Raw genomic sequence first — 57,399 nt, forward strand, 5'->3', positions numbered from 1 at the left:
TGTTCGTCAATCAGACCTATAATGTGATGAGCAATGAAGTGCTGACCGCCGTACCCCTGTTCTTGTTCATGGGCTATATTGTTGAACGCGCGAATATCGTGAACCGGCTGTTCGACACGCTGAACATCGCCTCGCGCCGCATGCCGGGCAGCATGGGGGTGGCGGCGCTGATCACCTGCGCATTGTTTGCCACGGCAACGGGGATTGTGGGGGCGGTGGTAACCTTGATGGGGCTGCTGGCACTGCCCGCGATGCTGAAGGCGCGCTATGACCCGGCCTTTGCCAGCGGGATTATCTGTGCCGGTGGTACGCTTGGCATTCTTATTCCGCCCTCGATCATGCTGATCGTTTATGCCGCCGCGTCGAATGTGTCGATCGTGCGGCTTTATGCCGGGGCGCTGTTGCCGGGGCTTACGCTGACCGGGCTTTACCTTGCCTATGTGATCGGGCGCTCGATCTTGCAGCCCAGCGTTGCCCCTCGCCCCACCAAGGATGAGGTGCCAGACGTCCCAACGGCAAAGTTGGTGATGATGATGGTCACCTCTTTCGTACCGCTGGCGTTTTTGATTCTTGCGGTTCTAGGCTCGATCCTGTTCGGCCTTGCCACCCCGACCGAGGCCGCCTCTATCGGGGCGCTGGGCGGGATTTTGCTGGCTTTTGTCTACCGCGCGATGACGTGGCAGCGGATGCGCGAAAGCGTCTATCTGACGCTGCGAACAACGGCGATGGTGTGCTGGCTGTTTGTTGGCTCCTATACTTTCAGCTCGGTGTTCTCCTATCTTGGGGGCGAGCATGTTATCAGCGAATTCGTGCAATCGCTGAACCTGTCGCCGCTGATGTTTCTGATCCTTGCGCAGATCATCATCTTTTTGCTGGGTTGGCCGCTGGAATGGTCGGAAATCATCATCATCTTTGTGCCGATTTTCCTGCCGCTGCTGCTGATCTTTGAAATTGACCCGCTGTTTTTCGGGGTGCTGGTCGCCTTGAACCTGCAGACCAGTTTCCTGACGCCGCCGATGGCCATGTCGGCCTATTACCTGAAAGGGATCGCCCCGCCAGAGGTGAAGCTGACGCAGATTTTTGCGGGCTGCATGCCGTTTCTTGGTTGCGTGTTCATCGCGATGGTCTTGATGTATATCTTCCCTGAAATCGTGTTCTATCTGCCGAATAAATTCTATGGCAGTTGATTGGATCAAGCTGGGCGCTGTCGCCCTTCGTGACGCATTGGCCAAGGGGGAAACCTCGGTGGCCGATGTCGCCGAGGCGTATCTGGCGCGAATTGCGGCGGTAGAGCCAGAGGTCGGCGCCTTTGCGTGGTATGATGCCGATCATATTCGTCGTCAGGCCGAGGCGATGGATGGCATGCGCCGCGCCGGGCGGGCCATCGGGCCCTTGCACGGGGTTCCGGTCGCGTTGAAAGACGTGATCGACACCGCGCGCATTCCGACCGAAAACGGCACGCCGCTGGATGCAGGCCGGGTGCCACGGCTGGATGCGGCCCTGGTGGGGCGGCTGAAATCGGCGGGCGCCCTGATTTTGGGAAAAACCGTAACGACAGAGCTGGCCTTCATGGCGCCGTCGGTCACGCGCAACCCGCATGATGCCAGCCGCACCCCCGGCGGGTCTTCGGCTGGCTCGGCGGCGGCGGTGGCGGCGGGCATGGTGCCCTTGGCGGTTGGCACCCAGACCGGCGGTTCGGTTATCCGGCCCGCGTCTTTTTGTGGGACAACTGGCTTCAAGCCAACCTTTGGCGCGATTTCGACCCAAGGCGTGCTGGCCCAGGCACCAAGCCTTGACACGATGGGCGTCTTTGCCCGCAGCCCCCGCGATGCGGCGCTGCTGTGTGATGTGCTGTTCGCGCCCCAGTTGGGCGACATGCCGCTGCCCCCCCCCCGGATTGTTGCGCACGGTTGCGGCGGGCGTGCCGCTGCCGCCAATCTTTGCCGTGCTGCGGATGCCGGGATCGGAGCGGGCCGCGCCCGAAACGCTTGCCGCGATTGATGAGCTGGCCGAGGCGCTGGGTGATCAGGCATTCGAGATCACCTTGCCCGACCTGTTCGCCAAGGCCGAGGCCGAACGCCGCCGGATCAACCTTGCGGAAATGGCGCGCTGTTATCACGCTTATGGGGTGCGCGGCGGGCTGTCCGAAACGCTGACGGCGGCGATTGCCGAAGGCAATAGCATCCTTGCGCGCGATTATATTGCTGCTTTGGACTGGCCCAAACCGCTGAATGCGATGCTGGATGAGGTGTTCCAGCGCTGTGACGCGATCTTGTGTCCAGCAGCGCTTGGCCCGGCACCGGCTATGGAGACCACCGGCGACCCGATTTTCAACGGCGTCTGGACCCTGTGCGGAACACCGGCAGTTACAGTCCCTATCCTTGAGGTGGGGGGCATGCCGCTGGGGGTGCAGCTTATCGGCCCGCGCGGTGGCGATGCGCGCTTGCTGCGCACCGCGCAATGGCTTTACGATTGGATCGACACAGCAGGAGTGACGGCATGAACCGACCCTTGGCAATCCTTGCTTTTGTGGCCTTTGCGGGGTTTATCGGCATTTTGATTCGTGCCGTTCCCAGCCTCGATTTGATCGCCATCGCCGTTTTGACGACAGCGCTTGTGGTTTACGACCTTGTGACATCTTCAGGGCCCAAGGGCTGACCCATAAACCCAAGCCATTGTCGGATAAGGCAAAAAAGCAACCGGCTTTTTCGCAAATGTGCCATCAGGCCTGGGGGGCCAAAACCCCGAACAGGACGTTGGGAAGTTTGCGCTGTTTTGGCACGATGAACTGCCCCCGAAGGCGCCTCGAAACAGGCAGCGGCATAGAGTGCGGCTTGGCTTTGGCTTGGCATATATCCAACCTGAATATCAGCTTTCCGGTAATGTCAAAGCGTTCAGCGTTGAACCTTGCTCTCATATTCTTGCCTGAAATCAAAGATTTCAACGTGTTATGTGGCGGGCTGTGTTTCACAGGTGAAACGCTATGGATATGCCCGTTTCAAGGCTGGGCGCTTTGGCACCACGACGGGCAAGGGCATAACCGGGCATATTTTGCGCGATAAAGGGTCGGTGGCTGCTGTGAAACTTTCCCGGAATTGCCGTAAGGGTCTGGCTGGCAATATCTGAATCCCTGTGTCATAGCAGGGGGCTGCCGCCAGACTTTTGGATGCTGTGGATGTATAAGAACGGGATTTTCACATGATTAAACGCCTTGCAATTGCCATTGTACTGTTGACCCTGATTGTGGGCGGCATCGTGGGGTTTAACCTGTTTCGCGACAAGATGATTGCGCAATACTTTGCCGGCATGACGCCACCGCCGGTCGCCGTTTCAACCGTCACGGCCGAGCCGATGGTTTGGAACAGCGGGATTGATGCGGTTGGAACCGCGCTTGCTGCACAGGGTGTAGAATTGGCGATCGAAGCCGCGGGGCTGGTGCGCAATGTATCCTTCAGCGCGAATGAAAAAGTGACTGCGGGCCAGAAATTGGTGCAGTTGGATGAGCGGATCGAACGCGCCGATCTGGGCGCGGCAGAGGCCTCGTTAGAGCTGGCGATCACCCAATTGGCCCGCAACAAAACCTTGCAGGAACGCGGGATCAGCACCACCAACACCGTTGATACCGCCGAGGTACAGGAAAAGAACGCGCGTGCGCAGGTGGCAAGGCTGACAGCGATTCTTGACCAAAAGGAAATGACAGCACCGTTTGCCGGGGTGATCGGCATTTCGCGGATCGAGGCGGGGCAGTATGTAACGCCCGGCACGATTTATGCGACCTTGCAGAACCTTGAACAGATGCAGGCGGAATTTACCATTCCAGAACAACAAATTACCAGCCTGGCGATCGGGATGGGGTTAACCGCGCAGACCGAGACGGGGAATATGGCATTCAGCGGCAAGATCATCGCGATTGAACCCCGTGTCGATCCTGTGTCGCGTCTGGTGACCCTGCGCGCGTTGATTGAGGGGACCGAGGGCAAATTGTTCCCCGGCCAATTCTTGCGGATCAGGGTAGCGCTGCCGACCGAGGATGGCGTGCTGGCGCTGCCCCAAACCGCAGTCACCTCTAGCCTGTATGGCGATTCTGTATTTGTGTTGCGCAAAGCTGAGACGCTGACAGTCGCACAGGTATTTGTGCAAGTGGGGCGCCGTTCGGGTGGGATGGTCGAAATCATCAACGGAATCGCCGCCGGGGATGAGGTGGTCAACGCCGGCCAGAACCGCCTGACCGGCGGGGCCGCTGTCGTGGTGGATAACAGTGTTACACCCGCCGCCTCGGTGGAATAGGAAGGTCAGCCATGCATTTTTCGGAAATCTTCATTCGTCGGCCCGTTCTGTCCTCAGTGCTTGCGGCTTTGATCATCCTTTTGGGTTTGCAATCCATCTTCAGCCTTCCGGTCCGTCAATATCCGGAAGTCGAGGAAACCGTGGTCACGATCACCACGGTCTATCCCGGTGCCGCGCCCGAGCTTATTCAGGGCTTTATCACCGCCCCGATTGCGGCAGCGGTGGCGACCACAGAAAAGATTGATTATGTCAGCAGCCAATCCCGGCCCTCGGCCTCGGTCGTGTCGGTCAAGATGCAATTGGGGGCCAATTCCGATGCGGCGCTGACCGAAGTGCTGTCCAAAGTGCAGTCAGTGCGGGGAAAGCTGCCCGCTGCTGCCGAAGACCCGATCATCAGCAAAGGCACGGGGCAAACCTTTGCATTGATGTATCTGGCCGCGCAAAACCCGAATATGACGGCCGAGCAGCTGACAGAATATCTGGAACGCGTGGTGCGCCCACGAGTCTCGACCATCGACGGCGTCGCGGAAATGCAGATCATCGGTGCGGCCAATTACGCCATGCGCGTCTGGATCGACCCGCTGCAATTGGCGGCCCGCAAAGTCACGGCGGGCGAGGTGTTGGCCGCTATTCGCGCCTCGAACTTCCTGTCGGCGCCGGGCAAAACCGAAAACGAATATGTGACCTATTCGATCAGCCTTGAATCGACGTTGCAAACCGCCGAAGCCTTTGGTGCGCTGCCGCTGATCACTTCGCCCAGTGGTGTGATCCGGCTGCGTGATGTGGCCAAGGTGGAACTTGCCTCGAAAGAGCCGAACGAAATCATCACCTTCGCCGGCAAGAGCGGCACGTTTATCGGCATCACCGCCACGCCTGCCGCGAACCCTCTGACTACGGCCTCGGCGGTTCTGGCCGAATTGCCCGCGATCAACGCCAGCCTGCCAGAAGGCATGACGCTGGATCTGGTCTATGATTCCACGGAAACCATCAGCGCCTCTATCTATGAGGTGTTCAAGACAATCGCCGAAGCGGTGGCGATTGTGGTTGTGGTGATTATCCTGTTTTTGGGCTCTTTCCGGTCGGTTTTGATGCCGGTGGTAACGATTCCACTGTCGCTGATCGGGGTCTGTACCGTGCTTTTGGCGATGGGGTATTCGATCAACCTGCTGACGCTTTTGGCGATGGTTCTGGCGATTGGCCTGGTGGTGGATGACGCGATCGTGGTGGTGGAAAACATTCACCGCCATATTGAAGAGGGGATGCAGCCAGCAGCGGCCTCGATCAAGGGTATGCAAGAGATTGCAGGCCCCGTTGTCGCGATGACCCTGACGCTGGCCGCTGTGCTGGCGCCGCTTGCCTTTACGGGCGGGCTAACCGGCAGCCTGTTCACCGAGTTTGCAATGACCTTGGCGGGGGCGGTTGTCATTTCTGGCATCGTGGCCCTTACGATCACGCCCAGCATGGCCGCACGTCTGCTAAGCCATGATAACCCCAGCCGTTTTCAGCGCATTGTCGACCGCACCTCGGATAGGGTTTCCAACTGGTATGAACGCCGGGTGTCATCCTCGCTTGATTACCGGCCTGTGACCTTCATCATGGTGTTGGCCCTGCTGGGCGCGACGGGTTTCATGTTTCTGAATACCAAGACCGAACTTGCCCCCGAAGAAGACCAAGGCGCGCTTTTCGCATTTTTGAACGGGCCACGCTATGCGACCACCGATTACACATCGCTTTATATTGATCAGGTGTCGCAGGCGACAGCCGGGGTTGAGGAGGTCGATCTGGGCTTTTCCATCGCGGGCTTTGGTGGGGCCAAGAATACCGGGATTTATATCTGGTCCTTGAAAGATTGGGCAAACCGGTCCCGCAGTCAGGCAGAGATTCAGACAGATATTCAGGCAAGACTGAATACGAATACCGGGGTGCAAGGCTTTGTTTTTGCGCCGCCAACCTTGCCGGGTGCGGGCGGCGGATTGCCGGTGTCGCTGGTGATCCAGTCGATCTATGCGCCGGAACGTGTGGTCGAAATCGCCGATGAGATTCGGCAAAAAGCGATGGCATCGGGCCGTTTTATTGTGGTGCAGAATTCGCTTAGCTTTGATGCGCCGCAAGTGACGGTGACCATCGACCGCGAGCGTGCCGCCGCGCTTAATGTGCCGATTTCTGATATTGGAACGACGCTTGGCCTGTTGGTTGGGGGCAATGCTGTGGCCCAGTTTGATCTGGACAGCAACAGCTATGATATCATTACGCAGGTGCCGCAAGAGTGGCGCAATAACCCCGAGCGTCTGGGCCAGTTCTTTGTGCGCTCAGGCGGCGGTGCCTTGGTGCCTTTGTCCTCGGTCGTGTCGGTGAAAACCGGGGCGAGTGCGGCGTCAATCGAGCAGTTCAACCAGCTTAATGCGGCCACATTGACCGCGTTGCCGATGATCGGCACCTCAACCGGCGAAGGTTTGGCGCAGTTGGAGGCAATCGCGCGCGAAGTGCTGCCGGATGGCTTCTTTATCGAATACTCCGGCCAGTCGCGGCTGGAAGTGGCGCAGGGCAATACCATTCTCTTTGCTTTTGCGGCGGCGGTGATCGTGATTTACCTTGTACTTGCGGCACAGTTTGAAAGCTTCCGTGACCCGTTCATCATTCTGATGTCGGTGCCGCTGTCGATCTTTGGCGCTATTTTACCGCTGAACCTTGGGCTTGGTACGTTGAACATCTATTCGCAGGTTGGCCTGATCACGCTGATCGGCTTGATTACCAAGCACGGAATCCTGATGGTCGAATTTGCCAATCAGCAGCGGGCCGACAATAACATGACCCGGCGCGAGGCGATTGTATTTGCCGCAAAAACCCGTCTGCGGCCGATTTTGATGACAACTGCCGCGATGGCTTTGGCCGTTGTACCGCTGATCCTGGCAGACGGGGCTGGGGCGGCAGCGCGGCAGACAATGGGCTTGGTCATCTTTACCGGGTTGCTTATCGGGACGATCTTTACCCTCTTCGTGGTGCCAATGTTCTACACACTCATCTCGCGCTCGGATGCGCAGTTCCTGATGGCGAAAGGGAACAAGCGGCGGATGTTCGGGGCTGATAAGGTCGAGAAAAGCCCAGGCTAGCGCCGCCGCGCCTGAGCCTTGCGCTGTGATCGGCGCTTTCAGGGCCCCGGCATTGCCGGGGCTTATGTTATCGGCACGCTGCTGGCTGAATGCGTATTGCGCGCGGTCAGATTAACGTGTTCATCCACTATCCCAAGGCAGGGTTGGCGCCTTTGGGGGCGTGGCTATGAATGCAATTTGCCCTAGCCGCCAAGGCCCGTGCGTCCCGCACCCGCCTTGCCAAACCCCCCGCGTGATGAGGCGGTGGCGCTTGTCATTGGCGGTTTGCCGACAGTCGCGGCAGGGCGGGCGAACTGGGATGTGCCCAGCTTTGTCGCACCCGAATTGCTGGAAAACGTGCTGGAACGTGCGGCATTTGTGTATTGCCCGTTCGGGGCTTTATACAGCGGTTGGCTGGCCTTTGCCCCCGCGCGCCCGCCAAGCATGTTGCCGATCAGGTAGCCCATCATCAACGGCATGAAAATACCGCCCGAACCGCCTTGCGTGGCCGTCGCCTCAGAGCCGCAGGCACCGGCACCGTGTTGCTCTTCGCAGACGGTCAGGCTGTCATAGCGCGGCGCCGCTTCAACATGCAAAGCGGCAGCTTCGGCAAAGGCGGTGTCACATTCTTGCGCTGTAAACATGCCACCATTCTGGGCCGCGCTGATGCAGCTTTGCAGATCGGGAAAGGCCGAGGCATCGACCTGTTCTTCCTGACAGCCGGCAAGTGTGAAGGCTGCGGCGCCAAAAATCGTGAGGGCGACAGTTTTAGAGCGTTTGGTCATGACAGGTCTTCCTTGCGGTCCAATTCAGTGGCGCTTCTAGCCCATTTCACGCTGTAATAAAATGCGGCTTGAAGCGGGACAAATCCTGGGTGATACGCGAGCGGTCTTCGCGGATGCCAATGCCGGCACAGGTATCGCCCACGATCCACGCGCCAATCACCGGGCGAAAGCCGTCAAACTGCGGCAAGGGCTGATAGGCCTGGATGATGCGCGGATGTTCGGCATAGTCGTTGTTTTGCGCCGCCTCAATCACTTCGCCCTGTTTGAAGATCGAGACGGACGCGCCTTCGCGGGACAGGATCGGTTTGCGCACATGGCCCGCGATAAGCTGCGCCTCGGCGCGGCCAAAGGCGGCGGCGACATCGGGCGCAGCCGCGCCGCGACCTGCCAATCTGTCGCTGATATCTTGTTCAAAGAAGGCGGGCAAAAGGTTGGGGTGCCCTTCGAACATTTGCCACAATACAGGCAACAGCCCCTTGTTGGACAAGACCGCCTTCCAGGCCGGTTCCAAAAACAGGCAGCCGGATGTGGCGATATGCTTTGCATAGTCATCCCGGAACAGGTCTTCCCACGGATAAAGCTTGAACAGCACGCCGATAACCCGGTCTTCATCATCCAGAAACTGGCCGTCTTTGCTGACCGCAATTTTTTCAAGGTCGCAGTAATGCGCGCCAAGGCCCGCCTCACGCGCGGCCCAGGCCATCGCCTCTACCGTGGCGTAGTCTTCGACGTTGCCCGCACTGGCGGTGAAATGCAGATCGGTATCGGCGGCAAATACTGCCGCAAACCGCGCGACAAGCGCCTCGTGGATGCCGTTGAACTGGTCGCAGCCCTTGGCAAGCACGCCAGCGGCCAGTTGATCCTCTAGCCATTGCCACTGAAAAGCGGCGCTTTCATACAGCGAGGTAGGCGTATCTGCGTTGTATTCCAACAGCTTGGCAGGCCCTTTGCCATCATAGGCCAGATCAAATCGGCCATAGATTTCGGGGTCGCCCTGATGCCAGCTTTGCACAACAAGGTCGCGGTGGGCCTCTGGAATGGCTAGGCGGTCCATAAGCGATTTGCTGGTGATGATCTGCGCAACCGCCTCGCGGCACATTGCATGCAGCTCGGTCGCCGGGTCTTCGATGTCTGCCTCGATCTGCTCAAGCGACAAGGCATAGGCCGAGGTTTCATCCCAATAGGGTTCTCCGTGCATGTCGGCAAAGGTAAAGCCAACCTCCTGTGCATGTTCACGCCAGTTTGGCCTCTCGGGCAGGTCAATCTTTTTCACGCAATACCTCTTTCAAGCTCTTTCACCGCTTAGGCGATTATGCGGCCGGAAACCAGAGCTGGTTGCAGCCTTGGCCTTGCAACACAGCAAGCCCGAGGCGCAGCGCCAACACCAAGACGCCTGCAAGAAAGGCGGGCGATCATGCCAGCGGCTTGGCCAGCATCTCTGCGGCGATATCGGCATCAAGCGGCGTTTCATAGGTCATGAGCAGGTAACCCAAGACCGCATAAAACCCCACGGTCGCTATCAAGTCTATCACCGCTTCGCGGCCGATAGCCGCCGCCAGTTCCGCTTCTTGCGCCAGCGTCAAACGCTTGGTGTCGATGAGGGCATCGACGGCACGAACGATCAGGCCATCTTCCCCCTCTGGCATCATGCGAATTGCTGCGATCCGCGCATCGTTCATCCCCAGCGCACGCGAGCGGCTGACGTGATGCGACCATTCATAATGTGACCCCAGACGGACCGCCGTGCGCAAGATGACCACCTCGGCGCGCAGCGGGCCGAGGTGGCTGTCTTTTACTATATGCTGGCGCAGCGGTGCCCAGGCCCGTAACAACGCGGGGTGATGGGCCATCGTGCGATACACGTTCAGCGCGCCTGCGAAACCATCACGCAAATCGGAAATCTGGTTTGGCCAGTCGGCGTCTGACACGGGCGGGCAAGGTGATTGAGAATGTGTCATTGCGCCACCGTAACTTCGATTATTGTTGCCGCGATACGTTCGACGATCTGGTCGATTTCATCGGGTGTACAAATATAGGGGGGGGCCAAAAGAACATGGTCGCCCCGGACGCCATCTATGGTGCCGCCCATCGGATAACACAAAAGCCCGCGGGCCATCGCAGCTTTCTTGATCTTGGCATAGGTTTTCAGGCTGGGATCAAAGGGGGCCTTGCTGTCTTTATCCGCAACAATCTCAATCCCTCGAAACAAGCCGCGGCCGCGAATATCACCCACAAAAGGCGATTGCCCCAAAGCCGTTTCAAGCCCTGCCTGCAACCGGTCGCCCATATCATGAACATGCTGCATCATCCCGTCGCGGGTGATGATTTCAACCACCTTATTCGCCGCGGCTGCCGCAATCGGATGGCCGATATAGGTATGGCCATGCTGAAACAGGCCAGAGCCATCACGAAACGCCGCATAGATATTGCGCGACAAAAGCACGGCCCCAATCGGTTGGAACCCGCCGCCCAAGCCCTTGGCCACCGTCACCAGATCAGGCACCACGCCTTCCTGGTCAAAGGCAAAGAGGGTGCCAGTCCGGCCCATGCCGCACATCACCTCATCCAGAATCAACAAGATGCCATAGCGGTCGCAAATTTCCCGCACGCGTTTGAAATAGCCTTTCACGGCAGGCACCGCGCCCAAGGTGGCCCCGACAACCGGCTCGGCGACAAAGGCCATGACCTGATCCGAGCCCAATTCATGGATTTTCGTTTCCAGCTCATCGGCCAGACGTGCCGCATATTGATCGGCGCTTTCGCCCACCTGTTGGTCGCGGTAGGCATAACAGGGCGAGACGTGATGCGTTTCGGGCAGGATCGGCTGGAACTGCGCCCGCCGCATCGCATTGCCGCCAGTTGCCAGCGCGCCGATGGTGTTGCCGTGATAGCTTTGTCGCCGTGCAATGATGTGGCGGCGCTGCGGCTGGCCGATCTCAACATAATACTGCCGTGCCATTTTCAGCGCAGCCTCAACCGCTTCTGACCCGCCGGAAACCAGGTAAACATGGTCAAGCCTGTCTGGCGCCAAGGCTGCCAGCCGCTCTGCCAGTTCTTCGGCGACGTCGGTGGTAAAGAAAGAGGTATGGGCATAAGAGAGCGCGTTCATTTGCACCTGCATCGCCTCCAGCACCTCGGCGTGGTTATGGCCCAGGCAACTGACCGCCGCGCCGCCCGACCCATCAATATAGCGCCGTCCTTGGCTGTCGGTGATGGTAATGCCATGGCCCGCAACCGCCCGAGGAAGGCTAGCGCCGATGGAACGGTGAAGAAGTTTTGTCATTCGTGGCCTCTTGCGTCAAAATGCACCCAATTCCTGATGCGGTGGGTGCTACCTTGGCAGAAATGATATAAATTGCAACATTTGTTTTATCAGGTTAGGTTTGGCCCCAAGTGAATCATATTTGACCGCTGGTTCCATTTGAATCATACAAGACAAACGCGTATCGAAGATTTGCTGCGATTATTTACTGGTCTATGTTAGATTTTGTGGCAAAACTGCCAAAGGCCAAGTCCGGGGATGACTCAAATGTTGCACAGAAAATCCCTCAAAGACCAGATTGTCCGTGATTTTGATGCGATGTCGCCGCAGCTTCAGCAGGCGGCGCGCTATGTCTTGGAAAACCCGCAGGATGTCGCGCTGATGTCGATGCGGCGGCTGGCGCGCAATGCGGGCTTGCAGCCAGCTACCATGACCCGGCTGGCAAAGTTTCTTGGCCTGAAAGGCTATGACGACATCCGCGCGCATTATGCCGCCGCCATCCGCACCCATGCCGATGGCTTTGCCGCCCGCGCAATGGGGCAGCAGACGGGCAATCCGGGCGGGCAAAGTGAAGCGGCGAGTCACAGCGAAGCGGGCGTTTTGGCCTATGAAATGCTGCAAAGCCGTGCCGCCCAGATTGCCCGGTTAAGCGAGGCACGGTCCTTGGCAAGCCTGCAGGCCGCCGCCGATCATCTGGGGCGCGCAAGGCGGATCTATGTGCTTGGGATGCGATCTTGCCATTCTGTGGCGTGGCATTTTCACTATGTCATGACGCTTTTGGGCGAAAAGACCGAGCATCTTGACGGGCCCGCCGGCACTGGTGCAGATGGGCTGTTGCGCGCCCGAGAGGGCGACGTGTTGCTTGTGATTTCCATCAATCCCTACACACAGTATTCGCTGGAACTGGCGGCAATGGCGCGTGAAAAGGCCATGACCGTGATTGCGATTACCGATAGCGAGGTTTCACCCTTTGTTGCCATATCGGAGGTCGCGATTCTTTGCGCGACGGAAAGCCAAAGCTTTTTTCACACGCTGGCCCCCGCGCTTGCCGTGTCAGAGGTGCTCTGCGGTTTGCTTGCGGCCAGTGACCGGCAAGCGGCGCTAGAGGCGCTTCAGCGGGCCGACCGGCACCTTGACGCGCTTCACATCTATTCCAACACCATGCCACAGCGCCGGGTGTAACAAACCCTCGGCACAGATAATCAGCAAATGGGGCCAGATGCGCTTGCCTCGGTCTTTGAATGCAAAGACGCCGCGAGTTGTCGCGGCGCCTTGCCCTTATGGTTTTGGCAGATGCGGCGGATGTTTCAAACACGGGCGCCACAAACTGGGTTTTCAACTTCAGGCGAAACGCCTTAGCTGTTTGGATCGCCGTAATAGCCGGAATAGGCGCTGCCGTAGCCGCTAAGTTTGCCTGCTGCTTTATCCTGACGGTTCAATACGGCTAAAAGCTTCACCCCTGGGGCCAGATATTCCCGGACCTGATTGGCGGCATCCCTGACCTCACCCTGCGTGGTGTTGGCGAAGCGCACGACCTGGATTGCGGCGTCACAGGTCTGCGCCAGATAGCGCGTATCAACGACTGGCAAAAGAGGGGGGCTGTCAAGCACGATGACGTGGTAGAAATCGCGGACAGCATCAATCAGCGCAGTGAATTTTGGACTGTTGATCAATTGATCCGTTGGCCGACTGCTGCGGGCCCCCGCCGAGATTACCTCCAATTCCGACATTGGATCTAGAATCGGTTTGACAATCGGCTCGTTTTCGTGCGCGTCCGTTACCAGATAGTCGATCAGCCCATGATCTTGCGGCAGGTCAAAATACTTAGCAACCGATGGTTTGCGCAGATCGCAGTCGATCAGCAGGGTTCGCTTGCCTGCAATCGCATAGGTGCGCGCAAGGGCGATTGCTGTCGTTGTCTTGCCTTCGCCGGGCAAGGCTGAGCAAATCAAGATGACCTTGCCCTTTTTCAAGGCCTCTGGCGTCAGGCCGCGCTCTTTGATCCCGTGATGCAGGGTCGAATCAATTGCCAATCGCAGTTTTCGAAAGCTTTCCGCGTATTGTGACAATGGCTGCGCCACGATGTCATCGGCCAGCAGCCTGTCGCCGCGGTCCAGCGTAAGGGCAGGCACAGCAATAGGCGCACTGACTTGGATCACGTTGCCAAGCTGGGCGGCAGAGCTTACGCCGCCGATGTAATATTCATTCAAAAAGGCGATGACGATGCCAAGGCCGATGGCGGTGGCAGCCGCTAGCGCGATGATAAGCTTTTTGTTCGGCGATGCGGCTGAAATGGGTGGCAATGCCTCGGAGACGACGCGTGCGTCGGCAATCTGCACATTCGCCATCGCGTTCAAATCCTGCACCCGTGCCAACAATTGCTGATACTGGTTGCGCGCAATCGAAGCTGATTGTTGCAAGTTGAACAGATCCGAAATCACCGAAGATGACATGTCAGAACTAAGCAAGGCTTCACGCATCTGCTCACGCGCACGGGTTTCAGCCTCTGTGATCGAGGACACCTGCGCTTCGAAGGTGCTTTGTGCCTGGGTAAGGCGCTGATTCAGGTCTTTTTCCAAGGACTCAAGCGCATTTTGCAGATCAACCTGGCCCTGTGACCCGGTCTGCGCGCCGCGCAGCCGATTCTCCAACTGTTGACGTTCGCGTGCAAGGCTTTCCAGCGCGGAATCGCCAAGGGCGGCGGCGGCGGTGACCCAGTCGTTACGGGCCGCAGCATCGCGGGCATTCGCAAGGGTTTCAATGCTTTTGACCTTGCTGGACTTGGCGGATTCAAGTTGTTGGCGCAGCGCCGCGATGGCTGTGCTGTTGCTTTCTTCTTCAAACCGGGCCAGATTGTCGTCGATAAAGGTATTCAGCCCATTTTCAAGCCGGGTCAGCTCCACCTGGGCAATGCGCGTCTGGCTTTGCAGCACATCGCGCGCTGCGATGATCGAGGCGCTTTTCGTGATCACCTGACGCGCGATATAAGCTTCGACATAGGCGTTCGCAATGGCCGCCGCCCGTTCCGGGTTTTCGGACGTTGCGCTGACAGAAATCAGATAGGTCAGGCCTCGGCGACGTATGTCGGTGGCCGCTTTCAGCTTGGTGATGGTATTGCTGACCAAAGCGGCACTGCCGGCGTCTTCTTTGGGGCGCAGACCAACCGCTTGCCGCAAGCGATTGCCCATTGACTCGATGCCCAGTGCGATACTTACTTTTTGCCCAAGGCCAAGTTTCGGACCAAACTCGGGGTCGTTGATCAAATCTGCCTTTTCTACCACTGCCATCACGGTGGCATCTGCGCGCAGCACCTCCACCTCACCATCAACGCGAGAGTTCAGGATAGCACTTTGGCTATTTTCAACACTACCGGGGTCAAGCAAATTCGACCCACCGGCATCAATCGAAATCAGTGAGGTCGCCCGATACATTGGCGTTGCCACCAAAAGATAGGCGATGGCAGGAAGCAAAACCAACATGAGGGTGATAAGGATCAAACGGCTTTGCCGCCGCAAAATACCAAGCATTTCGTTCAGATCAATTTCTGTGCTTTGCAAAGGCTTCATCCTGATAAAAAAAGCGTAGTCGCCGCCAAATTACGTCATTGATAGGTTAATCACGCGAAAATAGACGCACGCTCAATAACCCGTTCTAAAACCAGATTCCCAGCAGTGTTCTGGGGCCCGAAGGTTAATCACGGGCTGCTACCATAAACTTTGAGGTCTTGAAAAGCACTATCCTGACGTATTGTGAAAACTGCAGGGCGGTGGCCGCTTGCCAACCTCAGCGCGGTCAGCCGACCCGTTGCATAGGCGCCGGTATCAATGCCGATGCTGTTTGGCCCGCAATCAGGCTGATCGGTGATGAAATGGCCGTGAACCAATGTCAGCCCTTCGGGGGGCACGCGGCCCGCACTGCCCCAGATCAGAGCCTGCAACGGTTGCGCGGCCAGCGGTGCGGTCGCATCCGCCCCTGCATGGGCAAGCAAATAAGGACCTACCCTGATTGCAGGCAGCAAATCACGCAAGAATTGAAGGTGATCTTCGGGCAGATGGGCTGACAGAGCCTGTTGCAGCTTGCGCGCGCTCATTGCCATGAGGGTCGAGATGTCCAGCCCGAGCCCGTAAGATGCCAGGGTCTCATAGCCGCCAACGTGCAGCCAATCGGCATGGGCCTGAGGGTTTGCCAGATAGCGCAGCATCATCGCTTCATGATTCCCCATCAGGCACAACCGCTTGGCCGCCACTGGCAGCCGCCGCATCAAATGATCAATGACCTGTGCGCTTTGGGTGCCCCTGTCCACCATGTCGCCCAACAAGATGATCGTCGCCGGGCTGTCAAAATGCGCACTGTCTTGCAGGATCGCTGCTTCAAGTTCGGTGTAAAGCGACAGGCAGCCATGCACATCCCCCACTGCATAGACTGGCCCGTCGAACGGATCCAATGTCGGGATCCCGACGGTTTCAGCAGGCACAGAACGCTTGGCAAGCCGCAACAGTCTTTGCAAAATGGTCATGCCGCGCCACGGCCCCGGCCCGGTAGCGCGGTATCGCCTCCGGGAATTTCGACTGCCTTGTCAGTGGCACCGTTGCTGATCCGTGGACGGGCGATTGCCAACCCGATGATCAACAGGAAGCAATAGACATTGGCGGGCATCTCAAGGCTGAAATCGAAAAGCGAATGGCTGGCCCCAAGTGCAATAACGCCAAGCGCCGCGGCATTCATGGCGACATCGCCTTCATTGCTGCGCAGACGGCCTATGATCATGATGACGGCCCAGCCTATCAATATCATGGGAATACTGCCGATAATAAAGCCCTGTTCGGCCCAGAGGGTAAGATAGGTGTTATGGGCAAGGTCGACATAGCGGTCTGCGACCAGCGGGTCTGCGCGATACAGTTCAAAAGCGGGGGCAAAGGCATCATACCCAAACCCGGTCAGCGGGCGGTCTTGGATCATGCCCCAAGACTGCAGGTAAACGCTGAGCCGATCCGAGCTTTGGGCCAGAGTGAAGATAGCCCGCTCGACCACGCCTGCACCAACATAGGGAATCAGGCCAAGCAACAGGAACAGAATTGCCGCGCCTGCCTCCAGCAGAATGCGCTTTGCGCTGGTTTTGAACGTCACGCGCAGCACAATAAAGGTGACGAAGGCCCCCAAACCCGTAGCCACCAGGCCCATCCGCGACTGGGTCAACAAGATGCACACGGCCAAAAGCACGATAACAAGCCACAGGCCCAGAATCTCCAGCCTTTTGGCCGTCAGAAACGTCTTATAGCCCCGGTCGGGTTCTGCCAGCGTTGCCTGATGCGCCCGCGTCATGGCATAGGCCACGCCAAGCACAAGGCCAAAGCCGAGGAATGTTGCAATGGAATTGCGGTTGACGAAGGTGCCCGTCAGCATGCCCTGGTAAACGTCTTTCGTGCCCCAGAACGAATAATCGTCCAGCAGGCGCAATGAGACAAGACCGAACAACCCATGCAATAAAATACCAAGCATCAGCCACAGGCCCAACCTGTGAATCCGCTCAGGCATGGTGCCGACCTCGATCACAAGAATCAGGAACACCAGGAACCCCACGGCGCGGATTGCCCCCAGCAAGGACGCCCCCGGCATCACGGACAGGCTGTCAGGCCGTATCACGTCTGGCGGCAGCGCGGGCAGTGCCTGAAAGGCGGCGGGAAAATAGGCGGCCCAAGGCATGAATTGCACGATCGCATAGACCGGGACCAACAAAGCCAGGCCGAAAAACATCTTGAATTCGGTGATTTGAAGCCTGCGCTTTCCCCCATCAGGGTTTGCGCCCGCAAGATGTAGGCACAGGCGCCAATCCCCAACAGCAATGTCCATATCAGCCACCACGCCGGACGGTTTGACGCAACCGGAATCGCGCTGACCAGCACCAGCAGAACCAAAAGCCAGCCTGTGACCGCGTTCAGACGGGTATAACGGCGCGCGCCTCGGGTACGTTTTTTCAAAGGCGCCGCAGCATCGACGCGAATCATGGGCTGTATCCGCGCGGCAGGTTGCAAATTAATTTTGGTCAAGTTTCCTGACCTCCCTCAGAAAGGCCACCTGCTCATCATTGGGGCGCTGTTCGACAACCCGAACGATGACCGGACGCTGGGCAATTTTATCCTTGTACAAGCGGGCAAGCCAGCTACGCCCGCCGAATGACTGCACAAGAAAGGCGATATCCGATTCGATGGCGCGTTTGGCGGCGGTATTTGCGCTGTCATACAAGGGCAGACCCTTGCGCAGCCGAAGCTTGGCGTGCCACGCCTCTCGTGGGGCCGTGGCCTGTGACCGGATCAGGGATTGGATGATAGTTGCCGAATCCTTTGCGGAAAACATGACGATGGTGTGCGCTGCGGCATAGGTGGGGTTGCGCACCAGTACCGCGGCGGCGATCTGGGTGCAGCTTGTGTCAACCCGGTCTTGCACCTCGGGGGGTTGCAGCGCGTACAGCAGCCCTTGCTGGACTGCACCACAGGTCATCAAAACTTCACGCATGGCGCGGTTACTGAACGGGGTTTGGGGCAATTGGGCACCGGATGCCAGCGACTCAAATGTGGCCAGATCGGAACTGCGGGCGAAAAACGCGACGTCATATTCCCTGCCAAAAGTCGCCAGCGCACCAAGTGCCGCGACAAGCCCCAAGACTGCTGCAAACATCTTCATTCTATTACAAACTCATTCACAAATAGGCCGCGCCAACGCGCGTTGAACTATATCTGTTCATCAATTGACTAAGGAGACGTTAGGCCGAATATACAATTTTATTAATATTTACCAGCCGTGCTTGGCGATAATTTGTTTTTACTTCGCGTCAAATTGTCCCTTTCAGTTTGGTCGCGTTCGAAGTATAAAGGCGAAATATGACTTTTTGAAGTCAATTGCGTCATAAGAAGTGGAGACTATAATGAATATTAAAGCTCAAGTTGCCGGCGCCTTTTTTATCGGTGCAACATTTATGGCTGCGCCGACCGTTGCGCAAACGTTTACAGTAGACACAGCCGCAATTTCTGCAGCATGCAGCGCCTCGGCCGCCGCATGTCAGGCTGTTGTTGCTGCGCAGGTGGCGCGTCTGCGCGCGGCTGGCTTGACCCCAGCAGCGATCAACGCACAGCTTGGCGTGATCGCCGGTACAGCAACAACCGCAGCAGCGTCCTTGCCCCCCGCACAACGCGTGCAGTTGGCTGCCACCATTCGGTCGGTTGCATCCGCTTCGACCAACCCCGCCCAGGTTCAGGCTTTGCAGACCTTGGCCAGCGATCTGGAGGCAGGTTCCGATGTGGATCTGGCTGCTGTCGCGTCTTCGCTTAGCGGTAGCTGAGCGATTGTCGGCTATCTAAATGTGTTAGTTCGGAAAAGACTTTGGATCGGCCACTATTTTTGTCGGCACTGTAAATTTTTGCTTGAATTTACCCAAGTTTCTATGGGGGCGGGTTATGAAGGATTTTTCGAACACTGAACAGAAAGCGCGGCTGGGATCCTACAACCTGCCGCGCTTCCATGACCAGACATCAAGTCGGGCTGACACGGCATACTACTTCAAACGGTTTGGAAAGCGCGCTCTTGATATTTCCATCGTCCTCGTCTCTATCGTATTCGTTGCGCCGATCATTGCTTTTTGTGCCGTGATCATTGCTTTGGATGGCGGAGCGCCGTTTTTTGGTCACATGCGTGTTGGTCAGAACGGGCGCGAATTCCGCTGCTGGAAAATCCGGTCAATGGTGGTGGATGCGCAATCGCGTCTTGCAGCGCATCTGGAAGCAGACCCCGAGGCGCGCGCAGAATGGGAAGCTACCCGTAAGCTGACGAATGACCCGCGCATCACGCGCTTTGGCCAGTTTCTGCGCAAAAGCAGCCTGGATGAACTGCCCCAGTTGCTGAATGTCCTCTTGGGGCAGATGAGCATCGTTGGCCCCCGTCCGGTCCCGCGGGACGAACTTGCCATGTATGGCAGTTCCAGACAGGCCTATCTTGCCATGCGTCCGGGTATCACTGGGCTATGGCAGGTCAGCGGGCGCAATGATGTCAGCTATGCCGAGAGGATCGCCATGGATCAGGCCTATCAGAAATCCTGCTCGTTCAAGCTTGATCTGGTGATCATCTTCAAGACGTTTGGTGCCGTTTTGGGCCGTAGCGGCCGCTGAAACGTTTCGGGAAACATGTTTACAGCACTGACGACCAATCCCCCGAGAGCGCGTAGCGCGGCAGGGTAGTGACGTTTGGGGATTTGCCCCGAAACGCTGCAGGCTTCCTTACCAATACCATCGGAACACATGATCAAAACGGCGGCTTGCATGGGCCGCCGTTCTGGTTTGCATGTCTAAAACACAGCCTTCTTGCCCAGATCCAGCCACAATTCGGTAAGCTGATGGTAAGCACCCACCCGCAATAGTTATCCCACAGCGGGGAGTGGGTCCTCGTATGACCGGGCCAGAAGGCCCCTTCATAAAGTGGGAAATCTGGTATGTTGATCTTTAATCCCCTGCGTAAGCAGGCCGCGTCTTCTTTTGTCTGCACCCTGACATCGCGTATAAGGCAAGGGGCTGCCGTTCTTGCCCTGACGGTGCTGGCCATGGGGGCAGGGCTGCCCAACCCGGCGCATGCGCAGTCGGTCAAGATTGTCAGGAATGATCTTGGCGGCTCGGTCGAAAATCGCCTGCGCGAAATTGCGCAGCTACGCAATTCAGGCACCCGCGTTGAAATTCGCGGTCAATGCACCTCGGCTTGCACGATGTTTTTGGGGCTGCCCAATGCCTGTGTGGCGCGGTCGTCGCGCCTTGGTTTTCACGGCCCGCAATCGCAGTATTATGGGGTATCGCTTGCTCCGGATCAGTTTGAATACTGGTCGCGTGTGATGGCCGATCACTATCCCGGTGTGATCCGCCAATGGTTCATGGCTGAAGCCCGGCAGACAACAATGGGCCTGATTACGATCAGTGGCGCCCAAGCAATCACAATGGGCGCGCGCGCCTGCACCTGATGCGCTCTGACTGGGCAACGCGTTATGCACCGCATACGCTGTCTCGATTCGCTGCGTGAATGCGATCATGCGCTAAATGCGTTCTGTGGCCGGTGATGTTTCGGGTGAAAGGCGAACTGCTGTTCAAGGCCCAAACGCTATGGGCCGCGCAAAACTGGGCTGCCGCATCACCCGGCCTATGCCGCGCCCAGCGGGCCGCGCCCTGCTACCGGGTCACATCACACAACGCGCCACGGTGCCCGATCACCCTGGCCGCCAGTCGCGCCCCGGCCCGTACTGCGCTCGGCACATCGCCGCCTGCGAGCCAGGCAGCAATAAAACCCGCGTTGAAGCTGTCTCCTGCGGCGGTGGTATCAACGATGGTGCGCACGGGCTCTGCGGTGTGCCGGGCATAGGCCCCGCCGTCGCGGGTCAGCAGCCTATCCCCTCCATTCTTCACGACCACCAAGCCAGCTGCCGCATAGCGATCGGCAGTTGCCTTGGGGTCGGCATCGCCAAAGAACGTGGCTTCATCCTCAAATGACGGTAGAACGATATCTGCCAGCGCTGCCGTCTCCATCACCACCCGGCACATGGTTGCGTTATCCTGCCACAGCCTTGGACGTAAATTCGGATCAAACACCACTCGCGCTCCACGCGCCCGAGCAGCCGACAAGGCGGCATGCAAGGTTTCACGGCCCGCCCCTTGCAGAATCGCCAGGGTAATCCCGGACAGATACACAATCCCGGCCCCGGTCAATCCGCGCGCCAACCGGCCCGCATCTTCGGCCAACAGCCGCGCTGCCGATTGTCCGCGCCAATAGGCAAAGCTGCGCTCACCATCCGTCAGCTCGATCATATAGAGCCCAACCGTCCGGCCCGGCAGTTGTGCCACATGCGCCGTACCAAGACCCGCATTTTGCAAAAAACCGATCATCCGTTGCGAAACCGGGTCCTGCCCCACGGCTGTCAGGTAATCGACTGCCCATGTGGCTGGCAGCAAATGCCGCAAATACCACGCTGTATTCAGCGTATCCCCGGCAAAGCCCATCCGGTAATCGCCTGCCGCCGCGCTTGGCGCCATTTCAACCATCGCCTCGCCGATGCAGATGATCCGGCGCTGCCGGGGTACGGCTATTGGCACTGTCTGCCCTTCAATTGGTCGTTACAAAACCGCAGAATTTCATCGTGCGAACAGGTCAGGCGAACCGCCAAACCATCGGCAAACAAATCAAACGCGGCCTGACTGCCCGGATTGACGGCTGTCAAGACCGGAATCCCGGCTGCCATTGCCTGGCCGATCAAAGGGCGAAACCCGCGGCCATCGGCCTCTTGCTTGCCAAACTTGTTGACGATCAGAAGGTCCGGTCCTGCCGCCAATGCCTGCGCGACCAAGCCAACGGCCTGCTCCAGCCCCGCAGCGTCAAGGCGGCACCCTTGCGACAAAGCCCCGAGGTTCTGGCTGATTCTGACCACTTCGGCCCCGGTCAGTACATGCAAATCCATGTGGCAGGCCCGTGAAGGGTCAAAGTCTTCGTTCAACTGCACCACGCCCGCGACGGCAACGCCATCGCGGCGCAATTGCGCGGCAACCTCGGCCAAAACGGCATCAGCCTCGCCGCGTTCTTTTCCTGTGACATAGCCCAGCATCGCGGCCCTCTTGCAACTGCTATCCCGGACATACAAGATGCGGGCAGCCGATGAAAGGACCCGATGATACCTGCATATCCCATCTTGCCCAATCCGACCGATCCGCGCCTGACCCGCGCGATTTCGGGCACGGATCACACGGGTGCCATCGTGACCCTGTCGGTGGTAGAGGAGCGGCCGCTGACGATCTATCTGAACGCGCAGGAAATCGTGACTGCCATGACGATTGGCGACTATCCGGAATATCTTGCCCTTGGCTTTTTGCGCAATCAGGGCATGTTGCGCCCCGATGATGTGGTGACGGGCATCGACTATGACGATGATATTGAAACTGTGGTTGTCCGCACCCAGCGCCAAACCAGCTATGAGGAAAAGGTCAAAAAGAAAACCCGGACTTCGGGCTGTGCGGTAGGGACTGTTTTTGGGGATATGATGGAGGGGCTGGAGGGTTTGACCCTGCCTGCAACCCCTGTGCGCACGTCATGGCTTTATGCGCTGGCGCATCAGATCAATACCGTGCCTTCCTTGTACCTGCAGGCCGGCGCGATTCACGGCACGACCCTGTGTCAGGCCGACAAGCCGCTGGTTTATATGGAAGATGTGGGCCGCCACAATGCAGTGGATAAAATCAGCGGCTTCATGTTTCAGCATAACATCACCGCAGAGGACAAAATTCTGTACACCACCGGGCGGCTGACTTCGGAAATGGTCATCAAGACTGCGCTTATGGGCATCCCCACGCTTGCCTCTCGTTCTGGCTTTACCGCTTGGGGCGTGGAGATCGCGCGGCAGGTCGGGCTTACCCTGATCGGGCGCATGCGCGGCCAGCGCTTTGTCTGTTTGTCGGGCGAAGGCCGCCTTATCCGTGATGCAGACCCCAATGCGCAGCCCGATGAAGGCCGCAAACATGGCCGCAAAGGCGCAAGCAATGATTAAGGCATACCCCAATGTGACGCTGCCGGGTGTTATCCTTGCAGGCGGGCGCGCGACCCGCATGGGCGGCGGCGATAAAGGCCTGCGCATGGTTGGGGGACAAAGGCTGATTGACCGTGTGATTGCCCGCCTTGGCGCGCAATGTGCCCCCCTTGCCATAAATGCCAACGGTAACCCTGACCGGCTGGCCGAGTTCAACCTGCCGATCTTGCCCGACAGCCTGCCTGACCATCCCGGCCCTTTGGCGGGTGTTTTGGCGGGGCTTGATTGGGCGGCAAGCCTTGGCGCCCCCGCCATCCTTACCGCCGCCGCCGACACGCCATTCTTTCCGCCTGATCTTGCTGCGCGGCTTGTTGCAAACGCCGGCCCCTCTGGCCTGTGTCTGGCCGCAAGCGCTGATCCCATGGGCAAATTGCACCGCCAACCCACCTTCGGTCTTTGGCCTACGGCGCTGCGCCATGATCTGCGCAGCGCCCTTGCAAACGGCCTGCGCAAGATTGTGTTGTGGGCCGATAGCCACCACGCTGGCACCGCCGAATTTTCCAGCCACCCGTTCGACCCGTTTTTCAACATCAACACCCCCGAAGACATCGTCGAGGCTGAAAAACTATTGGGGCAGTCATGAAGCTATACGGCGTCACAGGCTATAAAAACGCAGGAAAAACCGGGCTGATGGTGCGGCTTGTCACCGAGTTCACCGCGCGCGGTCTAACCGTTTCCACGATAAAACATGCGCATCACGCGACCGATATCGACCATGAGGGCCGCGACAGTTTCCGCCACCGGCAAGCGGGGGCAGCGCAAGTGCTGGTCTGCTCTCCGGTGCGCTGGGCGTTGATGACCGAACTGCGCGGGGCCGCCGAACCCACGCTGGACGACCTGCTGACCTGCCTGAATCCTGCCGATCTGGTTTTGATCGAAGGCTATAAATCCGCCCCGCATCCGAAAATAGAGGCGCATCGGTTTGAAACCGGCCAGCCGCTGCTGGCGGCCGAAAACCCCACAATCCGCGCCGTCGCCTCCAACGCGCAGCCGGTTACACACTGCCCGTTGTTCCATCTGGACAATACAATCGCGATTGCCGATTTCATCGCGGCCGAGGTCGGGTTATGATTTTTGGCGCAAACATCGCCGTCGAATGGCCAGCGGGCACTGATCGCGGCCCCAGCCCGAAAAAAGAGGCCATTCGGGGCGCGGTTTTTTGCCACAGCGCGCCCCAAACTTCGCAGTATTTGCGCAACCGACATCTGACCAAGGGCTGGTTGTGCGATCTGTTTCAGATCGAAATCACCGCTGGCAGCCGCGTATTGGCCAGGAAAACAAGTTAGAAAGTCACCATGACCCAACAGCCAACCCTTGTTCCGCCGCGCCTGCGCAATGATTGTTTTGCCATGCCGCAGGGTGTTGCATGGACCCCGGTTGATGAAGCGCTTGCACGCCTGCGCGCCGCCTTGCATCCGGTCGCGGGGGTCGAGGATATACCGCTTGCAAGTGCATTGGGCCGGGTTCTTGCAGCCGATGTCTTGGCCTTGCGGGCCAACCCGCCGCATGCCAATTCGGCGGTGGATGGTTACGGCTTTGCCCATGCCGCCACAGGTGCGGGCATTTGCCAACTGCCCTTGGCCGCCGGTCGCGCGGCCGCCGGTCAACCATTTTACGACACCCTGCCAAACGGGCAAGCCATCCGCATCCTGACTGGTGCGATCCTGCCTCAGGGCGTTGATACCGTGGTGCTGGAAGAAGATTGCGCCATCAGCGCCGATGCCGTTGCCTTTGATGGCCCGATCAAACCCCGTGCCAACACCCGCCGCGCCGGCGAAGATCTGGCGCAAGGGGCTATTGCCTTGCCGCGCGGGCACAAACTTCGCGCCCCAGATCTGGCACTTTTGGCGGCCACCGGCACAACCCAGGTGCAGGCCTACCGTCGGCTGCGTGTTGGCGTGCTGTCTACGGGTGATGAAATCACCAGCCATAATGCTGCCCCGCATCAGATCTATGACGCCAATCGCCCGATGCTGCTTGCGCTTGTCACGGGCTGGGGGTTTGATGCCATTGACCTTGGCCATACGCCAGACAGCCCCGACCTGATCCGCCACCATCTTGATGAAGGTGCAAAATCCACCGATGTCATCCTGACCTCTGGCGGTGCCTCGGCGGGCGACGAAGACCACGTTTCGCGGCTGCTGTCGGCCGAGGGCGCCCTATCGAGCTGGCGCATCGCGATGAAACCCGGCCGCCCCCTGGCGCTGGCGCTTTGGCAGGGTGTGCCGGTCGTTGGCTTGCCCGGAAATCCCGTGGCAGCGCTGATCTGCGCCCTGATTTTCGCGCGCCCTGCGCTTTTTGCGCTCGCGGGCGCTGACTGGGCCGAGCCTGCCCGATTTACCCTGCCCGCAGCCTTTGCCAAATCCAAAAAAGCCGGGCGCCGCGAATATCTGCGTGCCCGCATCAATGCTGATGGTCATGCCGAGGTTTTCGCTTCCGAAGGCTCTGGCCGCATCTCGGGGCTGTCTTGGGCCAGTGGCCTTGTGGAACTGCCCGATGAGGCCGCAGACATCACGCCCGGAACCGCCGTTCAATTCCTGCCCTATAGCAGCTTTGGGATAGGCTGAAACGGGTTGCGCCCGGTTACATCCCGGCAAAAACACCCCTGGCGTTTCAACGTGAACACCTTAAATCCGGCGAATCAAATAATACTGTGCCTGCCCGATTTCGCCCGCGCCAATCAACGCATGCCCTGATTCTGCACAGTAATGCGGAATGTCTATCACCGCCGCCGGATCTGTCGCCAAAACCCGCAAGACCATGCCTGTTTGCATGGCCTTAAGCCGCTTTCGCGTCTTGAGCACCGGCAGCGGGCAAAGCAGCCCCTGCGCATCCAGATCTTCATCCCATTCCATGCCGTTTTTTCTAGGTCAAATGCCGGTGACTGTCCATTGCCTTGGCTGGCAGAGTGTCAGAACATGGGTTTTAATATGCTTGGTTTTGATGAATGATATTTCCCAAACACTGGCTCTGAAGTTTTGAGTAAACCAAAGCGCCGATGCGAAACACTGTGTAAGGCATACGGCAAAAAAGGAAACGGCAATGGCACTGGATCAGCAAGACGGCGTGTGGAAATCGGGCAAAGGCAAAGGCCGCCGGGCCACCAAGGGCCGGCAGCTTGACGATGCCGCATGGGGTCAGGTGAAATCCTTGCTTGGAAACAGCCCCCGCCGCCGCGATTTGCTGATTGAATTTCTGCACCTGATTCAGGATGAATACGGCCAACTTTCGGCGGCGCATCTGCGTGCATTGGCCGAGGAAATGCGTATTTCAATGGCCGAGGTCTGGGAGGTCGCAACCTTTTACGCCCATTTCGACCCGCGCCGCGAAGATGAGGCCGCCCCGCCCGATCTGACCATTCGCGTCTGTGACAGCCTGTCGTGTGAGATTGCCGGCTCGGATGCGTTGTTTGATGCGCTGACGAACGGGCATGATCCGGCCAAGGTGCGCGTCTTGCGTGCGCCTTGCATGGGCCGCTGCGATTCCGCCCCGGTTCTGGAAATCGGTCATTGCCATATTGACCACGCCACCCCCGCCAAGGTTGATGCAGCGATCAGGAACCACGAATTTTCGCCGAAAATTCCCGCCTACGAAGCCTTGGCGGCTTACCGCGCAAACGGTGGCTATGCGCAACTGGAAGGGCTGCGCCTGGCTGGTAATTGGGAGGTTGTGCAAGACAAGGTGCTGGCATCGGGGCTGCGTGGCCTTGGCGGGGCGGGCTTTCCTTCGGGCAAGAAATGGGGCTTTGTGCGCGCTAATGCAGGCCCCCGCTACCTCGCTGTGAATGGCGATGAAGGCGAGCCGGGCACGTTCAAAGACCGCTATTATCTGGAGCGCACGCCACATCTGTTCCTTGAGGGCATGCTGATTGCCGCCTGGGCGGTGGAGGCCGAGACATGCTTTATCTATATGCGCGACGAATACCCCGCCGTGCTGCACATTCTGGCGCAGGAAATTGCGGCGCTAGAGGCCGCGGGCATCGTCAAGCCCGGCTATATTGACCTGCGCCGCGGTGCCGGTGCCTATATCTGTGGCGAAGAATCCGCGATGATCGAAAGCATTGAGGGCAAGCGTGGTATGCCGCGCCATCGCCCGCCCTTTGTCGCCCAAGTCGGTATTTTTGGCCGTCCTACCCTTGTGCATAACGTCGAAACCTTGCTTTGGGTAACGCGCGTGCTGCGCGAAGGACCGGAAATCCTGTCATCGGTGGAAAAAAATGGCCGCAAGGGGCTGCGGTCCTACTCGGTTTCGGGGCGCGTCCAAAACCCCGGTGTGCATCTGTTGCCCGCGGGTTCGACCATCACCGATATCATCGCGGCGGCTGGTGGCATGGCGCCGGGCCACAGGTTCAAGGCGTATCAACCGGGGGGGCCGTCTTCGGGGCTGCTTCCCGCCTCGATGCATGACATCCCGCTGGATTTCGACACGCTGCAACCGCATGGCAGCTTTATCGGTTCTGCTGCCGTTGTTGTTCTGGGCCACCAGGACAGCGCCCGTGATGCCGCGCTGAACATGCTGCGGTTTTTTGAATCCGAGTCTTGCGGCCAATGCACGCCTTGCCGTGTCGGCTGTGAAAAGGCGGTCAAGCTGATGCAGGCCGACAAATGGGATCAAGCGCTATTGACCGAATTGTCGAATGTCATGATCGACGCCTCAATCTGCGGTTTGGGGCAGGCGGCCCCCAACCCGATCAAGCTGGTGATGCAACATTTCGCGGAGGAAATCTGATGTCGGTGAAATTCACGCTCGATGGCCGCGAAGTTACTGCCGAAGCCGGCTTGTCAATCTGGGAGGTTGCCAATGGCCGTGGCCTTGTCATCCCGCATCTGTGCCACAAACCAGCCCCCGGTTACCGCCCCGACGGCAATTGCCGCGCCTGCATGGTTGAGGTTGAAGGCGAACGGGTGCTGGCCGCCTCGTGTATCCGCGAGCCGGTGGAAGGCATGGTTGTGCATACCCAATCTGCCCGCGCCATTGCCGCGCGCAAGATGGTGGTTGAAATGTTGGTGACGGACCAGCCCGAAGTCAACCGCGATGTCTCGTCCCATATGGGTGATATGATTGCGGCCACCGGGGCGATGGCGGGCCGCCTGCCCAAGCTGGAAGCAAGCCGCATTCCACTGTTGGATGACAGCCATGTCGCCATGCGCGTCAACCTTGATGCCTGTATTTCCTGCGGACTTTGCGTGCGCGCCTGCCGTGAGGTGCAGGTGAATGACGTGATCGGCATGTCGGGCCGGGGCCAAGACAGCTATCCCACCTTTGATATGGCCGACCCGATGGGGGCAAGTACCTGTGTCGCTTGCGGGGAATGTGTGCAGGCCTGCCCGACAGGTGCGCTGATGCCCGCAACGGTGATGGATGACCAGCAGCGCGGCGACAGCAAGGATTTCGATTGTGAGGTTAAAACCATCTGCCCGTTTTGCGGTGTTGGCTGTCAGGTGTCCCTGAAGGTCAAAGACGGCAAGGTCAAATTTGTTGACGGCATCAACGGCCCCGCGAATGAGGGCCGCCTTTGCGTTAAGGGCCGCTTTGGCTTTGACTACATCCACCACCCGCACCGCCTGACCAAACCGCTGATCCGGCGTGAGGGCATGCCCAAGGGCCTGAATGTCGATCCCGGTAACCTGCAAACCCATTTCCGCGAGGCTTCATGGGATGAGGCGCTGGATTTCGCTGCAGGTGGCATGGCGCGCCTGAGTGAGGCCCATGGTGGCCGGGCGGTCGCAGGTTTTGGCTCGGCCAAATGCTCGAACGAAGAGGCGTATCTGTTCCAAAAGCTGATCCGCCAAGGGTTTCGCCACAATAACGTCGATCACTGCACCCGCCTGTGCCATGCCTCATCCGTCGCCGCGTTGATGGAAAACGTCGGCTCGGCTGCGGTGACGGCCACGTTCAACCAGATCGAAAACGCCGATGTGGCCATCATTATCGGCGCGAATCCGGTCGAAAACCACCCCGTCGCGGCGACATTCTTCAAGCAATTCACCAAACGCGGTGGCAAGCTGATCGTGATGGACCCGCGCGGCGTTGGCCTGCGCCGTTTCGCCAGCCACATGCTGCAATTCCGCCCCGGTTCTGATGTTTCCATGCTTAACGCGATCATGCATGTGATCGTTGAAGAAAAACTGTATGATCAACAGTATATTGAGGCCTATACCGAGAATTGGGAGGCAGAGAAGGCCCATCTTGCCAACTTCGCGCCCGAAAAAATGGCGCCGATCTGCGGTATTCCCGCCGAGGTTCTGCGCGATGTTGCCCGCACCTTTGCCGGGGCCAAGGCCGCGATGATTTTCTGGGGCATGGGCGTTTCGCAACACACCCACGGCACCGATAACGCCCGCAGCCTGATTGCGCTTGCGCTGATGACGGGGCAAATTGGCCGCCCCGGTTCCGGGCTTCACCCGCTGCGCGGGCAAAATAACGTGCAAGGTGCGTCTGATGCGGGCCTGATCCCCATGTTCCTGCCCGATTATCAAACTGTCACCAGCGACAACATCCGCAACGCCTTTACCGAGGTCTGGGGGTCTGGCGATTTTAGCGCGGAAAAGGGCCTGACCGTCACCGAAATTCTGGATGCGGTGCACGAAGGCCAGATCAAAAGCATGTATATCCTTGGCGAGAATCCGGCGATGTCTGACCCGGATGTCACCCACGCCCGCGCGGCGCTGGCCAAGCTGGAGCATCTGGTCGTGCAGGATATTTTCCTGACCGAAACTGCGAATTATGCCGATGTTATCCTGCCGGCTGCCGCGTTCTACGAAAAATCGGGTACAGTGACCAACACCAACCGCCAGGTCCAGATGGGCCGCCCCGCTGTCAAGCCACCGGGCGACGCGCGCGAGGATTGGGCGATCACGACCGAGCTGGCAAAACGTCTGGGGCTTGGCTGGGCCTATACCCACCCGTCCCAGGTATTTGCTGAAATGAAGCTGAACATGAAGTCGCTGAACAACATCACCTGGGACCGGCTGGAGGCCGAGGGCTGCGTCACTTATCCCAGCCTGTCGGCTACAGACCCCGGCCAAGCGATTGTTTTCTCGGATGGTTTTCCGCGTGCAGGCGGCCGCGCGCGCTTTGCCCCTGCCAGCATCATTCCGCCCGATGAAGTGCCGGATGCCGAATATCCGATGATTCTGACCACGGGCCGGCAATTGGAACACTGGCACACCGGCTCGATGACCCGACGTTCAAAGGTGCTGGATGCGGTAGAGCCAGAGGCGAACTGTTCGCTGAACCCCAAAACCCTGGAGCGTCTGGGGGTAGAGCCGGGCGGCCATGTGCGTCTGACCACCCGTCGCGGCAGCATCACCATCATGGCCCGCGCTGACCGTGCTGTGGCCGAGGATATGGTTTTTCTTCCCTTCGCCTATGTCGAGGCGGCGGCGAACATCCTGACCAACCCGGCGATTGACCCTTACGGCAAAATCCCGGAATTCAAGTTTTCGGCGGTGAAGGTTGAAAAGGCTGCGGCGTTGGCCGCAGAATAAGGCAGATCAGCGGGGCTGGCCTAAATGGGTAACACTTGTAGGTCGGCCCCTTTGCGATAATGTGAAAAAGCAAAGGTTGCTTTTAACGCGCGCCGCTGCCTTCAAGCCGGCGGAACAGCAATGACAGCCCAAAACACAGGATGAAATACAGCAGCGCCGTCGTCAGCCAGGCCTCAAATATCATCCGGGTCGAGGCGACCAGTTCGACGGTTTTATATGTCAGCTCCTGCACCGAAATCAGCGAGATGATAGAGCTGTCCTTGACCAATGATATGAACTGATTTGAGAGCGGCGGCAGCACTTTGCGCAATGCCTGCGGCAGCACGATGAACCGCATCTCATCGCTCCATGACATGCCTATTGACCGCGCCGCCTCACGTTGCCCGCGCCCGACCGACTGAATCCCGGCGCGTATAATTTCCCCGACAAAGGCGCTTTCAAACAGCGCCAGCACGATCACCCCGGAAATCAGCGACGGAAAGCGGCGCATATCGCCAAAGAAAAACTCCCAGATTGCAATATCATCCTGCCGCGCAATGCCGCGCGCCCAGCGTTCCATGTTCAAGGCTGCGATCAACTGTTCGGACAGGAAAAAGAAGAAGATGAACACCACCACCACAGGGGGGATATTGCGCAACACCTCCAGATATGTGCGTGCAACCAGCCGTATTGCAAGGTTCTGCGCGGTGCGGGCAATGCCAAGGACCGTGCCAAGGATCAGGGCCAGAATGCTGGCATAAATCGCGATCCGCAGCGTGTTTATCAGCCCCTGCAACAGCAGGTTGGTGAACCAGCGCTGCTCCTCCTCATCCCAGCGCAGGAGATAATTCGGAATGCGTTCCCATTGCCATTTGTAGTTCAGAGAACCGGAAATCCGAAACCAGATCACCCCGATGAAGGCAATGACCACGGCAAGGATCAGATAATCCAGCCAATGCAGTTTGACGCGTTTCTTATGGCGCATAAGCCCCCCAGATTGGCCCGGCGCTGAACGCCGGGCCAATGGTCTTATTGGTCAACCTGATCGGCCCAGGCATTGCCTTTGAACCAATAGTCATTTCTTTCTTTCAACCAGCCGTTTTTCCAGTTCACAGCAATCCAGTTGTTGAAGAAATTGGTCGCGTCCGGGTCACCCTTGCGATAGGCAAACCCTTCGCCTGTGGCCAGAAACGTCTGGTCAAACGGTACGCTGATGGTTTCGGGGTATTGCCGCGCTGCATCAGATGGGCTGGGCTCGGACATCATGGTTGCATGTGCGTTGCCGTTCAGCACCTCTTGCGTGGCCGCGCCATCCTCATCAAACAGCAACAAGGTGGCCTCGGGGAAAAGCTGTTGGATCACGGTCGCAGGGGTGGCTCCTCGACGCGCGGCAAAGGTGACCTCTTTTTTGTTGTAATCTTCCAACGCCATGCCCTTTGTCATGGCCGTATTCGCCATGATCGTCAGGCCGGAATAGGCATAGGGATCAGAAAAATTGACCGTAAGGTTGCGTTCCGGCGTTACCGACATGCCAGAAATGATCACATCAAACTTGCCCGACACCAGGGCCGGAATGATGCCATCCCAGGCGGTCGGGATAAACTCTGCATCCACGCCCATATCGGCGGCGAGTTTGCGGCCAACGTCCAGCTCAAATCCGATCAGATCGCCTTTCTTGTCGCGCATCGACCACGGCACGAACACCGAAAGTCCGATTTTGATCACGCCGTTTTCCTTGATCTGTTCAATCACACTGGCTTTTGACAGATCAGCCCGCGCGTCCTGTGCGGCCGCAGGCAGCGCCAACCCGGTGGCAAGGGCCATGCCCAATGTGGCCGCCATCATACGTCTTGTCAGTTTCATTGTGTCGTTCCCCGTGATTTATGGGCCCTAATCCTGAACGGCATAGCGCCGCTCAAGATAGCTGGCAAAGATAGAAATAAGCATCGTTACTGCCATATAGACTGCGGCAATCGTAAACCAAATTTCAAAACTGAGATATGTGTCGGAAATGATGTTGCGCCCCACAGTGGTCAGCTCTACCACCGCGATCACACTGACAATTGCCGATGATTTGATCATATTCACCACCTCACCCGTCATCGGCGGCAGCATGAACTTTATCGACTGTGGCAGGATGATATAGCGATAGATCTGCGGGGTGGTCATTCCAATTGAATTTGCTGCCTCCCACTGGCCCTTCGCCACGGCGTTGATCCCACCCCGAAAAATCTCAGAGATCAGCGCGCCATGAAATACCGCAAGGCACAGCACGCTGGCGGTGTAGCGGTCCAAGCCAAAAATTGGGCCAAACACATAGTAAAACACATAAAGCAGTACCAAAAGGGGCATGTTGCGTACGATTTCCAGGAAAACCCGCGCCACCGCCCGCCCGATAATCAGGTCCGATAGCCGCATCAGGGCGATCAGCAGCCCAATCCCCAGCGCCAGCACAAAGGCCAGCGTTGACAAGGTGATCGTGCCGACCAGCCCCCAGGGAATTTCGCCCAATGTGATACCTTCCGGCCCCGCCGAGAAGAAATATTTCGGCACGCGGTACCATTGCCAATTGTAGCCCATCGCCTCGGCGCCCTTCAGCGCCACCTCGACAAGCCCCCACATCAGCAAAAGGTAAATCAGAAACGACACCGGCACAGAGGAAGCCCCCCGCCTCAGCCGCGCCCAGATAGGTACAGCGGCCACGCTAATGCTCCAGGATCTGGTCAAGAAACAGGCGGGCACGGTCACTTTTTGGGTTGGTAAAGAACGTCTCTGGGGGCGAGGTTTCGACAATCCGTCCCGCCTCCATGAAAACCATCGTATCCGCCACGCGCCGCGCAAAACCCATTTCATGGGTCACGCACACCATGGTCATGCCAAACTCGGCCAGTTCCACCATAACCTCCAGAACCTCGCTTATCATCTCGGGGTCAAGCGCGCTTGTGGGCTCATCAAACAGCATGATGCGCGGCTCCATGCACAAAGACCGCGCAATCGCCACGCGCTGCTGTTGGCCACCCGAAAGCTGGCTGGGGTATTTATCGGCCTGCTCTGGAATATGCACCCGCTCCAGATATTTGCGCGCCAGAGCCTCGGCCGCCAGCTTGCCCAGTTTGCGCACCCGTATCGGCCCAATAGTCAGGTTTTCCAGAACCGTCAAATGCGGAAACAGGTTGAACTGCTGAAAAACCATCCCCACCTCTTGCCGCACCGCGCGAATATCCCTGGTGTTTTCGCCCAGTAGCGTGCCATCAACGGTGATCGTGCCTTCGTCATGTTCTTCCAGCCGGTTTATACAGCGGATCATCGTCGATTTACCCGAGCCGGACGGGCCGCAAACAACAACCCTTTCGCCTTGCCGCACCGTGAAATTGATATCAGCCAAGGCCTGAAACGGGCCAAAATACTTTGCAACATTGCGCATTTCAATCATCGGCTGGCTGTCGTAGGCCAAAGGCTGTTCCTTTTGGTTTATGGAAGGCAAGGTTCACAGGATATAGGGGCAACTTTGCAGGTATCCAGCTTTGTTTCAAGCAAAGGGCCGCCCCTGATTTTTCAGAGAGGGGCGAGCGGTAAAGCCGTAGCTGCAGCAAGGCAAAACACATCCGCGTGGGCAGGTTGAAATCTGGCCGCAGTTTGGCCTTGGGGTACGAGAGGAAGGGTCGGATAGCTGCCAGTTGAACGCAAAAAAAGCGCCCCCCCGACACTATGGTATCGGAGGGGCGTCGCGCCTGAATATTGGCATCGCTTACTGTAAATGCGGTTCCGTTCTATCTAGGTACACTATACCTTTGTATAGGTCGCTTGTCTATACGAAAGTATATGGCCCTGAAGTTTTTACGGCGCGTATCGCAGAAATTTTCCGACCAAAGCCTCGCCTGTCGTGACCGGCAATAGCCACCTGCGGGCATGGGCGCAGCGACAATCCCCTTTCCTCCAGGGGATGCGCAGTCTAGGTTGGCTACCTGGACAAGGGAGCGATGGTCGAAAAACGATGAAATCACCGTCAAACCTGCCATTCTGGCGCTCATTCCGGCTGTTTGAGACGCTGGACGATACGATTTTGCGTCAGATCTCTGCTGTCGCACAGCGTCGCAGCTGGTCTGCCGGCACAACGCTGTTTCAGCGCGGCGATGCGGGCGACTATCTGGTTGCCCTCATGTCTGGACGAATCCGTTTGGCTGTCAGCACCCCGCAGGGAAAAGAGCTGGTCTTGCGCCTTGCCGAGGCTGGCGATGTTTTTGGCGAGCTGTCTTTGTTTGATGGTGCCCCCCGGTCTGCTGATGCAACAAGCCTGCTTGACAGCGAGGGGTTCGTTTTTTCCAAACGCGATTTTGATGCCCTCGCCGCGCAAGAGCCAAGCCTGCACATTGCGGTCACGCATTACCTTTGCCGCATGCTGCGCGACACGACGGAACAGTTGGAGGGCCTGGCGCTCTATAACCTTGAAGCGCGTGTTGCCCAATTCTTGCTGTTTACCCTGCGCCAAATTCACGGCGACACATTGCCGCCCAGGCCGCTTTTGCGGCTGGAAATCAATCAGTCCGATATCGCCGCTGCTCTTGGCGCCAGCCGCCCAAAGGTAAACCGCGCCCTGCAAGCGTTGCGCGATGCCGGCATCTTGCACAAAAACGGCGAGGCCTTGGCTTGCGATGTTGCCTTGCTGTCGCAAATCGCCGACCCCGCCTCGGCTTGACTGGTCATGGCGCAGGGCAGCCACACGTTTCGGCCAACATTGGCCCGCTACGGTTCCCGCTATCGCGCAGAAGGTTTAGGGCCCCAAGGGCGGCTTCGCAGGTCATTCATTACCTGAACCAAGGCCGCCGATATTCCCGGTTCAGACAGGGCGTGCCCCGCCGCCGGGATCAGATCCAGGCGGGCATTCTTCCACCCTTTCGCAAGTTCAAAGGCCGAAACCGGAGGGCAAACCATATCAAAGCGGCCCTGAACAATATCGGCCCCGATCGCCTCAATCCGGTGGCGGTTTTTCAAGATCCAGCGGTCCTCATCCAAAAAGCCCTTGTTGACAAAATAATGATTTTCCAGCCGCGAAAACGCCCGCGCATATTCTGATGGCGTTTCGCTGGCGATATGGGGCGTATCAATGCTCGCAAGCGCGTTTTCCCAGTTTGCCCAAAGTCGCGCAAACCGCATTTCCTCGGCCATATCGCCCGAGAACAGGCGGCGGTGATAGGCTTTGATCAAATCGGCCTGCTCGTTCTTTGGTATGGCCCCGGTAAAACGATCCCACAGGTCAGGAAAGAATCGGCCGGCCCCACCGCCATAAAACCAGTCCAGCTCTGCCTCGGTCATCGTAAAGACGCCCCGAAGCACCAGATGGACGACATTTTCGGGGTGGGTGATCGCGTAGATCAGGGCCAATGTCGCGCCCCAACTGCCCCCGAACAAAAGAACCGGGCCTAGCCCAAGACTAACCCGAATCTTCTCCATGTCCGCAACCAGATGCCAGGTGGTATTTTCGGTAACGCTTGCATGTGGCCGTGAGCGCCCGCAACCGCGCTGGTCAAACAAGATGATGCGGTAAACCCTGGGGTCGAAATAGCGCCGCATCGCCGGGCTGCACCCACCCCCCGGCCCGCCATGAATGACCATGACCGGCACCCCATCGGGGCAACCGGATTGTTCAACATAAACATGATGTCCCTCGCCCATATCCATCATTCTTTGATCGTATGGGTCCAGTGGGGGGTATAAATACTGAGCTGCGCTCTTTTGGCCTGATCTATGGTCCATGTTTGCCCTATATAGTTACCCAAGCCTGCCCGTCCCGGCAAAAAACTGCAAGGAGTGAGAGATGAGTTTGAACACGATTGACCCTGCCGAGGTTGCAAAATTTGAGGCGATGGCGGCGGAATGGTGGGACCCTGCCGGAAAATTCAAACCGCTTCACATGCTCAACCCTTGTCGGCTGGGCTATATCACGACCCAGATCGCGGCAGAGTTCGGTCGGGATTTGACAGCGGCCTTGCCCTTCAAAGGGTTGAGGCTGCTGGATATCGGCTGCGGTGGTGGTTTGCTTTCAGAGCCGATGGCCCGATTGGGGGCCGCAGTGGTCGGGGCCGATGCGGCCGCGCGGAACATCCCGATAGCACAGCTTCATGCCGAGCAAATGGGGCTGGAAATTGACTATCGAAACTGTGCCGCAGAGGATCTGGCCAAAGATGGCGAGGTTTTTGACGTGGTTCTGAATATGGAAGTGGTCGAGCATGTGCCCTACCCGCAAGCGTTTTTGACGGCCTGTCAGGGGCTTTTGAAGCCGGGGGGGCTGATGATTTGTTCAACCCTGAACCGCAATCCGAAAAGCTTTATGATGGGGATCATCGGCGCGGAATGGGTCATGCGATGGCTTCCCAAGGGCACGCATGACTGGTCGAAGTTCATCACCCCGGATGAGCTGTATACGATGCTTGAAGCGGCAGGCTTGAAGCCGGTGGACCGCAAAGGGATGGTTTTCAATCCGATCAACTGGAATTGGTCGCTGTCGGACCGGGATCTTTCGGTGAATTATGTGACGGCAAGCGTAAAGCCGGGGTGAGTGCGGGTATATTTCTGCATGTAACCATCATAGCGTTTCGCCTTTGACTTGAAGCAAGGCCTATCACATAACGCGTTGAAATCTTTGATTTCAGACAGCGATATGTAAGTCAGGTTTCCGGTGAAACGCTTTGATCTGCGCCGTGGCGGACCACGCGGGCGGCCCCGATAGTTGGTGTGGGCCTGTCAGTTCAGTTTTCGCGGCGGCAAAAAGGGCAGGGGCATGACCGGGACGCCGTCTTCGACCAGCTTTCTTGCTTCATCCAGCCGGGCCTCGCCGTGAATGGCGCGGGGGGCGGCGGTGCCCTCGTGCATTTTGCGGGCTTCGGCCACAAAGCTTTTACCGACATAATCGGAATTTGCCTCGACCTCGGCGCGCAAGGCTGCAAGCGCTTTTTCTTGTGGGTTGGCGGGCGTGGAAAGGGGCCTGTCCGGGGGGGGGATGGCCTGCCTTGCGGGCGGGCGTGACGGCGGGTGCCATCAGGGTCTTGATAATCTCGGCGCTGCCGCAATGGGGGCAGGAAATACGACCCGCATTTGCCAATGCATCAAAGGCGGAGGCCGATTGAAACCAGCTTTCAAAGCTGTGTTCATTGGCACATTTGAGCGCGTAGCGGATCATCTTTGGCCCTGTCGCGGGGTGGGGGTGGGCCAAGTTGACGCTTGGCCCGGGTTAAAGCATCGGTGGGGTTTACCTAAGCTATTTGTGACAGGATACAAGCCTGTCCCCTTGGCGTTTGCGGCGGTTTGGCGGCTTGCTTTCGCTGGGCCCCGGCCCTGCTGTTGGCGCTGCGCTTGCGGTCAGGGGTGGGGTAAAGGCTGACAGCAGCGCTCTCAACTCGGCTTCGGCAACCTTGCGGGCGGCGGCCTCGGGGGCGAACCATTTGCGGCGGCGCTGGCGTTGTTCAGGAAATTCAGGCGCGAGGGTGGTCACTTCCAACGGAAAGACCTCAACGATGCAAAGCTGAACCGTTTGTTTTTTTGTATCGCGCCTGAGGATTTTTTCATATGTGAACTGGCCCAGCTTCGCCAGCGTGATCTGGCCTTTGACCCCGGCTTCTTCCCATGCCTCAATCGCCGCCGCCTCTGGCCCCGAGCGGCCTTTCATGGGCCAGCCTTTGGGTATGACCCAGCGCCCGGTTTCGCGGCTGGAAACAAGCAAGACCTCGGCCCCTGATTTGCCAGCACGCCAGCATAGCGCACCAAATTGGTTGCGCGGTTCGTCGGATGCAGCGACGGATACGGAAGGGGCGGTGTTTTTGGGCATGGTATCCTTTGTGATGCCTGCAAGGCCGGGCGTGCCGTGATGGCGGCCATATTTTGGGTTATGGTTCAAGATATAAAAAATATGAGAATTTTCAAGGGTTCAGGCCCTTGCAGTGTTTTGCAGGCTTGCGCAAACTGCGGATAAAGTGGCGCAGGCTTGGCAGAAGTGAGAATGTGATGCGGGTGTTTGTGGCGATGACCATTCCCGATGATGTGCAAAGCCAGTTGGCGGTGCAACAATTCTTGATGCCCATTCCGCGCAAAGTGGATCGCGACCAGTTCCACATCACGCTTTGCTTTATGGACGAGATGCGGGATGAGGCGTTGGAGGCGCTGCATGAGGGGTTGTCGCGCCTAAGGATGCCGCCGTTTAACCTGTCGCTGGCGGGTTTCGGGGTGTTCGGCAAGGCCAAGCCAAATTCGGTTTGGGCTGCCGTGGTGCCTTCAGAACAATTGAGCCGGCTACAGGCCAAAGTAGAGCATCAGGCGCGAGAGGCCGGGGCGGTTGTGCCTGCCCGCCGCTTTGTGCCCCACATCACTCTGGGGCGCTTTCCGGCGATGCGGCCCGAAGACGCCGCACGGCTTGAACTGGCGGTGCTACGGGGGGCGGGGTTTCGCGCGGGGCCCTGGCTGGCCGAAGAAATGGTGCTGTATCAATCAACACTGAGGCCCGAGGGGCCGCGTCATGACGTGTTGGCGCGCTATGCGTTGACAGGGTAGCGTGATTTGCAAGCCGATGTTGGTCTTTTGCCGCGTATAAAAGCCACGGTTGATAATGGCCAGCTGGCCACGGGGATCGGTTTGTGCCGGCAGGCATGGAGGCCCAAGGCGCCTTTTCATTTCGTAACGGCAGGGCCCACTGGTTTGTGCAAGGCCTGTACGGGCGGTTTCATGGGTTATTCCGGCGTTGATTGCCGGGCAAAGCGGAACTGGGTGTGCTGGGTGTAGCTGTGTCCGGGGTTCAGCACAGGTTGCGCCCAATCTTGGTGGTTGATGGCATTGGGCCAAAGCTGCGGCTCCATCGCAAGGCCCGCGTAAGCGCCGTAGATTTTGCCATCCAACCCCGGTACGGGCAGGTTCATTCGGGCGGCATCATATATTTGCAGGCCAGGCTGATCGGTAAGCAGGTCCATCGCAATGGCCTTGGTGTAAAGGGCGGCGACGCGGCGCAACGGCAGGGAATTGCCGGGGTTCTGGGGTATCTGGGTAAGGCAGAAATTATGATCAATCGCGGTGGTGGCACAGGCGGCGGCCAAGGGCTTGGCGGTTTGGAAGTCAAAGGCTGTGCCGGCAGTCTCAGCGACCTGTCCGGTTGGAATCAGGGCGGCATCAACGGGCAGGTAGTGTGCAGCAGTGATTTGCAGCCGATGCGACAAGATATTCGCGCCGCCAAAATTGAAATAGCTGTGATGGGCAAGGTTGCAAAGTGTTGCGGCATCGGTGGTGGCGGAAAATTGCAGATCCAGCACACCGCCCGGCAGCAAGGATATAACAAGGCTGATCGTAAGCGTGCCGGGATACCCCATTTCACCAGCGGGTGAAATGAGGGTGAAGGTGGCGCTGTGATCCGTATGTGCGGCAATGGTCCAGAGGCGATGCGCGGTGCCATTGCTACCGCCGTGCAGGTGGTTGGGGCCGTTGTTTGGGTCCAACTGAAAACGCGTGCCGTTCAGGGTGAAACGGCCGTCCTTGATGCGATTGGCGCAGCGCCCCACGATGGCGCCAAAATAGCCGGGATGGTCGATATAGGGGGCGAAATGGTCAAAGCCAAGCACAAGCGGGGGGGCGTGGCCATCAAGCCGCAGGTCACGCAGCGTCGCGCCATAGGTCAGCATCTGTGCCGTCAGGCCGCCGCCGCGCAATGTGATCTGCCAGACGGTTCGGCCATCAGGAAGGTAGCCAAAAGGGGTGATCTGCGTCATTGCGAAACCTTTTCTTGGGTCGGTGGCCTTACTTGCCTAACTGCCGCAAATAGCCTTGCGCGCTGCAGGGCAAATGGCAAGCGTGTTTGGCAGGCCAAGGCGCATGCCCTATATTTGGGTCGGCATTTGGTGGCGGGTGCGTTATGGCAGGGATAAGATAAAACGGCATAGCGGGCGGGGATGACGGTGACAGGAAAAGATTTGCGACCCGCACGGATTTTGTGGCTGGATTTGGCGCGTGCGGTTGCCGTGCTGGGCATGGTGATTTATCACTTCACCTTTGATCTGGGGATGTTCGGATTCATCGCGCCGGATACTGCCGTGACCGGGTTTTGGGCGGTTTTTGCGCGGGCTGTCGCGGGAAGTTTTGTCGCGCTGGCGGGGTTCAGCCTTGTTTTGTCGCATGGGCAGGTTCGGGGCCGCGGGATTGTTTGGCCCGCGTTTTGGCGGCGGCTTGGGGTTGTGGCTGGGGCAGCGCTGCTGATCACGGTGGCGACATGGCTTGCGATGCCGGGGCAGTTCATTTTCTTTGGGATTTTGCATTCCATCGCTTTGTCATCGCTGCTGGGCTTGGCGTTTTTGCGATTGCCCTGGCGGATGACGCTGGGTGTGGCTGCGGTTTTCCTTGTGGTGCCGCAGGTTTACCGGGATGTGGCGTTTGACACGCCGTGGTTGGCATGGGTCGGGCTGGCGCCGGGGTTTCCGCCGACGATGGATTATGAACCGCTGTTTCCGTGGTTCGGCGCCTTCTTGCTGGGAATGGCCGCGGCGCAAGCCATGGTTTTGCGGGGCGCATTGGTGCGGGCTGTGCCGTCGCCGTTGATGGCGCGGCTCAGCTGGCCGGGGCGGCATTCGCTGATGATCTATCTGCTGCATCAGCCGATCCTGATCGGGCTGTTCAACCTTTACTTCTGGTTGCGTTAGACTGGCAGGTCGCGGGCGTTGGCGATAGCTTCCATGGTGATGTAAGAGGTGACGGTTTCAAGTTCGACCTTGGCGGTCAGGCGTTGGTAGATTTGGTCAAAGGCGTTCATATCCTCGGCCACGATTTTCAGCATGTAGTCATAATCGCCCGCAATGCGGAAAAAGTCGATCACATGCGGGATGTTCAACACCTCTCGCCGAAAGATTGCCAGCCAATCCTTGCTGTGATGGCGGGTGCGAACCATCACAAAGACAGTCAGCCCAAGACCAAGCTGCGCCGCGTTCAGCCGCAGGGTTTGGCCAGAGATCAGGCCGGAGTCTTGCAAGATCTTGAGCCTGCGCCAACAGGCGTTTTGCGACAGGCCCACGGTTTCGGCCAATTCGCGTTGCGATTGGGCGGCATCGCGCTGAAGGGCGCGAAGGATGGCTCGGTCTATCTGATCCAGGATTAAGGGTTTCATCCGATCACATGACCCAATTTATTGCCAAACTGCAATTGAAAAAGGTGAAGTTTACCCCAATCGCTTCACGCTATGATCGGGAACACCTTGAAGAGGAGATACCCCATGCCCACCGCCCTTGAAGATTTCGCTGCCAGCCTTGACATGCCGGATGTGGGGGCAGCGTTGCGCGATGGGGTGATTGGCGAGGGGGCGGCGTTTGATGGGCCGTTTGGGCCGCAAAAGCTGCTTTATGCGGATTATGTCGCCTCGGGCCGGGCGCTGCGGCAGGTCGAAGGCTTCGTGATGGAGCGGGTGCTGCCGTTCTATGCCAACAGTCACACCGAGGCGTCCTTTTGCGGGGGCATGATGACACGGATGCGGCGCGAGGCGCGGGCGGTTATTGCGCAGGCATGCGGCGCGGATGAAGGCTTTGCGACGGTGTTCGCCGGGGCAGGGGCCACGGCAGGGCTGAACCGTTTGGTGCATCTGATGGGCGTGCCAGAGGCGGTTGCGCGCGGCGAAAATCCCTTGGTGCTGATCGGGCCGTATGAGCATCACTCCAACATCCTGCCCTGGCGCGAAAGCGGGGCCGAGGTGGTGGAGATTGCCGAGGCGGCCAGCGGCGGGCCGGATATGGCAGCCCTAGAGGCAGAATTGATTGCCGCAAAGGGACGGCGGGTTGTGGGCGCATTTTCAGCCGCGTCAAATGTGACCGGAATCTTGACCGATGCGGATGCGGTGACGCGGTTGCTGAAGCGTTATGGCGCGCTGGCGGTGTGGGATTATGCTGGGGGTGGGCCCTATATTCCCATTGATATGCGGGCCGGAAGCGATGCAGAAAAAGATGCGGTTGTGGTCTCGGCGCATAAATTTGTGGGCGGGCCGGGGGCATCGGGGGTGATGATCGTGCGCAAGGCGGCCGTGTGTTCGCAGCGCATGTTCCAACCCGGCGGCGGGACGGTGAAATTCGTGTCCCCCACAGCGCATGATTACAGTTGTGATCTTGCCACGCGTGAGGAGGCGGGGACGCCGAATGTGGTGGGGGATATTCGGGCGGCCTTGGTGTTTATTGTCAAAGCGGCGATTGCGCGGGCCGGGATGGCGGCGCGACATGCGGAGCTGCGGGCGCGGGCGCTGGGCGTATGGCAGGGCAATCCGAATATCGTCTTGATGGGCAATATGAAGGCCGAGGCCTTGCCGATCTTTTCCTTTCGGGTGCGGGATTCTGCACGGGGCGGCTATCTGCATCATCAGCTTTTCACGCGGTTGCTGTCGGATGTCTACGGGATTCAGGCGCGCGGGGGCTGTGCCTGTGCCGGGCCTTACGCACATCGGCTGTTGGGAATCACGGCGGCGGAATCGGAGGCCATTCGGGCCGCGATTCTGCGTGGCGAAGAGATGGAAAAACCGGGCTGGACACGGCTGAACCTGTCGGCGCTGATGGATGATGCCAAGGCAGACCGGGTGATCGCTGCGGTCGATGCCTTGGCGCGCAACCCCTACCCTATGGCCGATGTCTATTGCTGCGAGGCGGCAACAGCCCGGTTTCAGCCAGCTGCTTGAATGGACGGCCCGATAGCCAAACGCCGGGAGAGGGCTGACTGCCCCCTCCCGGACCCTTCCCCGTGGATATTTTTGCCGAAAAGAAAGCGGTAGATTGCGGGGCTGTTCGAATCCGGGTTGCATTTTTGGGGGGGCTGGCTTATGTGTTCCTTCAACAGCTGTTTCAGGGCCCAAACCTGAAGCTACCGGAACCTGACGCGGGCCTGTGGGCCCGCTTTTTGTTTTGGGATACCTTTTGCCAATGGATGCACCTGATGTCTGACCTTATCGCCAAAACCGCTATTGATCGTCGCCTCGCCGAGATTGTGACCCCTGCCATTGAAGGTTTGGGGTATGAGCTGGTGCGTATTCGGTTGATGAGTGGCAAGACCAAGGTGTTGCAAATCATGGCCGACCGCCCGGATGGCGGGATTATTGTGGATGATTGCGCCAAAATCTCGACCGCGGTTTCGGCGGTTCTGGATGTAGAAGACCCGATTGAGGATAACTACACGCTTGAGGTATCGAGCCCCGGAATTGACCGGCCGCTGACACGGTTGAAGGATTTCGACATGTGGGCCGACTATGAGGCGCGGATTGAAACGACCGAATTGATTGATGGTCGCCGCCGCTTCAAGGGCATTTTGCGCGGGACTGACGGCGATGAGGTGCTGATTGAGCTGGAAGAGGGCAAGGAAACCGTGACCATCGGGTTGCAGTTTGACTGGCTGTCGGATGCCAAGCTGATTTTGACGGATGATCTGATCGCGGAAATGCTGCGCCAAAAGAAGGACAGCGGCAATTTTGACCCGGCAGATTTTGATGAGATTGACGAGACCGAAGGGGAGGAGGTTGAGGCCTCCGAATCAGATGATGATGCCCCGGTGACGAAACACTAACGGCCCCGCGCCGCCCTCTGGGAGAGAAACGAATGGCAATTACCTCTGCAAACCAGCTTGAACTGTTGCAAACGGCTGAGGCCGTGGCGCGGGAGAAGATGATCGACCCCGAACTGGTCATTCAGGCGATGGAAGAATCGCTCGCCCGTGCTGCAAAGTCCCGCTATGGGGCTGAACTGGATATTCGTGTTGCCATTGATCGGCGCACCGGGCGCGCGACCTTTACGCGGGTGCGGACGGTTGTGGGCGATGATGATGTTGAAAATTACCAGTCTCAGATGAACGTCAAGGATGCGAAAAAGCATCTGGCAGACCCGAAGGTCGGCGACGAGATTATTGAGGAAGTGCCCCCCGGTTGATCTGGGCCGGATCGCGGCGCAATCGGCAAAGCAGGTTATCTTGCAAAAGGTGCGTGAAGCCGAGCGTGACCGCCAGTATGAAGAATTCAAGGACCGCAAGGGCACGATCATCAATGGTCAGGTCAAGCGCGAGGAATATGGCAATATCATCGTCGATATTGGCCGGGGTGAGGCGATTCTGCGCCGGAATGAGAAGATCGGGCGTGAGAGCTATCGCCCGAATGATCGTATTCGCTGCTATATCAAGGATGTGCGCCGTGAGGCGCGGGGGCCGCAGGTGTTTTTGAGCCGGACCGACCCGCAATTCATGGCCGAATTGTTCAAGATGGAAGTGCCGGAGATTTACGACAATATCATCGAAATCAAGGCCGTTGCGCGTGATCCGGGAAGCCGCGCGAAAATCGCGGTGATTTCCTATGACAACTCGATTGACCCTGTGGGCGCTTGCGTGGGTATGCGCGGCAGCCGTGTGCAGGCGGTTGTGAACGAATTGCAGGGTGAAAAGATTGATATCATTCCGTGGAATGAAGATCAGGCGACCTTCCTGGTGAATGCGTTGCAGCCAGCCGAGGTTTCCAAGGTCGTGATCGACGAGGAAGCCGGCAAGATTGAGGTCGTGGTGCCGGATGAGCAGCTGTCCCTGGCGATTGGGCGTCGCGGCCAGAACGTGCGGCTTGCCAGCCAGTTGACCGGCCTTGATATCGACATCGTCACCGAGACCGACGAATCGGCCCGCCGTCAGGCAGAATTTGCCGAGCGGACCGGGTTGTTCATGGAGACGCTGGATATCGACGAAATGATGGCGCAGCTTTTGGTGGCCGAAGGCTTTGTAACCTTGGAAGAGGTTGCTTATGTTGATACCGATGAATTGCTGTCGATTGACGGGTTCGACGAAGGCACAGCAGGCGAGTTGCAGACCCGCGCCCGCGAATATCTGGAAGCAGCCAATACCAAGGCAATGGAAGCGGCCCGCGCGCTGGGCGTTGATGACAGTCTTGTCGGATTTGAGGGGCTGACCCCGCAAATGTTGGAAGCGCTGGCGAATGACGGCATCAAGACGCTGGAAGATTTTGCGACCTGCGCCGACTGGGAGTTGGCCGGTGGCTGGACTACCGTAAAGGGTGTGCGCGTCAAGGATGAAGGCGTGTTGGAAAAGTTTGATGTTAGCCTCGAAGAAGCGCAAAATCTGGTTATGACCGCCCGAGTCTTGCTGGGTTGGGTTGACCCCACCCAGTTGGAGGATGCAGCGGAAGATGACAGTGACGATGAACATGAGGAGGAAGAAGCCTAAGGGCTTCTGACGGTTATGGCGCGCGGTGGGCGGGAAAAAGACCGTGAGGATGGGCCGGAGCGCCGCTGCATCGTCACGGGCGAAAGCCAGCCAAAGGCGGGGTTGATCCGCTTTGTGGTTGGGCCGGATGCGCAGGTGGTACCCGATGTGATGGGCCGCTTGCCGGGGCGGGGTATGTATGTGGCCGCTGACCGTGCCGCAATTGCCAAAGCCGCGACCAAGGGGCTGTTTTCCCGCGCGGCACGCCAAACGGTGAAAGCGCCCGACGGGCTGGCCGAACAGGTCGAGGCCCTTTTGGTGCGGCGCGTTATCGAGTTGTTAAGCCTTGCGCGCAAGGCAGGGCAGGCGGTAACGGGGTATGAGAAGGTTAAGGATTGGTTGGTGAAAGGACAAGCGATTGCCCTGATCCAGGCCAGTGACGGGTCCGAGCGCGGCAAATCAAAGCTGCGCCCCCCCGAAAGAAAGAATGGCGAAAGCAAGAACGGGTTTATCGGCTGCCTGACCTCTCAGGAAATGGGTTTGGCATTCGGGCGGGAACATGCAATACACGGTGCGCTTGCCGCTGGTGGACTCGGTCAACGTGTTGTAGAGGAAGCGGCAAGGCTTGCGGGTTTCCGTGAGCAAGCAGGCGGGACGACCGCCGATGAGGATAGACAAGACGCATGAGCGATACAGACGGTAAAAAACCCCTCGGCCTTGGTGGCACCCCCCGTTCGGGGCAGGTGAAGCAAAGCTTCAGCCATGGCCGCACGAAAAGTGTAGTGGTGGAAACGAAACGCAAGCGCGTTGTCGTGCCAAAATCGGGTGCGCCCGGTGCCGCGCCCGCGCAGGGAAGCAACGCCCATCTGGGCGACCCAAAGAAACGGCCCGCCGGCATTTCCGACGCGGAAATGGAGCGCCGCCTTGCCGCGCTGCGAGCCGCGAAAGCCCGCGAGGTTGAAGACAACGAGCGCCGCGCGGCCGAAGAATTGCAGCGCGAGGAAGAGCGTGCGCGCAAGCGCGAAGAAATTGAGGCTAAAGAGCGTGAGGACCGCGAGCGCGAAGAAGCCTTGCAGGCGCGCGCTGATGAGGAAGCCCGCGTAAAAGCCGAGGCGGAAGCCGATGCCAAGCGCATCGAGGCTGCCAAAGCGGCACCCCGGCCCAAGCCTTCGGCGGCGACCCCGGCCCCTGCTGTGGATGAGCGTGGCCCGATGGGTGCCAAGCCCGGCCTTGCGCCTGCCCGCAGCAAGACCGACCGCGATCGTGACAACCGTGCCGATGACGGTGGCCGTGGCAAAGCCAAGGCGGCCGAAGACAGCCGCCGGACTGGCCGTCTGTCACTGAACGATGCGCTGGCCGGCGAAGGCGGGCGTACCCGCTCGATGGCTGCCATGAAGCGCAAGCAGGAAAAAGCCCGTCAAAAGGCGCTTGGCCAGCAGGCCCGCCCTGAGAAACAAGTGCGTGATGTGAAGGTGCCAGAAACCATTGTGGTTTCAGAGCTTGCAAACCGCATGGCCGAACGCGCGGCCGATGTGGTGAAAAGCCTGATGAAAATGGGCTTGATGGTGACGATGAATGAACCCATCGACGCCGACACCGCCGAATTGGTCATCGAAGAATTTGGCCATCGGATCGTACGGGTTTCGGATGCTGACGTCGAACAGGTAATCGAATCGGTTGCCGATAAAGACGAAGAACTTTTGCCGCGCCCGCCGATCGTCACGATCATGGGGCATGTCGATCATGGCAAGACCAGCTTGCTGGATGCGATTCGCAAAGGCAGCACTGCGGGCGGCGAAGCGGGTGGGATCACCCAGCATATCGGTGCCTATCAGGTGAAAACCGAAACCGGCGCGCTGCTGACCTTCCTTGATACCCCTGGCCACGCGGCGTTTACGTCGATGCGGGCGCGTGGGGCGCAGGTTACGGATATCGTCGTGCTGGTGGTTGCCGCAGATGATGCCGTGATGCCGCAAACGGTTGAGGCGATCAAACACGCCAAAGCTGCGGGCGTGCCGATGATCGTGGCGATCAACAAGATCGACAAGCATCAGGCCAACCCGACCAAAGTGCGCACCGATCTTTTGCAACATGAAGTTGTTGTTGAGGCGATGTCGGGCGATGTGCAGGATGTAGAGCTTTCGGCCAAAACCGGCGAGGGTATCGACAAGCTGTTGGAAGCCATTGCCTTGCAGGCCGAGATTCTGGAGCTGAGAGCCAACCCCAAACGGTCGGCTGCAGCGGCGGTTATCGAGGCCAAGCTGGACGTGGGTCGTGGCCCCGTTGCGACCGTTTTGGTCAGCAATGGCACATTGCGCCGTGGCGATATCTTTGTCGTGGGAGAGCAGTGGGGCAAGGTTCGTGCCCTGATCAACGACAAGGGCGAGCGTATTGATGAGGCGGGGCCATCCACGCCGGTAGAGGTTCTGGGCCTGTCCGGAACGCCGCATGCGGGCGATGTGCTGAATGTGGTGGAAACCGAAGCGCAGGCGCGTGAAATCGCAGACTATCGCGAGAAAGCCGCCAAGGACAAGCGCGCTGCCATTGGTGCTGCGACGACACTGGAACAGTTGATGGCGAAAGCCAAGGCTGACAAGGATGTGTCGGAACTGCCGATCATCGTGAAAGCGGATGTTCAGGGCTCGGCCGAGGCTATCGTGCAAGCGATGGAGAAGATCGGCAATGATGAGGTGCGCGTGCGCGTGCTGCATTACGGCGTTGGCGCGATCACTGATTCGGATGTTGGTTTGGCTGAGGCGTCAAACGTGCCGATCATCGGCTTCAACGTGCGGGCAAATGCGTCGGCGCGCCAGTCGGCGAACCAGAAGGGTGTTGAGATCCGCTATTACTCGATCATTTATGATCTGGTGGATGACATCAAGGATGCGGCCTCGGGTCTGTTGAAAGCCGAAGTGCGCGAAACCTTCATTGGCTATGCGGCAATCAAGGAAGTGTTCAAGGTTACCGGCGTTGGTCAGGTGGCTGGTTGTATCGTCACCGAAGGCGTTGCACGCCGTTCGGCCGGTGTGCGCCTGCTGCGCGATGATGTGGTGATCCATGAAGGCACATTGAAGACGCTGAAGCGTTACAAGGACGAAGTGAAAGAGGTGATCTCGGGCCAGGAATGTGGCATGGCGTTTGAACGCTATGAGGATATTCGTGTGGGCGATGTTATCGAAATCTTTGAGCGCGAAGAGGTTGAGCGCAGGCTGACCTGATCTTTGTCAGCGGCAAATCAAAAAGAAAGGCCGGGCAACATGCCCGGCCTTTTATTTCACAATCTGACTTTTTCAGGTGTCAGGGCTTGCGCGTCTGTACAATCGGCTTGCCAATAAAGTTCTTTTCACCGACGCGAACGATGATCTGGCCATCTGGCGTATTGCCAACTTGCAGTCCTTGTACCGAAACGCAGCTTCCTATTGAAATCGTTCGCAGCATTGTCAATCTCTCCCCATGAGCATGTTGGTTAAGATAGCCACGAAATTGCTGAAATCCAGCGGTATTTTTGGTGATGCTGGCAAATTCGTGGAATTTTTGCGGCCAATTTAGATAGGATTATAGCCAATCCCGCAATATCGGGATCAAAGGCAGATCCGCAGGCGGCATCGGGTAGTCTTGCAGCCTTTCAGGGCGAACCCAGGCGAGGGCTTGCCCCTCACGCCCGGTGATGATTCCTTGCCACTTTCGGCAGGCAAAGAGTGGCATCAGCAGGTGAAAATCGGGATAGCTGTGGCTGGCAAAGCTAAGCGGGGCAAGGCAAGAGGCCCAGGTGTCGATGCCCAGTTCCTCTTGCAGTTCTCGGATGAGGGCGGCCTCGGGCGTCTCGCCCGACTCGACCTTGCCGCCGGGGAATTCCCACAGGCCTGCGAGGGATTTACCGTTGGGGCGCTGAGCGAGAAGAACCCGGCCATCGGGGTCTATCAGCGCGACCGCGGATACGAGAATTACTTTCATACTGGTCTTTCTTGTAGCGGCCGGGGGGCTGTCTGCCCCCCGGACCCCCCGAGGATATTTTTACCGAAAAGAATGCGGAGTCACGAGCGGTAATCGGCGTTGATCTCGATATAGCCGTGGGTGAGGTCGCAGGTCCAGACTGTCTTTGCCGCTTTGCCGAGGCCCATGTCGACGCCAATCACCAGTTCGTCGTTTTTCATATAGGCGGAGGTGGCGTCTTCGGAATAGTCGGGGCTGCGCCAGCCGTTTTCGGCAACCACCAGATCGCCGAAGCGGATGGAGAGTTTGTCGCGATCGGCCTTTGCGCCGGATTTGCCGATGGCCATGACCACGCGGCCCCAGTTTGCATCTTCGCCCGCGACGGCGGTTTTGACGAGCGGGGAGTTGGCGATGGCCATGGCCGCGAGATGGGCGTCGCGTTTGGTGGCAGCGCCGGTGATCTGGATCTCTACCAGTTTGGTGGCGCCTTCGCCGTCACGGGTGACTTGTTTGGCCAGATCAAGCATGACGCCATGCAGCGCCTTTTCAAACGCTGTGGCGGTGGCCCCTTTCAACGGGGCGGCGGGGCCTTGGCCCGTGGCGCAAAGCAAAAGCGCGTCAGAGGTGGATGTGTCGCTGTCAACCGTGATGGCGTTGAAGGTGCTGTCTGTGTTTCGTACCAGCATCTTTTGCAACATGGTCTGGGTGATTTTGGCATCGGTGAAGATATAGACCAGCATGGTTGCCATATCGGGTGCGATCATGCCCGAGCCTTTGGCGATACCCGCAATGTGGATCGGGCCGCCGTCGCCCTCTATCGTGGCGGTGGCCCCCTTTGCGAAGGTGTCAGTCGTCATGATGGCCTGGGCGGCCATATCAACGGCATCACCTTTCAGGCCTGCCACCAGATCACCGATGACAGCAACAATGCGGTCATGCGGCAGCGGTTCGCCAATAACCCCGGTTGACGAGGAAAACACGCGGCTTGGGGGGATGCCCAGCACCTTGGCCACCCCGCCGGTGACGGCATCGACCGATTCCTGCCCGAGCGCGCCGGTAAAGGCGTTGGAGTTGCCAGAGTTTACGATGATCGCGGCGCCCACGTCCAGCGGGGCTTTCATGGCCAGTTTGGCCTGGCAGTCCAGAACGCAAGCCGCGCGGGTGGTGGATTTGGTGAAAACGCCGGCAATAGTGGTGCCGGGTGCAAGCCGCACGAGCATCACGTCCTTGCGGTTCTTGTATTTCACGCCGGCCTCGGCGGCGGCAAATTCGACGCCTGCGATGGGTGGCAGGGCAGGAAAGCCGCCCTTGGGGGCAAGCGGGGAAATTGCTTTCCCCGCCTTGGCCGCGGGCGCGGGGGGCAGGGCGGTGGTGGCCGCAACGCTGACCGCGGCGTCATGCACCCGCAGTTCAACTTCGGATTTAAGCGCCTTGAGCCGCTTCTTGAGCTTTTTGGCGGTCGCTTTCCAGTCAGTTTTGGCCATTTCCATGCCCCCCTTGCAGATGATTACTTATCGAGCAGCGACAGATCGCGCATCAAGGCAGGGTCGAATCCTGCGCCCGGCCGTTCGATCTTAGCTGAATCGGTGATGGTTTTGATATGGGCTTCGACGGCGGCCTGCTCAATTTCCGAGGCCAGATCTTCGCGCATGTCGTCGAGTGTCGGCGCGGCTTTGATGCGGGTTTCCTGCAACTGGATCAGGTGCCAGCCAAACTGGGTTTGCACTGGGTCCGAGATTTTGCCGACCTCCATTGCCACAACGGCATCTTCAAATGGCTTCACCATCATGCCCTGGCTGAACCATCCCAGATCGCCGCCACCTGCGGCCGCGCCATCGGAGGAGTGTTGCATTGCGAGATCAGCGAAATCACCACCCGCATCCAGTTGCGCCTTGATGTCTTTGGCCTCTTCCTCGGTTTTTACGAGAATATGGGCTGCGTGGTATTCTTTGGTATCCGCTACGGTTTCGAATTTGGCATCATAGGCCTTTTGCAGGGCCGCATCGGTCACAGCCTCGCTGGCAACGCCTTGCAGGGCGACACCAGATAAATAACCGCGCTGGTCGTTTTCCATGGCAAGCCTGTCACGAAGGGTGGTTTTACCCTCGACGCTTTGGGCAAGGGCGGCTTGTTGGATCAACTGGTTCAGAATGCCATTGAACAAAGTTTCATCCGGCAGCGCCTGGTATTGCGCCGGCAAATTGGCCCGCAACACGATCATGTGACCCAAGGTGATAGGGGTGCCATTGACGACAGCAACGATGGCATCTGCGCCGCCCTGGGGTATGGTTGGGGCAGAGGTTTCTGCCGGTGTGGTTTCTTGTGCGGCCAGCGGCACCGCGCCAAGCGCTGCCGCAACGGCAAGAATCGCCGCAAATGTCACAGATTTACCCATATTTATTGTCCTTAGGCTGAAGCTGCGCGGTTGCGCAACGTTGACTTGCCGGGCAGCGCCGCTTACATCGCGAAGGTCGTGTAAGACTGGCTGTCAGGCTTGGCCCCTTATCTATGGAACAGTAAGGGTGCGGGCAAGGCCAGACGCTTGCACGATCATGTCAGGGAACCCTGATATGGCAGGAACGCGCCACGGAGAAAACATGCTGGGTATCGGAACACTTGCCAAAAAGGTCTTTGGAACGCCAAACGACCGCAAGGTCAAATCGGTTCGCCCGCTGGTCGCAAAGATCAACGCGCTGGAGCCAGAATTCAAAGCGCTGACGGATGACGAGATCAAGGCCAAGACCGAGGCTTTGTCGGTGCGGGCGCAGGGCGGCGAAAGTCTTGATGATCTGCTGCCCGAGGCTTTTGCGAATTGCCGAGAGGCTGCGCGCCGGGCCTTGGGCCTGCGCGCCTTTGACGTGCAGCTGAAGGGTGGGATTTTCCTGCACCAGGGCAATATTGCCGAGATGAAGACGGGTGAGGGCAAGACGCTGATGGCGACTTTCCCGGCCTATCTGAACGCTTTGGCGGGCAAGGGTGTGCATATCGTCACGGTTAACGACTATTTGGCCAAGCGCGATGCGGAATGGATGAGCAAGGTTTACGGCGCTTTGGGGCTGAGCACCGGCGTTGTCTATCCCTACCAGCCCGACGATGAAAAGCGCGAGGCCTACCGCGCCGATATTACCTATGCGACCAATAACGAACTGGGCTTTGACTATCTGCGCGACAATATGAAGGCCACGATTGAGGATATGTCGCAGCGCGGGCATTTCTATGCAATCGTCGATGAGGTGGACTTTATTCTGATCGACGAGGCCCGGACGCCCTTGATCATTTCAGGCCCCAGCCAGGACCGCAGTGAGCTGTATACCTCGGTTGACAAGCTGATCCCTGAAATCCTGCCCGAACATTTCAAGCTGGACGAGAAAACCCGCAACGTGACCTACACGGATGAGGGCAACGAATTCATTGAAAACCGGGTGCGTGCGGCGGGTTTGCTGCCCGAGGGGCAGAACCTTTATGATCCTGAAAGCAGCACCTTGGTGCATCACGTTACCCAGGCGCTGCGGGCGCATAAGCTGTTTCACCGTGACCAGCAATATATGGTGCGCGACGGCGAAGTGATGCTGATTGACGAGTTTACGGGCCGCATGATGCGCGGGCGGCGGCTGTCGGACGGCTTGCACCAAGCGATTGAGGCCAAGGAAGGCGTGGCAATTCAGCCCGAGAATATCACCTTGGCATCGGTCACCTTCCAAAACTATTTCCGGCTGTATGACAAGCTGGGCGGCATGACCGGCACAGCAAAAACCGAAGCCGAAGAATTTATGGAAATCTACGGGCTGGGCGTGGTCGAAGTGCCGACCAACCGCCCGATTGCCCGTATTGATGACCATGATCAGGTGTATCGCACCGCCCGCGAAAAATTTGAGGGTGTCGTGGCCTCGATCAAAGAGGCGCATGCAAAGGGCCAGCCGATCCTTGTCGGCACCACCTCGATCGAGAAATCCGAGGCGCTGTCGGAGATGCTGAAAAAAGATGGCGTGCCGCATAACGTGCTGAACGCCCGCCAGCATGAGCAAGAGGCGCAGATTGTCGCCGATGCCGGCAAGTTTGGCGCGGTGACGATTGCCACCAACATGGCCGGACGCGGCACCGATATTCAGCTTGGCGGCAATGTCGAAATGAAGGTGCTGGAGGCGCTGGCCGCCGACCCTGCGGCGCATCCCGATGAGGTGCGCAAGCGGATCGAGGCCGATCACGCCGACGAAAAGGCCCGCGTGATCGCTGCAGGGGGCCTGTTTGTTCTGGGCACCGAGCGCCACGAATCACGCCGGATTGATAACCAGCTGCGGGGCCGTTCGGGCCGTCAGGGCGACCCCGGCCGGTCGTCGTTCTTCTTGTCGCTTGAAGATGACCTGATGCGGATTTTCGGGTCCGAGCGGCTCGATTCCGTTCTGTCCAAGCTGGGCATGAAGGAAGGCGAGGCGATTGTTCACCCTTGGGTCAATAAATCGCTGGAAAAGGCGCAGGCCAAGGTTGAAGGCCGCAACTTTGACATCCGCAAACAGTTGCTGAAATTTGACGATGTGATGAACGACCAGCGCAAGGCAATCTTTAGCCAGCGTCTGGAAATCATGGAAGCCGAAGACCTGTCCGAGATTGCCGAGGATATGCGGCATCAGGTGGTTGAAGATCTGGTTGACCAGTATCTGCCGCCAAAATCCTATGCCGATCAGTGGAACACCGAAGGGCTTTATGCCGTCGTTTTGGAAAAACTGGCGCTTGATCTGCCGATCATCGACTGGGCCAAGGAGGAAGGCGTCGACCATGAGGCGATGCGCGAACGAATCTGTGAGGCTTCGGACAAGAAGATGGCCGAAAAGTTGGCGGCCTTTGGTAATGAGACGATGCGCAACATCGAAAAACAGGTGTTGTTGCAGACAATCGACGCCAAATGGCGCGAACATCTGCTGACGTTGGAGCATTTGCGTTCGGTCGTCGGCTTTCGTGGCTATGCGCAGCGTGATCCCCTTTCGGAATACAAGACCGAGGGCTTTGCGCTGTTCGAATTGCTGTTGAACTCGTTGCGTCAGGACGTGACTTTGCGGCTGTCGCAGGTGCGCCCGCTGACAGAAGCCGAGCAAAAGTCGATGATGGAGCAATATCTGGCCCAGCAACGCGAAGCGGCGGGGGGGGCGCAGGCGACACATGCCGCCGTTGAAACCGACGCCGCAAGCGAGACAACAGGCGAGGCTGTCGAAAATGGGTTTGACGAAAACGATCCTACAACTTGGGGCGACCCAGGCCGGAACGAACCCTGCCCCTGTGGCTCTGGCAATAAATTCAAGCATTGCCATGGGCGTCTCGCCTGAGCCAAGGTAATATTTGCGTATCAAAGGCAAGGCTGAGGCAGGAAACTTGCCCCCGCCTTGCCTTTGTGGCACGAATAAGGCCGGGTTGGCCATGATTGCTTGAATCTCTTCTCTTTCTTGCCATGTGCGCGCCTTGCTTGTCGCCTAGGTCTTAATGGTCAGCTTGACCCTTGGGAGGCCCGTTATGGAACTGAAACGCAAAGTGGCAATGGCCGCAGTCACCTTGGCTGTGGCGCTTGGCGTTGGTCATCTGATGCAAAATGGCCTTGTGGTGCAGCCCGGTCGTGTGGCTGATAATGACGGTACGGCTGCTGAAACCCCGACCGCAGCGCCAAAGGAAATCATTCCGCTGGCGGCCGGTTTGGATGCGGTGCCTGTTGCGGTTCAGGCCGCAACGCCTGCGCTTCCTGATGCGGCCCTTGCGCCGGCACTGCCCGAGGCCGCTGATGCTGGCCTGCCCGCAGTTGCGCCGCCCCCAGCGTTGCTTTCCGGCAACAGCACCGATTGCCCTGTCACATTGGAGGTTATGGCAAGCGCGCAAGCCACGCTTGACCTGATGCTGACAGCGCCTTGCCGCGCGTCAGAGCGGGTTGTGATTCGCCACGGTGGCCTGGCGGTGACGGGGATGACCTCCTTGACTGGCGCGTTATTCACCAGCCTTCCAGGCATGGAGTTGGCTGGCGAAGTGTCTGTGTTGTTCGGCGACGGCCTGACGGTAAGCGCTGCCGAAGCCTTGCCGGATCTGCCGCTTTATCGCCGGTTTGCGGTGCAATGGCTGGCGGATGATGCCTTCCAGATCAATGCCTTTGAAAATGGTGCGCAGTTTGGCGAAGAAGGCCATGTATCCGCCACCAACCCACAGCGCCGTCTGCCCAATGTGCCGCTGCGAGGCGGCTATCTTAGCTTGCTTGGCAACAATACCGCCGCGCCGCCGATGCTGGCCGAAGTATACACCTTTCCGCTGGATACTGCCGAACCGGTTGATCTGACCCTGGAGGCCAGCGTGACCGCGCAGACCTGTGATCGTGAATTGCTGGGCGAAGTGCTGCTGAGCGAGGGTGGTGGGGTGACTAAGACCGATCTTACCATGGCAACGCCCGATTGTGATGCGATTGGTGACGTTCTGGTGTTGAACAATCCGCTTCCTGACCTGAAACTGGCCGCAGCGAACTGAAGCCGTTACGCGGGGTTTTATGCGATTGATTTATCTGGGCGTTGCGATTTTCGCAGCGCTCTTTCTTGCGCAACAGGGGCTGGCACAGGATGTCACCCTGACCTCTCGTGATGGGGGTTTCGCGCTGAATGGTCAATTGATCAGCTATGACGGCGCATTTTATCGGATTGAAACTGTTTATGGTGGGCTGACGGTCGATTCCGAAGGTGTGATTTGTGAAGGCCCGGCCTGCCCGGACCTGACCGCACCTTTGGCGGTTATCAGGGTCGTTGGCCCTTTTGGCCCTGCCGAACGCTTGCTGCCGGCATTGTTCGCAGGCTTTGCCGGCGCTCGGGGCCTTACCTATGCGCCCGGCGTGGTGCCCGAGATCGTGGACCCGACCTCGGGCCAGCCTCTCGCCCGTATAAGTTTTGCGGTGATGACAACAGATGCAGCGGTAGCAGCGGTTTTGGCGCGCCAGGCGACGATGACCCTTGGTTTTGATCCGCAACAAAAGCTGCGCAGCCGTGCCGTGGGGCTGGAGGCATTGATTCCGATCGTGGCACCCGAGAACCGCTTTCCGGCGATCAGCAGCACAGATCTTGCTGCCGCGCTGGGGGGCAAGGTGACCAATTGGCAGGCCATCGGCGGCCCTGATATGCCTATCGTCGTGCATGGGCTGGAGGATGGGGCCGCCCTTGCCCCCGCTATCCGTGCCCGTATTGCCAATATGGCCAAGGGGCCGCGCCATGCTACGGCGCAGGCATTGGCCGCGGCTGTTGCGCGCGACCCCTGGGCGCTCGCGTTGACCGGGCAATCTGAACAGGGCGCGGCGCGCGCCCTCGCGTTGACCGACACATGCGGCTTTCCCTTGTTGGCCACGCCGCTGACGATTAAAGCCGAAGATTATCCCCTGACAGCCCCCCTGTTTCTGGGCACAGCGCGGCATCGCCAACCCCTGCTGATCCGTGAGTTTCTGGAATATCTTGCGACGGATGCAGCCCAGGCCATCGTCGCCGCTGCCGGTTATGTGGACCGCCGTCTTGGCAGCGCGCCGCTGACCGAGGACGGCCAGCGCCTGCTGGGGGCCATCCGCAATGCCGGAGATGAGGTGTCGCTGGCCGAGCTTCAGCGCCTCGCTGCCGCTATGACCGGGGGGCAGCGCCTCTCGCTGACCTTTCGCTTTCAGGATGGTTCTGCCCAGCTTGATGCCCATTCCCGCGATAATCTTGCCGATCTTGCGCGCCATATCGCGGCGGGCCGGTTTGAGGGGGGTGACTTGGTACTTGCCGGTTTTTCCGATGGCAATGGCGCGGCCGATGTT

49 protein-coding genes and 4 pseudogenes (2 of these 53 running past the window's edge) are annotated in these 57,399 nt (G+C 58.6%); 30 read left to right on the forward strand and 23 right to left on the reverse strand.

What is annotated here, in order from left to right; genetic code table 11:
• From VDP61_RS11980 to VDP61_RS12005, 6 genes are all read left to right on the forward strand, one after another.
• Window positions 1-1,187: the 3' portion of a TRAP transporter large permease subunit gene (locus tag VDP61_RS11980; RefSeq protein ID WP_323007116.1), read on the forward strand. Its footprint begins 235 nt before the window's first position; 1,187 of the gene's 1,422 nt are visible here — the last part of the coding sequence; its start codon lies beyond the left edge, outside the window; the stop codon is at window positions 1,185-1,187.
• Window positions 1,177-2,001 (forward strand): amidase, encoded by an 825-nt coding sequence (locus tag VDP61_RS11985; protein ID WP_323007117.1) that lies wholly within the window; start codon window positions 1,177-1,179, stop codon window positions 1,999-2,001. The genes VDP61_RS11980 and VDP61_RS11985 overlap by 11 nt, the downstream gene beginning before the upstream one ends.
• Window positions 1,955-2,503, forward strand: coding sequence for an amidase family protein (locus VDP61_RS11990; RefSeq protein WP_323007118.1), 549 nt, complete (start codon window positions 1,955-1,957; stop codon window positions 2,501-2,503). The genes VDP61_RS11985 and VDP61_RS11990 overlap by 47 nt, the downstream gene beginning before the upstream one ends.
• Window positions 2,500-2,658: a hypothetical protein gene (locus VDP61_RS11995; RefSeq protein WP_323007119.1), complete on the forward strand. Its 159-nt coding sequence runs from the start codon at window positions 2,500-2,502 to the stop codon at window positions 2,656-2,658. Before VDP61_RS11990 ends, VDP61_RS11995 begins: the two co-directional genes overlap by 4 nt.
• A gap of 540 nt (window positions 2,659-3,198) precedes the next feature.
• On the forward strand, window positions 3,199-4,287 hold the full coding sequence (locus VDP61_RS12000; RefSeq protein ID WP_323007120.1) for an efflux RND transporter periplasmic adaptor subunit: 1,089 nt from the start codon (window positions 3,199-3,201) through the stop codon (window positions 4,285-4,287).
• Between the two features lie 11 nt (window positions 4,288-4,298).
• Window positions 4,299-7,397, forward strand: a complete 3,099-nt coding sequence (locus VDP61_RS12005; protein ID WP_323007121.1) for an efflux RND transporter permease subunit — start codon at window positions 4,299-4,301, stop codon at window positions 7,395-7,397.
• Window positions 7,398-7,579: 182 nt separating this feature from the next.
• On the opposite strand, the gene VDP61_RS12010 is transcribed toward VDP61_RS12005, so the two are convergent.
• From VDP61_RS12010 to VDP61_RS12025, 4 genes are all read right to left on the reverse strand, one after another.
• Entirely contained in the window at window positions 7,580-8,161 is a 582-nt protein-coding gene (locus tag VDP61_RS12010) for a DUF1190 domain-containing protein (protein ID WP_323007122.1), read from the reverse strand.
• 46 nt (window positions 8,162-8,207) lie between these two features.
• Complete coding sequence (locus VDP61_RS12015; protein ID WP_323007123.1) at window positions 8,208-9,434, reverse strand: glutathionylspermidine synthase family protein; 1,227 nt, start codon at window positions 9,432-9,434, stop codon at window positions 8,208-8,210.
• Window positions 9,435-9,573: 139 nt separating this feature from the next.
• Window positions 9,574-10,119 (reverse strand): carboxymuconolactone decarboxylase family protein, encoded by a 546-nt coding sequence (locus VDP61_RS12020; RefSeq protein ID WP_323007124.1) that lies wholly within the window; start codon window positions 10,117-10,119, stop codon window positions 9,574-9,576.
• Complete coding sequence (locus VDP61_RS12025; RefSeq protein ID WP_323007125.1) at window positions 10,116-11,444, reverse strand: aspartate aminotransferase family protein; 1,329 nt, start codon at window positions 11,442-11,444, stop codon at window positions 10,116-10,118. The genes VDP61_RS12020 and VDP61_RS12025 overlap by 4 nt, the downstream gene beginning before the upstream one ends.
• A gap of 246 nt (window positions 11,445-11,690) precedes the next feature.
• On the opposite strand from VDP61_RS12025, the gene VDP61_RS12030 reads away from it, so the two are divergent.
• Window positions 11,691-12,605 (forward strand): MurR/RpiR family transcriptional regulator, encoded by a 915-nt coding sequence (locus VDP61_RS12030; protein ID WP_323007126.1) that lies wholly within the window; start codon window positions 11,691-11,693, stop codon window positions 12,603-12,605.
• Window positions 12,606-12,778: 173 nt separating this feature from the next.
• Here VDP61_RS12030 and VDP61_RS12035 read toward each other — a convergent pair whose 3' ends face one another.
• From VDP61_RS12035 to VDP61_RS12050, 4 genes are all read right to left on the reverse strand, one after another.
• Window positions 12,779-14,980: a polysaccharide biosynthesis tyrosine autokinase gene (locus VDP61_RS12035; protein ID WP_323007127.1), complete on the reverse strand. Its 2,202-nt coding sequence runs from the start codon at window positions 14,978-14,980 to the stop codon at window positions 12,779-12,781.
• Between the two features lie 137 nt (window positions 14,981-15,117).
• Complete coding sequence (locus VDP61_RS12040) at window positions 15,118-15,939, reverse strand: metallophosphoesterase (RefSeq protein ID WP_323007128.1); 822 nt, start codon at window positions 15,937-15,939, stop codon at window positions 15,118-15,120.
• The gene (locus VDP61_RS12045) at window positions 15,936-17,177 is read right to left on the reverse strand and encodes an O-antigen ligase family protein (RefSeq protein WP_323007129.1); all 1,242 of its coding nucleotides are present in this window, start codon (window positions 17,175-17,177) and stop codon (window positions 15,936-15,938) included. Before VDP61_RS12045 ends, VDP61_RS12040 begins: the two co-directional genes overlap by 4 nt.
• A gap of 279 nt (window positions 17,178-17,456) precedes the next feature.
• Window positions 17,457-18,098 carry a hypothetical protein gene (locus tag VDP61_RS12050; RefSeq protein ID WP_323007130.1) on the reverse strand — a complete coding sequence of 214 codons (642 nt, stop codon included), beginning with the start codon at window positions 18,096-18,098 and terminating at the stop codon, window positions 17,457-17,459.
• Window positions 18,099-18,345: 247 nt separating this feature from the next.
• Here VDP61_RS12050 and VDP61_RS12055 point away from each other — a divergent pair, with 247 nt between their 5' ends.
• The 3 genes from VDP61_RS12055 to VDP61_RS12065 all read left to right on the forward strand — a co-directional run bounded on the left by VDP61_RS12055 (window position 18,346) and on the right by VDP61_RS12065 (window position 20,418).
• Window positions 18,346-18,759 (forward strand): hypothetical protein, encoded by a 414-nt coding sequence (locus tag VDP61_RS12055; protein WP_323007131.1) that lies wholly within the window; start codon window positions 18,346-18,348, stop codon window positions 18,757-18,759.
• A gap of 115 nt (window positions 18,760-18,874) precedes the next feature.
• Window positions 18,875-19,582: a sugar transferase gene (locus VDP61_RS12060; RefSeq protein ID WP_323007132.1), complete on the forward strand. Its 708-nt coding sequence runs from the start codon at window positions 18,875-18,877 to the stop codon at window positions 19,580-19,582.
• 320 nt (window positions 19,583-19,902) lie between these two features.
• A complete protein-coding gene (locus VDP61_RS12065) occupies window positions 19,903-20,418 on the forward strand; it encodes a hypothetical protein (protein WP_323007133.1) in 516 nt (171 codons plus the stop codon).
• Between the two features lie 205 nt (window positions 20,419-20,623).
• Here the strand turns inward: VDP61_RS12065 and VDP61_RS12070 are convergent, their stop codons facing one another.
• The gene (locus VDP61_RS12070; RefSeq protein ID WP_323007134.1) at window positions 20,624-21,541 is read right to left on the reverse strand and encodes a sugar kinase; all 918 of its coding nucleotides are present in this window, start codon (window positions 21,539-21,541) and stop codon (window positions 20,624-20,626) included.
• A complete protein-coding gene (locus VDP61_RS12075) occupies window positions 21,532-22,047 on the reverse strand; it encodes a DUF2478 domain-containing protein (RefSeq protein ID WP_323007135.1) in 516 nt (171 codons plus the stop codon). The genes VDP61_RS12070 and VDP61_RS12075 overlap by 10 nt, the downstream gene beginning before the upstream one ends.
• Before the next feature lie 63 nt (window positions 22,048-22,110).
• Between VDP61_RS12075 and VDP61_RS12080 the strand changes: the two genes are divergently transcribed.
• From VDP61_RS12080 to VDP61_RS12095, 4 genes are all read left to right on the forward strand, one after another.
• Entirely contained in the window at window positions 22,111-22,983 is an 873-nt protein-coding gene (locus VDP61_RS12080; RefSeq protein ID WP_323007136.1) for a formate dehydrogenase accessory sulfurtransferase FdhD, read from the forward strand.
• Window positions 22,976-23,605: a molybdenum cofactor guanylyltransferase MobA gene (mobA, locus tag VDP61_RS12085; RefSeq protein WP_323007137.1), complete on the forward strand. Its 630-nt coding sequence runs from the start codon at window positions 22,976-22,978 to the stop codon at window positions 23,603-23,605. Before VDP61_RS12080 ends, mobA begins: the two co-directional genes overlap by 8 nt.
• Window positions 23,602-24,093 carry a molybdopterin-guanine dinucleotide biosynthesis protein B gene (gene mobB / locus VDP61_RS12090; protein WP_323007138.1) on the forward strand — a complete coding sequence of 164 codons (492 nt, stop codon included), beginning with the start codon at window positions 23,602-23,604 and terminating at the stop codon, window positions 24,091-24,093. Before mobA ends, mobB begins: the two co-directional genes overlap by 4 nt.
• A gap of 224 nt (window positions 24,094-24,317) precedes the next feature.
• Window positions 24,318-25,589, forward strand: a complete 1,272-nt coding sequence (locus tag VDP61_RS12095; protein ID WP_323007139.1) for a molybdopterin-binding protein — start codon at window positions 24,318-24,320, stop codon at window positions 25,587-25,589.
• 60 nt (window positions 25,590-25,649) lie between these two features.
• Here VDP61_RS12095 and VDP61_RS12100 read toward each other — a convergent pair whose 3' ends face one another.
• Complete coding sequence (locus tag VDP61_RS12100) at window positions 25,650-25,877, reverse strand: sulfurtransferase TusA family protein (RefSeq protein ID WP_323007140.1); 228 nt, start codon at window positions 25,875-25,877, stop codon at window positions 25,650-25,652.
• Between the two features lie 187 nt (window positions 25,878-26,064).
• Here VDP61_RS12100 and VDP61_RS12105 point away from each other — a divergent pair, with 187 nt between their 5' ends.
• The 3 genes from VDP61_RS12105 to VDP61_RS17885 are packed head-to-tail and all read left to right on the forward strand — an operon-like array spanning window position 26,065 to window position 30,636.
• Window positions 26,065-27,750, forward strand: coding sequence for an NAD(P)H-dependent oxidoreductase subunit E (locus tag VDP61_RS12105; RefSeq protein ID WP_323007141.1), 1,686 nt, complete (start codon window positions 26,065-26,067; stop codon window positions 27,748-27,750).
• Window positions 27,750-30,512: a formate dehydrogenase subunit alpha gene (gene fdhF / locus VDP61_RS12110; RefSeq protein WP_323007142.1), complete on the forward strand. Its 2,763-nt coding sequence runs from the start codon at window positions 27,750-27,752 to the stop codon at window positions 30,510-30,512. The genes VDP61_RS12105 and fdhF overlap by 1 nt, the downstream gene beginning before the upstream one ends.
• Window positions 30,481-30,636 carry a hypothetical protein gene (locus tag VDP61_RS17885; protein ID WP_415233910.1) on the forward strand — a complete coding sequence of 52 codons (156 nt, stop codon included), beginning with the start codon at window positions 30,481-30,483 and terminating at the stop codon, window positions 30,634-30,636. The genes fdhF and VDP61_RS17885 overlap by 32 nt, the downstream gene beginning before the upstream one ends.
• On the opposite strand, the gene VDP61_RS12115 is transcribed toward VDP61_RS17885, so the two are convergent.
• Genes VDP61_RS12115 through VDP61_RS12130 form a run of 4 tightly spaced genes read right to left on the reverse strand, consistent with a single transcriptional unit; the run spans window position 30,595 to window position 33,924 of the window.
• A complete protein-coding gene (locus tag VDP61_RS12115) occupies window positions 30,595-31,476 on the reverse strand; it encodes an amino acid ABC transporter permease (protein ID WP_323007143.1) in 882 nt (293 codons plus the stop codon). The two genes, VDP61_RS17885 and VDP61_RS12115, sit on opposite strands and share 42 nt — an antisense overlap.
• 44 nt (window positions 31,477-31,520) lie before the next feature.
• Complete coding sequence (locus VDP61_RS12120) at window positions 31,521-32,354, reverse strand: transporter substrate-binding domain-containing protein (protein ID WP_323007144.1); 834 nt, start codon at window positions 32,352-32,354, stop codon at window positions 31,521-31,523.
• A gap of 27 nt (window positions 32,355-32,381) precedes the next feature.
• Window positions 32,382-33,194 carry an amino acid ABC transporter permease gene (locus VDP61_RS12125; protein ID WP_323007145.1) on the reverse strand — a complete coding sequence of 271 codons (813 nt, stop codon included), beginning with the start codon at window positions 33,192-33,194 and terminating at the stop codon, window positions 32,382-32,384.
• A gap of 1 nt (window position 33,195) precedes the next feature.
• Window positions 33,196-33,924: an amino acid ABC transporter ATP-binding protein gene (locus tag VDP61_RS12130; protein ID WP_323007536.1), complete on the reverse strand. Its 729-nt coding sequence runs from the start codon at window positions 33,922-33,924 to the stop codon at window positions 33,196-33,198.
• A 561-nt stretch (window positions 33,925-34,485) separates the two neighbouring features.
• Here VDP61_RS12130 and VDP61_RS12135 point away from each other — a divergent pair.
• Window positions 34,486-35,187: a Crp/Fnr family transcriptional regulator gene (locus VDP61_RS12135; protein ID WP_323007146.1), complete on the forward strand. Its 702-nt coding sequence runs from the start codon at window positions 34,486-34,488 to the stop codon at window positions 35,185-35,187.
• A 59-nt stretch (window positions 35,188-35,246) separates the two neighbouring features.
• Here VDP61_RS12135 and pip read toward each other — a convergent pair whose 3' ends face one another.
• Entirely contained in the window at window positions 35,247-36,245 is a 999-nt protein-coding gene (gene pip / locus VDP61_RS12140) for a prolyl aminopeptidase (RefSeq protein WP_323007147.1), read from the reverse strand.
• A gap of 61 nt (window positions 36,246-36,306) precedes the next feature.
• Between pip and ubiG the strand changes: the two genes are divergently transcribed.
• On the forward strand, window positions 36,307-37,047 hold the full coding sequence (gene ubiG / locus VDP61_RS12145) for a bifunctional 2-polyprenyl-6-hydroxyphenol methylase/3-demethylubiquinol 3-O-methyltransferase UbiG (RefSeq protein WP_323007148.1): 741 nt from the start codon (window positions 36,307-36,309) through the stop codon (window positions 37,045-37,047).
• A 185-nt stretch (window positions 37,048-37,232) separates the two neighbouring features.
• Here ubiG and VDP61_RS12150 read toward each other — a convergent pair.
• A pseudogene (locus tag VDP61_RS12150) lies at window positions 37,233-37,668 on the reverse strand (DUF1178 family protein).
• A gap of 78 nt (window positions 37,669-37,746) precedes the next feature.
• On the reverse strand, window positions 37,747-38,313 hold the full coding sequence (locus tag VDP61_RS12155) for an NUDIX hydrolase (RefSeq protein WP_323007149.1): 567 nt from the start codon (window positions 38,311-38,313) through the stop codon (window positions 37,747-37,749).
• A gap of 176 nt (window positions 38,314-38,489) precedes the next feature.
• On the opposite strand from VDP61_RS12155, the gene thpR reads away from it, so the two are divergent.
• Complete coding sequence (thpR, locus tag VDP61_RS12160; RefSeq protein WP_323007150.1) at window positions 38,490-39,032, forward strand: RNA 2',3'-cyclic phosphodiesterase; 543 nt, start codon at window positions 38,490-38,492, stop codon at window positions 39,030-39,032.
• Between the two features lie 176 nt (window positions 39,033-39,208).
• Here thpR and VDP61_RS12165 read toward each other — a convergent pair whose 3' ends face one another.
• Entirely contained in the window at window positions 39,209-40,234 is a 1,026-nt protein-coding gene (locus tag VDP61_RS12165) for an aldose epimerase family protein (RefSeq protein WP_323007151.1), read from the reverse strand.
• 180 nt (window positions 40,235-40,414) lie between these two features.
• On the opposite strand from VDP61_RS12165, the gene VDP61_RS12170 reads away from it, so the two are divergent.
• Complete coding sequence (locus VDP61_RS12170) at window positions 40,415-41,158, forward strand: heparan-alpha-glucosaminide N-acetyltransferase (RefSeq protein WP_323007152.1); 744 nt, start codon at window positions 40,415-40,417, stop codon at window positions 41,156-41,158.
• Here VDP61_RS12170 and VDP61_RS12175 read toward each other — a convergent pair.
• Window positions 41,155-41,619: an Lrp/AsnC family transcriptional regulator gene (locus tag VDP61_RS12175; protein WP_323007153.1), complete on the reverse strand. Its 465-nt coding sequence runs from the start codon at window positions 41,617-41,619 to the stop codon at window positions 41,155-41,157. The two genes, VDP61_RS12170 and VDP61_RS12175, sit on opposite strands and share 4 nt — an antisense overlap.
• Before the next feature lie 105 nt (window positions 41,620-41,724).
• Here VDP61_RS12175 and VDP61_RS12180 point away from each other — a divergent pair, with 105 nt between their 5' ends.
• The 6 genes and pseudogenes from VDP61_RS12180 to infB all read left to right on the forward strand — a co-directional run.
• Entirely contained in the window at window positions 41,725-43,164 is a 1,440-nt protein-coding gene (locus VDP61_RS12180; protein ID WP_323007154.1) for an aminotransferase class V-fold PLP-dependent enzyme, read from the forward strand.
• A 254-nt stretch (window positions 43,165-43,418) separates the two neighbouring features.
• Window positions 43,419-44,042: a ribosome maturation factor RimP gene (gene rimP / locus VDP61_RS12185; RefSeq protein WP_323007155.1), complete on the forward strand. Its 624-nt coding sequence runs from the start codon at window positions 43,419-43,421 to the stop codon at window positions 44,040-44,042.
• A 32-nt stretch (window positions 44,043-44,074) separates the two neighbouring features.
• Window positions 44,075-45,692, forward strand: a pseudogene (gene nusA / locus VDP61_RS12190) (transcription termination factor NusA).
• A gap of 15 nt (window positions 45,693-45,707) precedes the next feature.
• Window positions 45,708-46,358: an RNA-binding protein gene (locus tag VDP61_RS12195; RefSeq protein ID WP_323007156.1), complete on the forward strand. Its 651-nt coding sequence runs from the start codon at window positions 45,708-45,710 to the stop codon at window positions 46,356-46,358.
• Window positions 46,355-46,916: pseudogene (locus VDP61_RS17890) on the forward strand (IF-2-associated domain-containing protein); the annotation flags it as partial. The gene VDP61_RS12195 and the pseudogene VDP61_RS17890, both read left to right, overlap by 4 nt.
• 65 nt (window positions 46,917-46,981) lie before the next feature.
• Window positions 46,982-48,889, forward strand: a pseudogene (gene infB / locus VDP61_RS12200) (translation initiation factor IF-2); the annotation flags it as partial.
• A 337-nt stretch (window positions 48,890-49,226) separates the two neighbouring features.
• Here infB and mutT read toward each other — a convergent pair.
• From mutT to VDP61_RS12215, 3 genes are all read right to left on the reverse strand, one after another.
• Entirely contained in the window at window positions 49,227-49,625 is a 399-nt protein-coding gene (gene mutT / locus VDP61_RS12205; protein WP_323007158.1) for an 8-oxo-dGTP diphosphatase MutT, read from the reverse strand.
• A gap of 80 nt (window positions 49,626-49,705) precedes the next feature.
• Window positions 49,706-51,088, reverse strand: coding sequence for a bifunctional glutamate N-acetyltransferase/amino-acid acetyltransferase ArgJ (gene argJ / locus VDP61_RS12210; protein WP_323007159.1), 1,383 nt, complete (start codon window positions 51,086-51,088; stop codon window positions 49,706-49,708).
• Window positions 51,089-51,111: 23 nt separating this feature from the next.
• A complete protein-coding gene (locus VDP61_RS12215; RefSeq protein ID WP_323007160.1) occupies window positions 51,112-51,999 on the reverse strand; it encodes a peptidylprolyl isomerase in 888 nt (295 codons plus the stop codon).
• Between the two features lie 202 nt (window positions 52,000-52,201).
• Here VDP61_RS12215 and secA point away from each other — a divergent pair, with 202 nt between their 5' ends.
• The 3 genes from secA to VDP61_RS12230 all read left to right on the forward strand — a co-directional run.
• A complete protein-coding gene (secA, locus tag VDP61_RS12220) occupies window positions 52,202-54,922 on the forward strand; it encodes a preprotein translocase subunit SecA (protein ID WP_323007537.1) in 2,721 nt (906 codons plus the stop codon).
• Window positions 54,923-55,106: 184 nt separating this feature from the next.
• Window positions 55,107-56,096, forward strand: a complete 990-nt coding sequence (locus tag VDP61_RS12225) for a hypothetical protein (protein ID WP_323007161.1) — start codon at window positions 55,107-55,109, stop codon at window positions 56,094-56,096.
• 19 nt (window positions 56,097-56,115) lie between these two features.
• Window positions 56,116-57,399, forward strand: the 5' portion of a protein-coding gene (locus tag VDP61_RS12230) for a phosphate ABC transporter substrate-binding/OmpA family protein (RefSeq protein WP_323007162.1). It continues 204 nt past the right edge of the window; the window shows 1,284 of its 1,488 coding nt (coding positions 1-1,284); it begins with the start codon at window positions 56,116-56,118; its stop codon lies beyond the right edge, outside the window.

The sequence above is a fragment of the Pseudorhodobacter sp. genome (assembly GCF_034675685.1).
In the GTDB taxonomy this organism is placed as follows: domain Bacteria; phylum Pseudomonadota; class Alphaproteobacteria; order Rhodobacterales; family Rhodobacteraceae; genus Pseudorhodobacter.

Coding starts and splice junctions, on each gene's coding strand:
- VDP61_RS12065 (WP_323007133.1), top strand. CDS start 19,903: ATGTTGATCTTTAATCCCCTGCGTAAGCAGGCCGCGTCTTCTTTTGTC.
- fdhF (WP_323007142.1), top strand. CDS start 27,750: ATGTCGGTGAAATTCACGCTCGATGGCCGCGAAGTTACTGCCGAAGCC.
- secA (WP_323007537.1), top strand. CDS start 52,202: ATGCTGGGTATCGGAACACTTGCCAAAAAGGTCTTTGGAACGCCAAAC.
- VDP61_RS11990 (WP_323007118.1), top strand. CDS start 1,955: ATGCCGGGATCGGAGCGGGCCGCGCCCGAAACGCTTGCCGCGATTGAT.
- VDP61_RS12055 (WP_323007131.1), top strand. CDS start 18,346: ATGAATATTAAAGCTCAAGTTGCCGGCGCCTTTTTTATCGGTGCAACA.
- VDP61_RS12025 (WP_323007125.1), bottom strand. CDS start 11,444: ATGACAAAACTTCTTCACCGTTCCATCGGCGCTAGCCTTCCTCGGGCG.
- VDP61_RS12175 (WP_323007153.1), bottom strand. CDS start 41,619: ATGAAACCCTTAATCCTGGATCAGATAGACCGAGCCATCCTTCGCGCC.
- argJ (WP_323007159.1), bottom strand. CDS start 51,088: ATGGCCAAAACTGACTGGAAAGCGACCGCCAAAAAGCTCAAGAAGCGG.
- VDP61_RS12075 (WP_323007135.1), bottom strand. CDS start 22,047: ATGCTGGGCTATGTCACAGGAAAAGAACGCGGCGAGGCTGATGCCGTT.
- rimP (WP_323007155.1), top strand. CDS start 43,419: ATGTCTGACCTTATCGCCAAAACCGCTATTGATCGTCGCCTCGCCGAG.
- VDP61_RS12225 (WP_323007161.1), top strand. CDS start 55,107: ATGGAACTGAAACGCAAAGTGGCAATGGCCGCAGTCACCTTGGCTGTG.
- VDP61_RS12105 (WP_323007141.1), top strand. CDS start 26,065: ATGGCACTGGATCAGCAAGACGGCGTGTGGAAATCGGGCAAAGGCAAA.
- VDP61_RS12010 (WP_323007122.1), bottom strand. CDS start 8,161: ATGACCAAACGCTCTAAAACTGTCGCCCTCACGATTTTTGGCGCCGCA.
- VDP61_RS12030 (WP_323007126.1), top strand. CDS start 11,691: ATGTTGCACAGAAAATCCCTCAAAGACCAGATTGTCCGTGATTTTGAT.
- thpR (WP_323007150.1), top strand. CDS start 38,490: ATGCGGGTGTTTGTGGCGATGACCATTCCCGATGATGTGCAAAGCCAG.
- VDP61_RS12135 (WP_323007146.1), top strand. CDS start 34,486: ATGAAATCACCGTCAAACCTGCCATTCTGGCGCTCATTCCGGCTGTTT.
- VDP61_RS12005 (WP_323007121.1), top strand. CDS start 4,299: ATGCATTTTTCGGAAATCTTCATTCGTCGGCCCGTTCTGTCCTCAGTG.
- VDP61_RS12040 (WP_323007128.1), bottom strand. CDS start 15,939: ATGACCATTTTGCAAAGACTGTTGCGGCTTGCCAAGCGTTCTGTGCCT.
- mobA (WP_323007137.1), top strand. CDS start 22,976: ATGATTAAGGCATACCCCAATGTGACGCTGCCGGGTGTTATCCTTGCA.
- VDP61_RS12060 (WP_323007132.1), top strand. CDS start 18,875: ATGAAGGATTTTTCGAACACTGAACAGAAAGCGCGGCTGGGATCCTAC.
- VDP61_RS12180 (WP_323007154.1), top strand. CDS start 41,725: ATGCCCACCGCCCTTGAAGATTTCGCTGCCAGCCTTGACATGCCGGAT.
- VDP61_RS12120 (WP_323007144.1), bottom strand. CDS start 32,354: ATGAAACTGACAAGACGTATGATGGCGGCCACATTGGGCATGGCCCTT.
- VDP61_RS12195 (WP_323007156.1), top strand. CDS start 45,708: ATGGCGCGCGGTGGGCGGGAAAAAGACCGTGAGGATGGGCCGGAGCGC.
- VDP61_RS12000 (WP_323007120.1), top strand. CDS start 3,199: ATGATTAAACGCCTTGCAATTGCCATTGTACTGTTGACCCTGATTGTG.
- VDP61_RS12020 (WP_323007124.1), bottom strand. CDS start 10,119: ATGACACATTCTCAATCACCTTGCCCGCCCGTGTCAGACGCCGACTGG.
- VDP61_RS12155 (WP_323007149.1), bottom strand. CDS start 38,313: ATGCCCAAAAACACCGCCCCTTCCGTATCCGTCGCTGCATCCGACGAA.
- VDP61_RS11995 (WP_323007119.1), top strand. CDS start 2,500: ATGAACCGACCCTTGGCAATCCTTGCTTTTGTGGCCTTTGCGGGGTTT.
- VDP61_RS12130 (WP_323007536.1), bottom strand. CDS start 33,924: ATGATTGAAATGCGCAATGTTGCAAAGTATTTTGGCCCGTTTCAGGCC.
- VDP61_RS12100 (WP_323007140.1), bottom strand. CDS start 25,877: ATGGAATGGGATGAAGATCTGGATGCGCAGGGGCTGCTTTGCCCGCTG.
- VDP61_RS12045 (WP_323007129.1), bottom strand. CDS start 17,177: ATGTTTTTCGGCCTGGCTTTGTTGGTCCCGGTCTATGCGATCGTGCAA.
- mutT (WP_323007158.1), bottom strand. CDS start 49,625: ATGAAAGTAATTCTCGTATCCGCGGTCGCGCTGATAGACCCCGATGGC.
- VDP61_RS12080 (WP_323007136.1), top strand. CDS start 22,111: ATGATACCTGCATATCCCATCTTGCCCAATCCGACCGATCCGCGCCTG.
- VDP61_RS12050 (WP_323007130.1), bottom strand. CDS start 18,098: ATGTTTGCAGCAGTCTTGGGGCTTGTCGCGGCACTTGGTGCGCTGGCG.
- VDP61_RS12165 (WP_323007151.1), bottom strand. CDS start 40,234: ATGACGCAGATCACCCCTTTTGGCTACCTTCCTGATGGCCGAACCGTC.
- VDP61_RS12095 (WP_323007139.1), top strand. CDS start 24,318: ATGACCCAACAGCCAACCCTTGTTCCGCCGCGCCTGCGCAATGATTGT.
- VDP61_RS12115 (WP_323007143.1), bottom strand. CDS start 31,476: ATGCGCCATAAGAAACGCGTCAAACTGCATTGGCTGGATTATCTGATC.
- pip (WP_323007147.1), bottom strand. CDS start 36,245: ATGGACCATAGATCAGGCCAAAAGAGCGCAGCTCAGTATTTATACCCC.
- VDP61_RS12170 (WP_323007152.1), top strand. CDS start 40,415: ATGACGGTGACAGGAAAAGATTTGCGACCCGCACGGATTTTGTGGCTG.
- VDP61_RS11985 (WP_323007117.1), top strand. CDS start 1,177: ATGGCAGTTGATTGGATCAAGCTGGGCGCTGTCGCCCTTCGTGACGCA.
- mobB (WP_323007138.1), top strand. CDS start 23,602: ATGAAGCTATACGGCGTCACAGGCTATAAAAACGCAGGAAAAACCGGG.
- ubiG (WP_323007148.1), top strand. CDS start 36,307: ATGAGTTTGAACACGATTGACCCTGCCGAGGTTGCAAAATTTGAGGCG.
- VDP61_RS12215 (WP_323007160.1), bottom strand. CDS start 51,999: ATGGGTAAATCTGTGACATTTGCGGCGATTCTTGCCGTTGCGGCAGCG.